Source organism: Streptomyces sp. NPDC004539, assembly GCF_040610055.1.
Taxonomy (GTDB): Bacteria; Actinomycetota; Actinomycetes; order Streptomycetales; family Streptomycetaceae; genus Streptomyces.
The window spans coordinates 1-56,479 of sequence record NZ_JBEXLS010000042.1 but is presented as its reverse complement, the minus strand read 5'-3'; the positions used below and the strand labels follow the sequence as shown (position 1 = coordinate 56,479).

General features: G+C 72.4%; 50 protein-coding genes and 1 pseudogene (1 of these 51 cut by a window edge). 20 read left to right on the top strand and 31 right to left on the bottom strand.

The features are described 5' to 3' along the window. The 3 genes from proC to ABZX85_RS46840 form a co-directional block, all read right to left on the bottom strand. A protein-coding gene (gene proC / locus ABZX85_RS46850) for a pyrroline-5-carboxylate reductase (protein WP_355884198.1) crosses the window boundary here: on the bottom strand, positions 1-767 show its 5' portion. Its footprint begins 46 nt before the window's first position; the window shows 767 of its 813 coding nt (coding positions 1-767); its start codon is at positions 765-767; its stop codon lies off the left edge, out of view. 99 nt (positions 768-866) lie between these two features. Continuing rightward, positions 867-1,652 carry an ABC transporter permease gene (locus ABZX85_RS46845; RefSeq protein WP_355884196.1) on the bottom strand — a complete coding sequence of 262 codons (786 nt, stop codon included), beginning with the start codon at positions 1,650-1,652 and terminating at the stop codon, positions 867-869. Beyond that, positions 1,649-2,431 (bottom strand): ABC transporter ATP-binding protein, encoded by a 783-nt coding sequence (locus tag ABZX85_RS46840; protein ID WP_355884194.1) that lies wholly within the window; start codon positions 2,429-2,431, stop codon positions 1,649-1,651. Before ABZX85_RS46840 ends, ABZX85_RS46845 begins: the two co-directional genes overlap by 4 nt. 370 nt (positions 2,432-2,801) lie before the next feature. On the opposite strand from ABZX85_RS46840, the gene ABZX85_RS46835 reads away from it, so the two are divergent. Then, a complete protein-coding gene (locus ABZX85_RS46835; protein WP_355884192.1) occupies positions 2,802-4,238 on the top strand; it encodes a SulP family inorganic anion transporter in 1,437 nt (478 codons plus the stop codon). A 200-nt stretch (positions 4,239-4,438) separates the two neighbouring features. Here the strand turns inward: ABZX85_RS46835 and ABZX85_RS46830 are convergent, their stop codons facing one another. Next, positions 4,439-5,215, bottom strand: coding sequence for a class I SAM-dependent methyltransferase (locus tag ABZX85_RS46830; protein ID WP_355884190.1), 777 nt, complete (start codon positions 5,213-5,215; stop codon positions 4,439-4,441). 218 nt (positions 5,216-5,433) lie between these two features. Here ABZX85_RS46830 and ABZX85_RS46825 point away from each other — a divergent pair. Beyond that, positions 5,434-5,651 (top strand): annotated as a pseudogene (locus ABZX85_RS46825) (hypothetical protein); the annotation flags it as partial. A gap of 574 nt (positions 5,652-6,225) precedes the next feature. Here ABZX85_RS46825 and ABZX85_RS46820 read toward each other — a convergent pair. From ABZX85_RS46820 to ABZX85_RS46810, 3 genes are all read right to left on the bottom strand, one after another. After that, positions 6,226-6,738 (bottom strand): EamA/RhaT family transporter, encoded by a 513-nt coding sequence (locus ABZX85_RS46820; protein ID WP_355884188.1) that lies wholly within the window; start codon positions 6,736-6,738, stop codon positions 6,226-6,228. Positions 6,739-6,745: 7 nt separating this feature from the next. Then, entirely contained in the window at positions 6,746-6,877 is a 132-nt protein-coding gene (locus tag ABZX85_RS46815; RefSeq protein WP_355884186.1) for a hypothetical protein, read from the bottom strand. An 83-nt stretch (positions 6,878-6,960) separates the two neighbouring features. After that, entirely contained in the window at positions 6,961-7,272 is a 312-nt protein-coding gene (locus tag ABZX85_RS46810) for a peptidase (RefSeq protein ID WP_355884184.1), read from the bottom strand. 174 nt (positions 7,273-7,446) lie between these two features. Here ABZX85_RS46810 and ABZX85_RS46805 point away from each other — a divergent pair, with 174 nt between their 5' ends. Beyond that, positions 7,447-9,621, top strand: coding sequence for a serine/threonine-protein kinase (locus tag ABZX85_RS46805; RefSeq protein ID WP_355884182.1), 2,175 nt, complete (start codon positions 7,447-7,449; stop codon positions 9,619-9,621). 90 nt (positions 9,622-9,711) lie between these two features. On the opposite strand, the gene ilvD is transcribed toward ABZX85_RS46805, so the two are convergent. The 4 genes from ilvD to ABZX85_RS46785 form a co-directional block, all read right to left on the bottom strand. Beyond that, positions 9,712-11,565, bottom strand: a complete 1,854-nt coding sequence (gene ilvD / locus ABZX85_RS46800; RefSeq protein WP_355884180.1) for a dihydroxy-acid dehydratase — start codon at positions 11,563-11,565, stop codon at positions 9,712-9,714. A 106-nt stretch (positions 11,566-11,671) separates the two neighbouring features. After that, the gene (locus ABZX85_RS46795) at positions 11,672-12,244 is read right to left on the bottom strand and encodes a TetR family transcriptional regulator (protein WP_355884207.1); all 573 of its coding nucleotides are present in this window, start codon (positions 12,242-12,244) and stop codon (positions 11,672-11,674) included. Positions 12,245-12,636: 392 nt separating this feature from the next. Continuing rightward, a complete protein-coding gene (locus ABZX85_RS46790) occupies positions 12,637-13,461 on the bottom strand; it encodes a sugar phosphate isomerase/epimerase (protein WP_355884178.1) in 825 nt (274 codons plus the stop codon). 305 nt (positions 13,462-13,766) lie between these two features. Beyond that, positions 13,767-14,699 (bottom strand): Ppx/GppA phosphatase family protein, encoded by a 933-nt coding sequence (locus tag ABZX85_RS46785; protein WP_355884176.1) that lies wholly within the window; start codon positions 14,697-14,699, stop codon positions 13,767-13,769. A 206-nt stretch (positions 14,700-14,905) separates the two neighbouring features. Here ABZX85_RS46785 and ABZX85_RS46780 point away from each other — a divergent pair, with 206 nt between their 5' ends. Beyond that, positions 14,906-15,661, top strand: coding sequence for a hypothetical protein (locus ABZX85_RS46780; protein WP_355884206.1), 756 nt, complete (start codon positions 14,906-14,908; stop codon positions 15,659-15,661). Positions 15,662-15,915: 254 nt separating this feature from the next. Here the strand turns inward: ABZX85_RS46780 and ABZX85_RS46775 are convergent, their stop codons facing one another. After that, positions 15,916-17,583, bottom strand: coding sequence for a hypothetical protein (locus ABZX85_RS46775; protein WP_355884174.1), 1,668 nt, complete (start codon positions 17,581-17,583; stop codon positions 15,916-15,918). 199 nt (positions 17,584-17,782) lie between these two features. On the opposite strand from ABZX85_RS46775, the gene radA reads away from it, so the two are divergent. Both radA and disA read left to right on the top strand, forming a co-directional pair. Next, positions 17,783-19,192 (top strand): DNA repair protein RadA, encoded by a 1,410-nt coding sequence (radA, locus tag ABZX85_RS46770; protein WP_355884172.1) that lies wholly within the window; start codon positions 17,783-17,785, stop codon positions 19,190-19,192. Between the two features lie 80 nt (positions 19,193-19,272). Then, positions 19,273-20,397 (top strand): DNA integrity scanning diadenylate cyclase DisA, encoded by a 1,125-nt coding sequence (disA, locus tag ABZX85_RS46765; RefSeq protein ID WP_355884170.1) that lies wholly within the window; start codon positions 19,273-19,275, stop codon positions 20,395-20,397. Positions 20,398-20,590: 193 nt separating this feature from the next. On the opposite strand, the gene ABZX85_RS46760 is transcribed toward disA, so the two are convergent. After that, a complete protein-coding gene (locus tag ABZX85_RS46760) occupies positions 20,591-21,400 on the bottom strand; it encodes a hypothetical protein (protein WP_355884169.1) in 810 nt (269 codons plus the stop codon). Positions 21,401-21,649: 249 nt separating this feature from the next. Here ABZX85_RS46760 and ABZX85_RS46755 point away from each other — a divergent pair, with 249 nt between their 5' ends. The 5 genes from ABZX85_RS46755 (at position 21,650) to cseC (ending at position 26,447) form a co-directional block, all read left to right on the top strand. Beyond that, positions 21,650-22,624: an A/G-specific adenine glycosylase gene (locus ABZX85_RS46755; RefSeq protein WP_355884167.1), complete on the top strand. Its 975-nt coding sequence runs from the start codon at positions 21,650-21,652 to the stop codon at positions 22,622-22,624. 313 nt (positions 22,625-22,937) lie between these two features. Next, positions 22,938-23,480 carry a SigE family RNA polymerase sigma factor gene (locus ABZX85_RS46750; RefSeq protein ID WP_055724273.1) on the top strand — a complete coding sequence of 181 codons (543 nt, stop codon included), beginning with the start codon at positions 22,938-22,940 and terminating at the stop codon, positions 23,478-23,480. Then, positions 23,465-24,115 carry a hypothetical protein gene (locus tag ABZX85_RS46745; RefSeq protein ID WP_355884165.1) on the top strand — a complete coding sequence of 217 codons (651 nt, stop codon included), beginning with the start codon at positions 23,465-23,467 and terminating at the stop codon, positions 24,113-24,115. The genes ABZX85_RS46750 and ABZX85_RS46745 overlap by 16 nt, the downstream gene beginning before the upstream one ends. A gap of 276 nt (positions 24,116-24,391) precedes the next feature. Continuing rightward, entirely contained in the window at positions 24,392-25,093 is a 702-nt protein-coding gene (cseB, locus tag ABZX85_RS46740; RefSeq protein WP_355884163.1) for a two-component system response regulator CseB, read from the top strand. 19 nt (positions 25,094-25,112) lie between these two features. After that, positions 25,113-26,447, top strand: a complete 1,335-nt coding sequence (gene cseC / locus ABZX85_RS46735) for a two-component system sensor histidine kinase CseC (RefSeq protein ID WP_355884161.1) — start codon at positions 25,113-25,115, stop codon at positions 26,445-26,447. Between the two features lie 505 nt (positions 26,448-26,952). Here the strand turns inward: cseC and ABZX85_RS46730 are convergent. After that, the gene (locus ABZX85_RS46730; RefSeq protein ID WP_355884159.1) at positions 26,953-28,608 is read right to left on the bottom strand and encodes an MDR family MFS transporter; all 1,656 of its coding nucleotides are present in this window, start codon (positions 28,606-28,608) and stop codon (positions 26,953-26,955) included. A 154-nt stretch (positions 28,609-28,762) separates the two neighbouring features. Here ABZX85_RS46730 and ABZX85_RS46725 point away from each other — a divergent pair, with 154 nt between their 5' ends. Then, positions 28,763-29,356 (top strand): TetR/AcrR family transcriptional regulator, encoded by a 594-nt coding sequence (locus tag ABZX85_RS46725; RefSeq protein ID WP_355884157.1) that lies wholly within the window; start codon positions 28,763-28,765, stop codon positions 29,354-29,356. Between the two features lie 58 nt (positions 29,357-29,414). Here the strand turns inward: ABZX85_RS46725 and ABZX85_RS46720 are convergent, their stop codons facing one another. Next, complete coding sequence (locus ABZX85_RS46720) at positions 29,415-29,960, bottom strand: M23 family metallopeptidase (protein WP_355884155.1); 546 nt, start codon at positions 29,958-29,960, stop codon at positions 29,415-29,417. 389 nt (positions 29,961-30,349) lie between these two features. Between ABZX85_RS46720 and ABZX85_RS46715 the strand changes: the two genes are divergently transcribed. Beyond that, positions 30,350-30,985, top strand: a complete 636-nt coding sequence (locus tag ABZX85_RS46715) for an HAD family acid phosphatase (protein WP_355884153.1) — start codon at positions 30,350-30,352, stop codon at positions 30,983-30,985. A 104-nt stretch (positions 30,986-31,089) separates the two neighbouring features. On the opposite strand, the gene ABZX85_RS46710 is transcribed toward ABZX85_RS46715, so the two are convergent. Further along, positions 31,090-33,618: an ATP-dependent Clp protease ATP-binding subunit gene (locus ABZX85_RS46710; RefSeq protein WP_355884151.1), complete on the bottom strand. Its 2,529-nt coding sequence runs from the start codon at positions 33,616-33,618 to the stop codon at positions 31,090-31,092. 460 nt (positions 33,619-34,078) lie between these two features. Here ABZX85_RS46710 and ABZX85_RS46705 point away from each other — a divergent pair, with 460 nt between their 5' ends. After that, positions 34,079-34,684: an SCO3374 family protein gene (locus ABZX85_RS46705; protein WP_355884149.1), complete on the top strand. Its 606-nt coding sequence runs from the start codon at positions 34,079-34,081 to the stop codon at positions 34,682-34,684. Here ABZX85_RS46705 and ABZX85_RS46700 read toward each other — a convergent pair. The 10 genes from ABZX85_RS46700 to ABZX85_RS46655 form a co-directional block, all read right to left on the bottom strand. Continuing rightward, complete coding sequence (locus ABZX85_RS46700; protein WP_010351472.1) at positions 34,663-34,998, bottom strand: Lsr2 family protein; 336 nt, start codon at positions 34,996-34,998, stop codon at positions 34,663-34,665. The two genes, ABZX85_RS46705 and ABZX85_RS46700, sit on opposite strands and share 22 nt — an antisense overlap. A 200-nt stretch (positions 34,999-35,198) precedes the next feature. Beyond that, positions 35,199-35,726: an amino-acid N-acetyltransferase gene (locus tag ABZX85_RS46695; RefSeq protein ID WP_355884147.1), complete on the bottom strand. Its 528-nt coding sequence runs from the start codon at positions 35,724-35,726 to the stop codon at positions 35,199-35,201. 10 nt (positions 35,727-35,736) lie between these two features. Continuing rightward, complete coding sequence (locus ABZX85_RS46690; protein WP_355884145.1) at positions 35,737-36,147, bottom strand: BlaI/MecI/CopY family transcriptional regulator; 411 nt, start codon at positions 36,145-36,147, stop codon at positions 35,737-35,739. Positions 36,148-36,264: 117 nt separating this feature from the next. Next, positions 36,265-36,447 carry a hypothetical protein gene (locus tag ABZX85_RS46685; RefSeq protein ID WP_355884144.1) on the bottom strand — a complete coding sequence of 61 codons (183 nt, stop codon included), beginning with the start codon at positions 36,445-36,447 and terminating at the stop codon, positions 36,265-36,267. 904 nt (positions 36,448-37,351) lie between these two features. Then, positions 37,352-38,026: a hypothetical protein gene (locus ABZX85_RS46680; RefSeq protein ID WP_355884204.1), complete on the bottom strand. Its 675-nt coding sequence runs from the start codon at positions 38,024-38,026 to the stop codon at positions 37,352-37,354. A gap of 211 nt (positions 38,027-38,237) precedes the next feature. After that, entirely contained in the window at positions 38,238-39,035 is a 798-nt protein-coding gene (locus ABZX85_RS46675; protein ID WP_355884142.1) for a type III pantothenate kinase, read from the bottom strand. Positions 39,036-39,039: 4 nt separating this feature from the next. Next, the gene (nadC, locus tag ABZX85_RS46670; protein WP_355884140.1) at positions 39,040-40,023 is read right to left on the bottom strand and encodes a carboxylating nicotinate-nucleotide diphosphorylase; all 984 of its coding nucleotides are present in this window, start codon (positions 40,021-40,023) and stop codon (positions 39,040-39,042) included. Continuing rightward, positions 40,020-41,720, bottom strand: a complete 1,701-nt coding sequence (locus ABZX85_RS46665) for an L-aspartate oxidase (RefSeq protein ID WP_355884138.1) — start codon at positions 41,718-41,720, stop codon at positions 40,020-40,022. Before ABZX85_RS46665 ends, nadC begins: the two co-directional genes overlap by 4 nt. Next, entirely contained in the window at positions 41,717-42,706 is a 990-nt protein-coding gene (panC, locus tag ABZX85_RS46660; RefSeq protein WP_355884136.1) for a pantoate--beta-alanine ligase, read from the bottom strand. The genes ABZX85_RS46665 and panC overlap by 4 nt, the downstream gene beginning before the upstream one ends. Next, positions 42,703-43,647 carry a DUF2520 domain-containing protein gene (locus ABZX85_RS46655; protein WP_355884134.1) on the bottom strand — a complete coding sequence of 315 codons (945 nt, stop codon included), beginning with the start codon at positions 43,645-43,647 and terminating at the stop codon, positions 42,703-42,705. Before ABZX85_RS46655 ends, panC begins: the two co-directional genes overlap by 4 nt. A 148-nt stretch (positions 43,648-43,795) precedes the next feature. Between ABZX85_RS46655 and ABZX85_RS46650 the strand changes: the two genes are divergently transcribed. Both ABZX85_RS46650 and ABZX85_RS46645 read left to right on the top strand, forming a co-directional pair. Continuing rightward, complete coding sequence (locus tag ABZX85_RS46650) at positions 43,796-44,971, top strand: beta-eliminating lyase-related protein (RefSeq protein WP_355884132.1); 1,176 nt, start codon at positions 43,796-43,798, stop codon at positions 44,969-44,971. 54 nt (positions 44,972-45,025) lie between these two features. Then, on the top strand, positions 45,026-46,123 hold the full coding sequence (locus tag ABZX85_RS46645; protein ID WP_355884130.1) for a DUF5937 family protein: 1,098 nt from the start codon (positions 45,026-45,028) through the stop codon (positions 46,121-46,123). Positions 46,124-46,158: 35 nt separating this feature from the next. Here ABZX85_RS46645 and ABZX85_RS46640 read toward each other — a convergent pair whose 3' ends face one another. Together ABZX85_RS46640 and ABZX85_RS46635 are read right to left on the bottom strand one after the other, a co-directional pair. Further along, entirely contained in the window at positions 46,159-46,833 is a 675-nt protein-coding gene (locus ABZX85_RS46640; RefSeq protein ID WP_355884128.1) for a response regulator transcription factor, read from the bottom strand. Between the two features lie 67 nt (positions 46,834-46,900). Next, a complete protein-coding gene (locus ABZX85_RS46635; RefSeq protein ID WP_355884126.1) occupies positions 46,901-48,100 on the bottom strand; it encodes a sensor histidine kinase in 1,200 nt (399 codons plus the stop codon). Between the two features lie 139 nt (positions 48,101-48,239). On the opposite strand from ABZX85_RS46635, the gene ABZX85_RS46630 reads away from it, so the two are divergent. Next, the gene (locus ABZX85_RS46630; RefSeq protein ID WP_355884124.1) at positions 48,240-49,232 is read left to right on the top strand and encodes an SAM-dependent methyltransferase; all 993 of its coding nucleotides are present in this window, start codon (positions 48,240-48,242) and stop codon (positions 49,230-49,232) included. A gap of 28 nt (positions 49,233-49,260) precedes the next feature. Here ABZX85_RS46630 and ABZX85_RS46625 read toward each other — a convergent pair whose 3' ends face one another. Beyond that, on the bottom strand, positions 49,261-50,412 hold the full coding sequence (locus tag ABZX85_RS46625; protein WP_355884122.1) for an NADH-quinone oxidoreductase subunit D: 1,152 nt from the start codon (positions 50,410-50,412) through the stop codon (positions 49,261-49,263). 31 nt (positions 50,413-50,443) lie between these two features. On the opposite strand from ABZX85_RS46625, the gene ABZX85_RS46620 reads away from it, so the two are divergent. Beyond that, entirely contained in the window at positions 50,444-50,947 is a 504-nt protein-coding gene (locus ABZX85_RS46620; RefSeq protein ID WP_355884120.1) for a PH domain-containing protein, read from the top strand. Next, the gene (locus ABZX85_RS46615; protein ID WP_355884118.1) at positions 50,944-52,287 is read left to right on the top strand and encodes a PH domain-containing protein; all 1,344 of its coding nucleotides are present in this window, start codon (positions 50,944-50,946) and stop codon (positions 52,285-52,287) included. The genes ABZX85_RS46620 and ABZX85_RS46615 overlap by 4 nt, the downstream gene beginning before the upstream one ends. Positions 52,288-52,371: 84 nt before the next feature. Here ABZX85_RS46615 and ABZX85_RS46610 read toward each other — a convergent pair whose 3' ends face one another. Further along, positions 52,372-53,964, bottom strand: coding sequence for a hypothetical protein (locus tag ABZX85_RS46610; protein ID WP_355884116.1), 1,593 nt, complete (start codon positions 53,962-53,964; stop codon positions 52,372-52,374). Between the two features lie 209 nt (positions 53,965-54,173). After that, complete coding sequence (locus tag ABZX85_RS46605; protein ID WP_355884114.1) at positions 54,174-55,289, bottom strand: alpha/beta hydrolase-fold protein; 1,116 nt, start codon at positions 55,287-55,289, stop codon at positions 54,174-54,176. Between the two features lie 237 nt (positions 55,290-55,526). Here ABZX85_RS46605 and ABZX85_RS46600 point away from each other — a divergent pair. Beyond that, the coding region (locus ABZX85_RS46600; protein ID WP_355884112.1) for a phosphatidylglycerol lysyltransferase domain-containing protein at positions 55,527-56,479 on the top strand (953 nt) is incomplete at its 3' end.

The window sequence follows — 56,479 nt, the reverse complement described above, 5'->3', positions numbered from 1 at the left end:
GCTTCGAGGGCGGCGATGAGGGCGGCGCGTACGCCGTGGTTCTCCAGTTCGCGGATGGCGCTGATGGTGGTGCCGGCCGGGGAGGTGACGTTCTCCCGGAGCTTGACGGGGTGTTCGCCACTGTCCCGGAGCATCACGGCGGCGCCGATCGCGGACTGGACGATCAGGTCGTGGGCCTTGTCGCGCGGCAGGCCGAGGAGGATGCCGGCGTCGGTCATGGCCTCGACGAGGTAGAAGAAGTACGCCGGTCCCGATCCGGAGAGGGCCGTGCAGGCGTCCTGCTGGGACTCGGGGACGCGCAGGGTCTTGCCGACGGCACCGAAGATCTCCTCGGCGTGGGCGAGGTGGCCGTCGGTGGCGTGGGTGCCGGCGGAGATGACGGACATGGCCTCGTCGACGAGGGCGGGCGTGTTCGTCATGACGCGGACGACCGGGGTGCCCGGCGAGAGGCGCTCCTCGAAGAAGGAGGTGGGGATACCGGCGGCGCCGCTGATGACGAGCCGGTCGGCGGGGACGTGCGGGGCGAGCTCGTCGAGGAGGGCGCCCATGTCCTGCGGCTTGACGGTGAGGATCAGGGTGTCGGCGGTCTTGGCGGCCTCCGCGTTGCCGACGGGGGTGACGCCGTAGCGGGTGCGGAGTTCCTCCGCGCGCTCCGGGCGGCGGGCGGTGACCAGCAGGTCGGCCGGGGCCCAGCCGCCCCGGATCATCCCGCTGAGCAGGGCTTCGCCGATCTTTCCGGTGCCGAGGACTGCGACTTTCTGGCTCATGTCCTCATCCTCGCACCGGAGGTAGGGGCCGGGGGCGGCTGTCCGGCTGCCGGAACGGACGGCGGGGCAGCCGCCGGAGCAGGCGCCCGGGGCCGGGCGTCACCGGGTGCGGCGGCGCAGGGTCGCGGCGCCCAGGGCGAGGACGAGCACGGCACATCCGGCGACGACAAGGACGTCCCGGACGAAGGCGGTGGTCATCTCTGTGTGCCGCAGGATCTCGTTCATGCCGTCGACGGCGTACGACATGGGCAGTACGTCGGAGATCGCTTCGAGGACGGGGTGCATGGCGTCCCTCGGGGTGAAGAGGCCGCAGAGGAGGAGCTGGGGGAAGATCACCGCCGGCATGAACTGGACGGCCTGGAACTCGGAGGCCGCGAAGGCGGAGACGAAGAGGCCGAGGGCGGTGCCGAGGAGGGCGTCCAGCAGGGCGACGAGGAGCAGGAGCCAGGGGCTGCCGGTGACGTCTAGGCCGAGGAACCAGACGGCGAGTCCGGTGGCCAGGGCGGACTGGACGATGGCGAGGGCGCCGAACGCGAGGGCGTACCCGGCGATCAGGTCGGCCTTGCCGAGCGGCATCGCGAGGAGGCGTTCGAGGGTGCCGGAGGTGCGTTCGCGCAAGGTGGCGATGGAGGTGACCAGGAACATCGTGATCAGCGGGAAGACCCCGAGGAGGGAGGCACCGATGTTGTCGAAGGTGCGCGGGCTGCCGTCGAAGACGTAGCGCAGCAGGACCAGCATCAGGCAGGGGATGAGGAGGAGCAGGGCGATCGTGCGCGGGTCGTGGCGGAGCTGGCGCAGGACGCGGGCGGCGGTCGCGGTGGTGCGGGCGGCGTTGAGGACGCGGGTGGGCGCCGTCGTCGTACCGGTGATCGTGTTCGTCGTCATCGGAGGGAGTCCTTCTCGCGGGTGGGGGCGGTGGCCTCGTCGACCAGGTGGAGGAAGGCGGCTTCGACGGTGTCGGTGCCGGTGTGGGTGCGCAGGGCGGTGGGGGTGTCGTCGGCGAGGAGGTGTCCGGCGCGCATGAGGAGGAGGCGGTGGCAGCGTTCGGCCTCGTCCATGACGTGCGAGGAGATGACGAGGGTGGTGCCGCGGGCGGCGATGTCGTGGAAGAGGGTCCACAGGTCGCGGCGCAGGACGGGGTCGAGGCCGACGGTGGGTTCGTCGAGGACGAGGAGGTCGGGGGTGCCGAGGAGGGCGACGGCGAGGGAGACGCGGCTGCGCTGGCCGCCGGAGAGGTTGCCGGCGAGGGAGTTCGCGTGGGAGGTGAGGTCGACGTCGGCCAGGGCGCGGTCGACGTCGGCGCGGCGGGCGGCGTGCGGGTGGGTGGGGGTGAGGACGGCCGCGAAGTAGTCGAGGTTCTGCCGGATCGTCAGGTCGTCGTACACGGACGGGGCCTGGGTGACGTATCCGATGCGGCTGCGGAGGGACGGGTGGCCCGCGGGCCGGCCGAGGACGTCGAGGGTGCCGGTGACCTTGGCCTGGGTGCCGACGAGGGTCCGCATGAGGGTCGTCTTGCCGCAGCCGGAGGGGCCGAGGAGACCGGTGATCTGGCCTTTCGGGATGGTGAAGTCGAGGGCGTGGAGGACTTCGCGGGTGCCGCGGGTGACGGTGAGGGAGGCGGCTTTGACGGCCGGTTCGGGGAGGCTCGGGCTTTTATTCATCATGTGCTGAATAATGCTCTCGGCGGGGTGGGCCGTCAAGGGCGTCGGGCGTGTCGAGGTGCGGGGTGCGAGTGGAGGGGGGTGAACGGACGGGGCGCGAGCGGACGGGGCGCGCGCTGAAGGGGTGCGAGCGGAGGGGGTGTGAGCGGAGGGGGGCGGTCCGGATCGTGCGCCGTTCTCGCGCCGTATCGCTCCCGCGCGCCACCCGGGCTCCGGTGCGCGATCAACTCCCGCTGCCGACAATGGAATTCATGCGCGGAACGGCGGGGTTCCGGGCCGCGCAGGGTGTCCCGTACGAGCCGTACGAAGTGCCGCGCCCTCCCCCGGCGCGGGGCCCACGCATCTCCTGCTGCCGACCGGAGGTGCTGTCGAGATGCGCCGTGGCGTACGCAAGGCCGATCTGCTCTCTTCACTCGTCGTGTTTCTCGTCGCGCTGCCCCTGTGCGTGGGCGTCGCGCTGGCCTCCGGGGTGCCGCCCGAGCTGGGGCTGGTCACCGGGGTCGTCGGGGGTCTGGTCGCGGGGGCGCTGCCCGGGAACGGCCTGCGGGTCAGCGGGCCCGCCGCCGGGCTGACCGTCCTCGTGTACGAGGCCGTCCGGGCGTACGGGCTGCACGCGCTCGGCGTTCTCGTGTTCGCCGCCGGGCTGCTCCAGCTCGGGCTCGGCGCGCTGCGGCTCGGGCGGTGGTTCCGGGCCGTGTCCGTCGCCGTCGTGCACGGCATGCTCGCCGGGATCGGGCTCGTCCTCGTCGCCGGGCAGGTGTACGCGCTCGGGGACACGAGTGCGCCTGCGGGCGGGATCGACAGGCTCGCGGGGCTGGTGGAGCTGCCCGGGGAGGTGGACCCGGTGGCGTTGTCAGTGGGGGGTGCCACCATGGTCGTACTGCTGCTGTGGGGGCGGTGGCGGCGGGGGGCGCGGGTCGTGCCCGCGCCGGTCGTGGCGGTCGGGCTCGCGGCGGCGGTGACCGGGGTGTTCGGTCTGGATGTGCGGCGGGTCGAGGTGCGGGGGCTGTGGGAGGCCGTGCGGATACCGGGGCTCGCCGATGTGGGGCGGCTCGCGGAGGTGGGGGTGATCGGGACCGTCGTCGCGTTCGCGTTGATCGCCTCGGCGGAGTCGCTGTTCAGCGCGGCGACCGTGGACCGGCTGCATGACGGGCGGAGGACCGACTACGACAAGGAGCTGATGGCGCAGGGCGCGGGGAACGCGGTGTGCGGGCTGCTGGGGGCGCTGCCCATGTCGGCGCTGCTCGTGCGGAGCGCGGCTGAGGGAGTGCGGGCCGAGGGCCGGACCAAGGCGTCCCGCGTGCTGCACGGCGGCTGGCTGCTGCTCTTCGCCGCCTTCGTGCCGGGGGTGCTCGGGGTGATCCCCGTCGCCGCGCTCGCCGGGCTGCTCGTGTACGCGGGGTGCGGGCTCGTTCCGGTGCGGGAGGTGCGGGCGTTGTGGCGTACGGATCGGGGGGAGGTCGTCGTCCTCGCCGTGACCGCCGTCGTGATCGTCCTCGGGAGTCTCTTCGAGGGGGTCCTGATCGGGCTGGCGCTCGCCGTCGCCAAGACGGCCTGGGAGATCAGTCATGTGCAGGTCGAGATGGCGGATCGGGGGGACGGGGTGCTGGTCGTGCGGGTGGTCGGGCATGCGACGTTCCTGCGGCTGCCGAAGCTGCTCGACGTGTTGGAGGGGTTGCCGGGGGATCGGGAGGTGCGGTTGGAGCTGGGCGGGCTCCGGCATGTGGATCATGCGTGTGCGGCTGCGTTGGGGGCGTGGGTGGAGGGGCGGGGGGAGAGGGTGTCCGGGCGGGAGGGGGTGGGGGTTTAGGGGTGGGGGTGTTGGGGGGCCTTGAGGGGGAGGTGGGGCCCCGAGGGTGAGGCTCGGTGGTGGGCGCTGTGCGGAGGGGGCGGGGCCTTGAGAAGTGCGGTTTGAGGAGCGGGCGTTGGGGAAGCGGCGGCCTTTCGGGAGAGGGGCCGCCGCTTTGCGCTCGACTCGACTCGGCTCGGTTCGGTTCGGTTCGGCTCGGTTCAGGGCTGTGGGGTGCGGCGGGCCACGAGGAGGGTGACGTCGTAGGTCTCCTCCACGGCGCCGTCCGGGAACGTGGCCAGGAGGTGGGCGCGTTCCGCCGTGAGGAAAGCGGTCGTCCGCTCCGGCGTGTCGACCAGGAACACCGAGTGGCTGCCGATGTTCGCGAGGTGGGTGTCCAGCGGGACCCGGCGGCTCCAGCGGATCGTGCGGTGTACGAACGTGAGGGTGCCGGTCGGGTCCGCCAGGGACGTCCTGGATGCGCGGTCCTTCTCGCCGGCGACGTCGATGCCGAAGTGTTCGGCCATCCTCAGCGCCTGTTCCCTCAGCCATGGGACGTCGTACGGCGTCGTGTTCCACCACAGCGCCAGCGCGCCGCCCGGACGCAGCACCCGCATCGCCTCCGGGACCGAGCGGGCCGGGTCCGTCCAGTGCCAGGACTGGGCGTAGGTGAGGAGGTCGAGGGAGGCGTCGCGGAACGGCAGCCGGTTGCCGTCCGCCCTGAGGACCGGGACGTCGGGCAGAGCACGGCGGAACTCCGCCGCCATCCCGTCTCCCGGCTCCACCCCGACGACCCTCGCTCCCCGCCCGTGCATCAGCCCCGTCGAGATCCCCGTCCCCGCCCCGACGTCCCCCACCCACGCCCCCTCGAACCTCCGCTCCGCCAACTCCTCGATCGCGTCCAGCAGTTCCTGGGGGTAGGTGGGGCGGTTGGCCGCGTACTGGGCTGCGGCGGCGTTGAAGGAGTGGGCTCGGGGGGTGGGGTGGGAGGGGGTCATGGGGACATGGTGGCGGGGGTGGGGGGTTGGGGGAATGGGGTTTCGGTGTGAAGGGGTGGGGGGTACGGGGGTGGATTGGCTGGGCTGGGTGCGGGGCGGTGGGTGATCGAGGTCGAGGCTGGGCGCGGGTTCGATGGGCTTCGGTCGGGGCGGTGGGTGGCTGGGGCGGGGTGCTTGTCCGCGCGTGCGAGGTGCCGCTGTAGGACCCCGCCCGCGACAAGAACCGCTCCGAGTTCCTGGAGTTCTGCCGCTACCTGCGCTCCCTCCACCCCGTCGGCACTGTTCCCCGCACCTGACCACCAAACGCTGCCGCCACGTCGCCGACTGGGCCCAGGCCGACAACGTCGAGATCGCCTACACCCCGACCAACAGCTCTTGGCTCAACCGCATCGAGGCCCAGTTCACTGCCCTGCGCTACTTCGCTCTCGATGGCACAGCCCAGCCAGCCCGAGCAGCGGACTACCCGACACAGCCCGCGTCCCGACCTGCACGCACCAGTGCTCGACGAACCCCGCGTCGTCGTCGTTCAACGCGGTGCCGACCAGGACTCCCGCCGCCTCGCCCTCTGCCGAGCGGTCACGCGGAGCTCGCTCCAACGTCTCGACCACCACCCCGTGAGGCAGCGCGGGAGGGTTCTCGAAGCTCAGACGAGAATGCACCTCGCGAGGGTACGCGGACCGCAACCAACGGCCACCCGCCGCAGACCCGTGCGGCAAGACGGGGCGAACGTTGCTCGACGTGGCACTGATTGTCGGCAGTGGAGCGGCTGTGGGCCGGAGGTGGGTGCGGGTGGGTGGGTGGCGTGCAAAGGAGACTTGGCCGCCGACTTCTCGTGTGCGCACTGCCCGGCATTCCCGCACCGACGACGACGGCGAGTTCCGGTGGCCCCGGAGTCGTAGCCGGGTGTCGGGGCGGTCATGGCGAACCGGTCACCGGTCTTCAGCCCCAGCACTCCAGCCACCGGCCCTCAGCCCTGGCACCGGCAAGGGAACCCCCCGTCCCCCTCCCCCTCACCCCTTCCGCCGCCGCTTGGCCGGGTTCCCCGTCCTGCGGGTGTTGCGGCGGGTGTGTTGGGTGCGAGCCGCCTCGTACTCCGCGCGGTGGAGCTGTTCGCCGGGGGCCTCGCGGAAGGAGCGGAGGGTGTAGGCGAGGAGGGAGCCGACGAAGCCGATGGTGAGGAGGCCCCGCAGGGAGGACTGGCGGGCGGGGTCGGGGCGTTTGCGGAAGGAGTCCCAGGTGTGACCGAAGGCCAGCGCCGTACAGCCCGTGAACATGACGACGAGCAGGACGGCGACGAAGCGGCCGATGTCGGCGATCGCGAGCCCCTCGTAGGCGAACCGCAGGACGAGGCAGGCGGCGACGGTGACGGCCACCGACCCCACGGCCACACCGATCCGGCGAGCCTTGTAACCGTCGTCGTGATTCACCCACGTCGTACCGAAGAAGCGCAGAGGCTCGGGACGCGGCCCGGAACCCCCGTCCGCGAGATCCCCCGTGTCCGGCCTGCCGTTTTCGTCGCTCACGGGACGATTATGGCGCCGCCCGGGAGACGAGGCCGAGGCGGGTGGCGGAGAGGTACGAGGCGGAGGTGAGCGACAGGGACACGGCCCCGGAGCGACGGACGAGGCCCGCCTCGCGGACGCCCCCGCCCCCGTCACTCACAGAGCCCCTCCCCACCGCCCCACCCGAACTCCTCGCGGCGAAAACCCCCTTCGCAGAGCCCCCCGGCCCCGCCCCCGACCCGCTCAGAAGTTGCACCGAGGCGCGATGTACCCGTCGCTCCCGGTCTTCACGTACGCGTCCGAGACGAACTCCCCGTTCCCGATGTTGTCCCAGATGTTGGTGGTGCCGTAGTACCCGGAGACGGTGGTCCCGGCGATCTGGCAGTTGATCGGGACGCGCGCGTTGAGCGGCAGGACCCGGACGACGGAGTAGCTGGTCCCGGGACCGTTGCGGACGTTGAGCTGGATGCCCGGGGCGACCGGGTAGTAGACCTGGGCGAGGCCGAGCACCTGCTCCTCGGCCTCCGCGGACTGCGCGGTCTCGTCGACAGACATGATGAACCTTCCCCCCGTAAATCCCCCATGCCGACCATGGGACCCCGTTGATACCCACGGATCACCGTTCGAAACACACGCACATGATTCGTACACGCGGGCCAACGGGCCGCCTCTGTCTCGTACGCGTCATCGACTAGGCTCCAGGCGCCTAGACAGCACGGGGGTGGTTCCATGGCGCCACGGAGGGACACCGGAGCGGGGGCGGAAGCGGAACTTCCCGAGTACGCCGGCCACTACCTCCTGGAGTCACGTCTCGGCTCGGGCGGCATGGGTGTCGTGCACCTCGCGCGCAGCACGTCGGGGCTCAAGCTCGCGGTGAAGGTCGTGCACGCCGAGTTCGCGAAGGACGCCGAGTTCAGGAGCCGTTTCCGGCAGGAGGTCACCGCCGCGCGGCGGGTCAGCGGCGCGTTCACGGCCCCGGTGGTGGACGCCGACTCGGACGCGGAACGGCCGTGGATGGCAACGCTGTTCATCCCCGGTCCGACGCTGTCGGAGGAGGTGAAGCGGAACGGCCCGATGCACCCGGAGAAGCTGCGCAGGCTGATGGCGGGGCTCGCGGAGGCGCTGCGGGACATCCACCGGGTGGGCGTGGTGCACCGCGATCTGAAGCCGAGCAACGTGCTGCTGGCCGAGGACGGACCGAAAGTGATCGACTTCGGTATCTCGCGCCCGAAGGACAGCGAACTGCGCACCGAGACGGGCAAGTTGATCGGGACGCCGCCGTTCATGGCGCCGGAGCAGTTCCGGCGCCCGCGCGAGGTGGGCCCGGCGGCGGACATCTTCGCGCTGGGCTCGGTGCTGGTGCACGCGGCGACGGGACGCGGCCCGTTCGACTCGGACAGCCCGTACATCGTGGCCTACCAGGTCGTGCACGACGAACCGGAGCTGGCCGGCGTACCGGAGAACCTCGCTCCCCTGGTGCGCGCCTGCCTCGCGAAGGAGCCCGAGGAGCGGCCCACTCCGGACGAGCTGATGCGCGAACTGCGGTCGGTGGCCGCGTCGTACGACACGCAGGCGTTCGTCCCGAGCCGGCGCGTCCCGGACGCTCTCCCGGACGGCTTCGAGGAACCGGCCACACCGACCGAGGCGCCGGGAGCGGCACCCCGGAACCCCCAGAATCCCGAGGAGCCCGAACAGCCCGGGGGACCTGGGAGACCCGAGAAGCCGTCGAGACGGCGGCGGCGCGGAAAGGTCCTGCTCGCCGGTGCCGCCGTGGCGGTCCTCGCGGGCGGCGGCTTCGTCGGACTGCGGCTCACCGACGGCACGAGCACCGCCGCGCCGCGCACAACACCCTCCAGAACAGCCGCATTCGCCCCCTGGGCGACAAAACCGGCGCCGGACGACTCCGGGTCCCTCCCGCGCTGCGTGTACGCCTCAGGGCGCCTCCTGTGCGTTCAGCGCGGGCTCGTCTCGGCGCTCGACGAGAACGACGGCCGCGTGCTGTGGCGCCACCCCCTCGCCGCGGACGACTCGCCGGGCCGGGCACCGGTCGTCGAGGGCGGCCTCGTCCACGTCGTCACCCGTTCGGGCAGCCACACGCTCGCCCTGGACCCGGCGACGGGCGCGACGCGCTGGGAGCGGGACGTCTCCGGGTACTCGGTCTTCGCGGCGGCCGGCACGCTGCTGCTGACCGCGTCCGGCGGCGAGGTGACGGCCGTGGACGGCGCGACCGGCAAGGACCTGTGGAGCAAGCGGGTCCCGGGACAGCGCCTCCCGGTGTTCACGTCGTTCCGGGGCGACCGGCTCGCGTACGCGACGAGCCTCTCGTCCGACGGCGCGCGCACGCGCGTGACGGCGATCGACCCTGCGACGGGCGCCGTCCGCTGGGAGGCCAGGCTGACCGGCGGGCTCACCCCGGTCGGCCGCGCGGGCGAGGACCTGGTGCTGCTGAGGGGCGGCGGCGACTACGGCACGACGGACGCGGTGGTCCGGTACTCCCCGGCGACCGGGAAGTCCCTCAAAGTGCCGCTGGGCGTCGCCCTCGCGCAGGCGCGCGCGACGGTCGCCGGCGACAAGGTCTACCTCCTGGGCTACGACGGCGCCCTGGCCGCCGTGGACCTGGGCACGGGCGCGCAGGTGTGGTCGCTCCAGACGTCCGTGAGCCGTGGCTCGGACCTCGCGGCGGACGGCACGCGCGTGTACTTCAGCGGCGCGGACGGACGTCTGCTGACGGTCGACGCGCGCGCGGGACGCCTCCTCGGCCAGACGACCCTGCGCATCGGGAGCCGCTCCGACGAGGTCGCCTCCTCCCTCCCGGCCCCCGTGGTGGTCGACGGCCACGTGTACGCGGGCGCCCCGGACGGCACGGTCTTCGCGGTGACCGAGAACGACCCGGCGGCCCCGTAGGAGACCCCCGGGAAGCGAATTTCGTACGACGGACCGGGGCCCCTTCTCGCGAGAAGGGGCCCCGGTCCGTCGTACCTGTCGTGTGCGGCGTCAGCCGAGTTTGGAGACGTCCCGGACGGCGCCCTTGTCGGCGCTGGTGGCCATCGCGGCGTACGCGCGCAGGGCGGCGGAGACCTTGCGCTCGCGGTTCTTGGGGGCGTAGACGCCGTCGAGGGCGGCCTCCCGGCGGGCCAGTTCGGCGTCGTCCACCAGGAGCTCCATCGAACGTCCCGGGATGTCGATGCGGATGCGGTCGCCGTCCTCGACGAGGGCGATCGTGCCGCCGGCGGCGGCCTCCGGAGAGGCGTGTCCGATGGAGAGGCCCGAGGTGCCGCCGGAGAAGCGGCCGTCGGTGATCAGCGCGCACGCCTTCCCGAGGCCGCGGCCCTTGAGGTACGAGGTCGGGTAGAGCATCTCCTGCATACCGGGACCGCCCTTGGGGCCCTCGTAGCGGATGACGACGACGTCGCCCTCCTTGATCTCCTTGAGGAGGATCTTATGGACGGCCTCCTCCTGCGACTCGCAGACGACCGCCGGGCCCTCGAAGGTCCAGATCGACTCGTCGACGCCCGCGGTCTTCACCACGGCGCCGTCGACGGCCAGGTTGCCCTTCAGGACGGCCAGGCCGCCGTCCTTGGAGTAGGCGTGCTCGGCGGAGCGGATGCAGCCGCCCTCGGCGTCCTCGTCGAGGGTGTCCCAGCGCTCGGACTGGGAGAACGCCTCGGCGGAGCGGACGCAGCCCGGGGCGGCGTGCCACAGTTCGACGGCCTCCGGGGAGGGCGATCCGGCGCGGACGTCCCAGGTCTTCAGCCAGTCGGCCAGGGAGGGGCTGTGGACGGAGTGGACGTCCTCGTTGAGCAGGCCCGCGCGGTGCAGTTCACCCATCAGCGCCGGGATGCCTCCCGCGCGGTGGACGTCCTCCATGTAGTACGTGCGGTTCTTCGCGACGTTCGGGGCGACCTTCGCGAGGCACGGGACGCGCCGGGAGACCGCGTCGATCTCCTCCAGGCCGAAGGGGACCTCCGCCTCCTGCGCGGCGGCGAGGAGGTGCAGGATCGTGTTGGTCGAGCCGCCCATCGCGATGTCGAGCGCCATGGCGTTCTCGAAGGCCGCGAAGGAGGCGACGGAACGGGGCAGTACCGTCGCGTCGTCCTGTTCGTAGTACCGGCGCGTGATGTCCATGACGGTCCGCGCGGCGTCGACGTAGAGCCGCTTGCGGGCGGTGTGGGTGGCCAGGACCGAGCCGTTGCCCGGCAGGGAGAGGCCGATCGCCTCGGTCAGGCAGTTCATCGAGTTGGCGGTGAACATGCCGGAACAGCTGCCGCAGGTGGGGCAGGCGTTCTCCTCGATGCGCGCGATGTCCTCGTCGGAGATCTTGTCGTTCACCGCGTCGGAGATCGCGTCGACCAGGTCGAGCGTGCGGACCGTGCCGTCGACGAGGGTGGCGCGGCCGGACTCCATGGGGCCGCCGGAGACGAACACCGTCGGGATGTTCAGCCGCAGGGCGGCGTTCAGCATGCCCGGGGTGATCTTGTCGCAGTTCGAGATGCACACCAGGGCGTCCGCGCAGTGCGCCTCGACCATGTACTCGACGCTGTCCGCGATGAGGTCCCGGGAGGGCAGGCTGTAGAGCATGCCGCCGTGGCCCATCGCGATGCCGTCGTCCACGGCGATCGTGTTGAACTCCCGGGGGATGCCGCCCGCCTCGACGATCGCCTCGCTGACGATCCGCCCGACCGGCTGGAGGTGCGTGTGCCCCGGCACGAACTCGGTGAAGCTGTTGGCCACCGCGATGATCGGCTTGCGCCCGATGTCCGCGCCGGGTACCCCGGACGCCCGCATGAGCGCGCGTGCGCCCGCCATGTTGCGACCGTGGGTGACTGTGCGGGACCTCAGCTCGGGCATCGTCCGCTCCTTACAGGCAGATAGGGCTGCTGACGAGCGTACGCCGCTCATCCAGAGGGCGGGACGGGGTGTCCGGAATGCGGGATGTGCGTCTCGGAACGGCTGCTCAGGGGGCGGTCAGGTGTCCCTGGACGACCGGGGCCACCCGGGCGATGAGCTGTTCGACGTCCGCGGAGGCGAGGGGTTCGATCTTGATGACGTAGCGGAGCATCGCGCAGCCGATGAGCTGGGCGGCGGCCAGTTCGGCGCGGAGTTCGGGGTCAGGGAGGTCGACGCGGGCGGCGACGCGGCGCAGGAGCTGGGAGGCGACGAGGCGGCGGAAGACGGCGGCGGCGGTCTCGTTGGTGACCGCCGAGCGGAGCACCGCGAGGAGGGGCACCCGTGTGACGGGGTTCTCCCAGACGCCGAAGACGAACCGCGCGAAGCGCTCCCCGGTCTCCTCGAACGGTCCGTCCAGGAGCGCGTCCGGCGCGTTCAGCGCGGGGCCGACGGCGTCCTCGACCGCCGCGCCGAACATCTGCTCCTTGGTGCCGAAGTAGTGGTGCACCAGCGCCGAGTCCACCCCGGCGGCCTTGGCGATGCCCCGGACGGACGTCTTCTCGTACCCCCGCTCGGAGAACTCCTCCCGGGCCACCGCGAGGATCTTCTCCCGCGTCTCACCGCTCGCCGCCTCGGCCAGCCGGGGGCGACCCCGCCGACGGGGGGCTGAAGGGGCCTCAGGGGGGCTGTGGGGCGTTTTGGGCGGGGCGGGGGTGCCGGGAGGTGGGGAGGGGGCCGACGGGGCGCCTGAGGCGGCCTGAGAGGCTTCGGCAGGGGCCGTCCGCCTCTCGGGGCGCCCAGAAGAGGCAGCGGAAGTCTCCGAGGCACCTGAGGCTTCCCGGGAGGCTGCGGCGGCTTGGCCCGTCCGTGTCCGAGCCGCCCGGGCCGTCGCCTCAGACGCGCCGCGCTCCTTACGGTCCGCCCGACCGCCCTCCCGGTCCGCCGGTTCCGCCGCGCCGCGCTCCGTACGGCCGGTCCGCTCGCCCCGGCCGTCCGCATCCGGCACGCCCCCGCTCCCCGGAGTCCGAGAAGTCACCGGCGGGGCACCTTCAGGGCCGAGGCGAGGTGGAGGCGGGTGTAGGCGAGGGCCTCGGCGAGGTCGGCCTCGCGTTCGGCGGCGGACATCGCGCGCCGGGTGTTGACCTCGATGACGACATGGCCGTCGAAGCCGGTGAGGGCGAGGCGTTCGAGGAGCTCGGCGCAGGGCTGGGTGCCCCGGCCCGGCACCAGGTGCTCGTCCTTGTTGGAGCCGAGGCCGTCGGCGAGGTGGACGTGCCCGAGGCGGTCGCCCATCCGGTCGACCATGTCCATCGCCTCGCTGCGGGAGGTCGCCGCGTGGCTGAGGTCGATCGTGAAGTGCCGGTAGTCGTCCTTGGTGACGTCCCAGTCGGGCGCGTACGCGAGCATCTCGCGGTCCCGGTAGCGCCAGGGGTACATGTTCTCGACGGCGAACCGGACGTCCGTCTCGTCGGCCATCCGCCAGATCCCCTGGACGAAGTCCCGCGCGTACTGCCGCTGCCAGCGGAACGGGGGGTGGACGACGACGGTGCTCGCCCCGAGCTTCTCGGCCACCGCGCGTGCGCGCTGGAGCTTGACCCAGGGGTCCGTCGACCAGACCCGCTGCGTGATCAGCAGACAGGGCGCGTGCACGGCGAGGATCGGCATCCGGTGATAGTCACTCAGCCGCCGCAGAGCCTCGACGTCCTGGCTCACGGGGTCGTTCCACACCATCACCTCGACCCCGTCGTACCCGAGGCGCGCGGCGATCTCGAAGGCCGTCGCCGTCGACTCCGGATAGACCGAGGCCGTGGACAGAGCGACCTTCGCATCCGGGATGCGCACCACTGGTTCTGCCACGAGGGACAGCGTACGGGGCACCGCCGGGCGCCGTTGCCGGGTGTCCGCGCTCTCCCGGTACGACCGGCCACGCGCGCGTGGAGGCCGGTTCCGGTACGCGTACGGCTCCCGAACAGGGGCGCGGCGCCGCGGGGAGCGCGGCGGACGGACGTACGGCGGGGCCTCGGGGCCGGGGAGCCCCGTACTCCCGGGGTGGCGCACCTCACGCACCGCGCGCCCCCGGTGCACGACGACCCGGCACCGTACGCCGCACCACGCGCCGCTCCCCCGCCGGGCCGCTCCCCTCCGCCGTGTCCCGTCCGCTCTCAGACCGCCGGCATGTGGTCCAGGCGCCGCAGGATGACGCCCTCGCGCAGCGCCCAGGGGCAGATCTCCAGGGTCTCGACGCCGAAGAGGTCCATGACGCCCTCGGCGACGAGCGCCCCGGCGAGGAGCTGTCCCGCGCGGCCCTCGGAGACGCCGGGGAGCTCGGCGCGCTGGGCGACGGTCATCCCGGCGAGCCGGGGCACCCAGGCTTCGAGGGACTCCCGCTTGAGGTCGCGCTGGACGTAGAGGCCGTCGGTGGAGCGGGCGGCCCCGGCGATCCGGGCGAGCTGTTTGAACGTCTTGGAGGTCGCCACGACGTGGTCGGGCGCGCCGAAGCGGCTGAACTCGCCGACCGTACGGGCGATCTGGGCGCGCGCGTGCCGGCGCAGCGCCCTTATGGGCTCCGCCCCCGGCGGGTCGCCCGGCAGCCAGCCGGCGGTGAGGCGGCCCGCGCCGAGCGGGAGGGAGACGGCCGCGTCGGGCTCCTCGTCGATGCCGTAGGCGATCTCCAGGGAGCCGCCGCCGATGTCGAGGACGAGCAGCTTGCCGGCGGACCAGCCGAACCAGCGGCGGGCCGCGAGGAAGGTCAGCCGGGCCTCCTCGGCGCCGGAGAGGACCTGGAGCTCGACGCCGGTCTCGTCGTGCACGCGCGCGAGGACGTCGTCCGCGTTGGTGGCCTCCCGGACGGCTGACGTCGCGAACGGCAGGAGGTCCTCGACGCCCTTGTCCTCGGCCGCCTGGAGCGCCTCCTGGACGACGCCGACGAGCCTGTCGACGCCCTCGGGGCCGATCGCCCCGTCCGCGTCGAGGAGTTGGGCGAGGCGCAGCTCCGCCTTGTGCGAGTGCGCGGGCAGCGGGCGCGCGCCCGGGTGTGCGTCCACCACCAGCAGATGCACCGTGTTCGATCCCACGTCGAGGACACCGAGTCTCATGTAAAGAACGCTACTGCCAGTAGGTCTGTCCTCCGCCCCTGCGTCTGTGCCGTGAGACGGTCCGGGCGACTTACCCTGGTCGCGTGCCAAAGACGAAAAAGGCGAAGAACGAGAACCGGGAAAAGCCGGAGAAGTCACCCAAGGGCGACAAGGCGGGCGCACCGGCCGGGAGTTCTTCGCGGGCGAAGTCATCGAAGACGCGGGCTCTGGAGGGCGACGAGAAGGGACTCGACTTCCCGCGCGCGTGGGTCGAGTTCCCGGACCCGGGGGACGACGAACAGATCTTCCGCTGCGACCTGACCTGGCTGACCTCCCGCTGGACCTGCGTCTTCGGCAGCGGCTGCCAGGGCATCCAGGCGGGCCGCGCGGACGACGGCTGCTGCACCCTGGGCGCCCACTTCTCCGACGAGGAGGACGAGAAGCGCGTCGCCGGGTACGTCGAGCGGCTCACGCCGGAGGTCTGGCAGCACCACGCCGAGGGGCAGCGGGGCGGCTGGGTCTCGGAGGACGAGGAGGGGTCCCGTCAGACGCGGCCCTTCAACGGCTCCTGCATCTTCCAGAACCGTCCCGGCTTCTCCGGGGGCGCCGGCTGCTCGCTGCACATCCTCGCGCTCCGGGAGGGCCGCGAACCCCTGGAGACCAAGCCGGACGTCTGCTGGCAGCTCCCGGTGCGCCGTACGTACGACTGGATCGACCGTCCCGACGACACCCGTGTCCTCCAGGTCTCCATCGGCGAGTACGACCGCCGCGGCTGGGGTCCCGGCGGGCACGACCTGCACTGGTGGTGCACCTCGGCGACGTCCGCGCACGGCGCGGGAGAGCCGGTGTACGTCTCGTACCGGCCCGAACTCACCGAACTGATGGGCAAGGCCGGGTACGACCGCCTCGTCGAGCTGTGTGAGGCACGCCTGGCCTCCCACCTCCCGCTCCTCGCGCCCCACCCCGCCGACCCGGCCCCCTGACCGTCGCTCCATCCGGCTCCCCCGTCCGTCCGTTCGTCCCGCGCGCGTGCCGTCGAACACCTCCATGCGATTTCCCTGACCGCACCGCCCCACACCCGACCCCGCCCCACATCTGCGTCAAATCGGGCGCAGGGGGCGGACGCGGGGGTGGGCGGAGGGCGTCGGGGGCGCGGTGAAGGGCACCGGGAACACGCTGCGGGCGTGCGGGGGCGTGCCGGGCTCTGTCCGGAACGCCGCGTTACGAGGCCCCGCCCCTAGGACGCCGCAGGCGTGGGCTCCCCGCCGCCCTCCGACGGCGGCGGGCTGCTCGGCCCGGCGGACGACTCGCTGGGGGACGGTTCGGGCGTGTGGGACGGCGGGGCGCTCGGGGTGGGGTCCGAGGGCGACGGGGAGGCGGTCGGGGTGGGCGTCGGGTCGGACGACGGGGGCGGGGAGCCGGGGTCGGTCGGGGTGGGCCCGCGGCCGGAGATCGAGACGACCGCGCCGGCCGGGGCGATCGCCACGCGCGCGTGCCACGCGCCGGAGGGCTCGCGGAGGGAGTCGACGTACACCTTCACCGTCAGGGACTCCCCGGGGGCGAGCGTCCCGGAGGACTCGCTCAGGTAGAGCCACGACGCCCCCGTGGTCGCGGACCAGCGCACGGGCCCCCCGTCCCGCGCGGCGGTGAGCGTGACGAGGGTCGTCTCGCCCCGGCTCGCGGCGGACACGCTCAGCCGCGCGGCCCCTTTCGTGTCCGCCCCCGAGACGCTGATGACCTCGACGGACACGTCGGGCCGCCCCCCGTCCGCGCGGTCGGCGCCGGAGCGGGCGCCCGCGTTGCCGGCGTTCTGGTAGTCGCCGCCGGCCTCCCCGCCGAGCGCCCCGGGCCGCTGCGCCTCGCTCGCGCGCGGGGCGAGCCCTTCGACGCTCTCCCCGAGGGGCTCCCCCCGGTAGGCGGCCCACAGGGCGATCACCGGGGCCGCGACGACCGTGGCGACGACGGTCGTCGTCACCGCACGCGCGCGCAGCCGGTCGCGCCGGGCGGCCCGGTCCTTGGGGTCCATCGGGAAGCCGCGCCGGTCGTACCGGGGAGCGGCGGCGCCACGCGCGCGCGGGACGTGCGTCATCGCGACGTACAGCGCCGCGCGGGGGGCCTCCAGGAGGGGCAGTTCGGCGGGGGTCACCTGCGCGCCGGGCCACCGCCCGGGGGTGGCCCGGCCGGCGGCCCGCCGGCAGTGCGGGCAGTCGTCGACGTGCCGGACGAGTTCGCGCCGCAGGGCCGCGCTGAGCACGAGGTGGTGGCCGTCCGCGAGCCGGGCGACGCCGGGGCAGCCGCCGGTCTCGACGACGGCGAGCGCCGCGCGCGTGCGCTCGACCTCGCAGGCCGCGGAGGAGAGCAGCTCGCGCGTGGCGGCGGGCTCCATGCCGAGGACGGCGGCGACCTCGGGGGCGCCGAGCCGGTGCCGTACGGCGAGTTCGAGCGCCTCCCGCTGCTCCGGGCTGGTGCCGGCGGCCTCCGGCCAGGCCAGCAGCGCGAGTTCGCGGCGCCGCCGCTCCTGGTCGGCCGTGTCGGACGCGTCGGCGTCCGGTGCCCCGGGCTGCCGTCCGGAGGACGAGGCATGACGTTTCTGCTTGGCCTCCGCCAGCCGGCGCAGGCACGACCAGCGCGCGAGCGCGTACAGCCACGCCCGCAGCTCGCCGCCCTCCTCGGGCATCCGGTGCCCGCGCCGCTCGGCGAACGCGAGCGCGTCGCCCAGGGTCGCGACGGCCGCCTCGTGGTCGCACAGGACGGCCAGGCAGTACGTGAACAGCCCGTCGAGGTACGGCTCGTACCGCGCGGGCGGGCGCTGCGCCACCGTACGCGCGGCCTCACGGTCACGCGCCTCCCGTCGCTCCCGGTGCGCGCCGGTCGTACGGGGCGAGGTCTCCGGACTCGTGCTCATCACCCGTGCGACCGTAGGCGCCCCGCAACGCCCCGCTCCCGAACCTTGAGCCCTTTTAATCCATACGGGTGAAACGATCCCTCAATAGGGGACACGGGACGCTCTCCCGTGGCCGATTCCCGGGGTGACCCGACCGATTCGCGCCCGTGGTTGTCCACAGGCCGGCCGGTGTGTCAGTGCCGCCCGCTACGGTTTCCGCATGGCTGCCCGCACGAAGACCACGAAGGACCGTCCCTCCTACCGCTGCACGGAATGCGGCTGGCAGACGGCCAAGTGGCTCGGCCGCTGCCCGGAGTGCCAGGCGTGGGGGACGATCGAGGAGTACGGCGCCCCCGCGGTGCGCACGACGGCGCCGGGCCGGGTGACGTCGTCCGCGCTCCCGATCAGCCAGGTCGACGGCACGCAGGCGACCGCGCGCACGACGGGCGTCCCGGAGCTGGACCGCGTCCTGGGCGGCGGCCTGGTCCCCGGCGCGGTCGTGCTGCTGGCGGGCGAGCCCGGCGTCGGCAAGTCGACGCTCCTGCTGGACGTCGCGGCGAAGTCCGCGAGCGACGAGCACCGCACGCTGTACGTGACGGGCGAGGAGTCGGCGAGCCAGGTCCGCCTGCGCGCGGACCGCATCGGCGCCCTGGCGGACCACCTGTACCTCGCGGCGGAGACGGACCTCTCGGCGGTCCTCGGCCATCTGGACGCGGTGAAGCCCTCGTTGCTGATCCTGGACTCGGTGCAGACGGTCGCCTCCCCGGAGATCGACGGCGCCCCGGGCGGCATGGCGCAGGTGCGCGAGGTGGCCGGCGCCCTGATCCGCGCCTCGAAGGACCGCGGCATGTCGACGCTCCTGGTGGGTCACGTCACGAAGGACGGCGCGATCGCGGGCCCGCGCCTGCTGGAGCACCTGGTGGACGTCGTCCTGCACTTCGAGGGCGACCGGCACGCGCGCCTGCGCCTGGTGCGGGGCGTCAAGAACCGCTACGGGGCGACGGACGAGGTGGGCTGCTTCGAGCTGCACGACGAGGGCATCACGGGCCTCGCGGACCCCAGCGGCCTGTTCCTGACCCGCCGTGACGAACCCGTGCCGGGCACGTGTCTGACGGTCACCCTGGAGGGCCGCCGCCCGCTGGTGGCGGAGGTGCAGGCGCTGACGGTGGACACGCAGATCCCCTCCCCGCGCCGGACGACGTCCGGGCTGGAGACGTCCCGGGTGTCGATGATGCTGGCCGTCCTGGAGCAGCGGGGCCGTATCACCGCGCTGGGCAAGCGGGACATCTACTCGGCGACCGTGGGCGGCGTACGTCTCTCGGAGCCCGCCGCGGACCTGGCGATCGCGCTCGCGCTGGCGTCGGCGGCGAGCGACGTTCCGCTGCCGAAGAACCTCGTGGCGATCGGCGAGGTGGGCCTCGCGGGCGAGGTCCGGCGGGTGACGGGCGTGCAGCGCAGGCTCGCCGAGGCGCACCGCCTGGGCTTCACGCACGCGCTGGTGCCGGGCGACCCCGGGAAGATCCCGGCCGGGATGAAGGTGCTGGAAGTCGCGGACATGGGAGACGCCCTGCGCGTGCTCCCGCGCTCGCGTCGCCGACAGGCCCCCCAGGGCGAGGAGGACCGCCGGTAGACTTTGCCCTGGTCTCGCCCGTCCGTACGAACCGAGTGCGCAGGCGGGAGCACCCCAGAACCTGTGACCGGAGGAGTGCAGTGGCAGCCAACGACCGGGCGGCGGCTCCCGGAAAGTCCGGTGGGAGTGCCGGTTCCGATGGCCTGATGCGCGCCTCCCTGAGCGCGGTCGCCCCGGGCACCGCCCTGCGGGACGGCCTGGAGCGCGTCCTGCGCGGCAACACCGGCGGTCTGATCGTGCTCGGCTCCGACAAGACGGTCGAGACGATGTGCACCGGCGGGTTCGTCCTGGACGTCGAGTTCTCCGCGACCCGGCTGCGCGAACTGTGCAAGCTGGACGGCGGCATCGTCGTCTCGTCGGACCTCTCGAAGATCCTGCGCGCGGGCGTGCAGCTGGTCCCGGACCCGACGATCCCCACCGAGGAGACGGGCACGCGCCACCGCACCGCCGACCGGGTCTCCAAGCAGGTCGGTTTCCCGGTCGTCTCGGTCTCCCAGTCGATGCGTCTGATCGCCCTGTACGTCGACGGGCAGCGGCGGGTCCTGGAGGACTCGGCGGCGATCCTGTCGCGCGCGAACCAGGCCCTGGCGACGCTGGAGCGCTACAAGCTCCGGCTGGACGAGGTCGCGGGGACGCTGTCGGCGCTGGAGATCGAGGACCTGGTGACGGTCCGGGACGTCTCGGCGGTCGCGCAGCGCCTGGAGATGGTCCGCCGGATCGCCACGGAGATCGCGGAGTACGTCGTCGAACTGGGCACGGATGGCCGGCTGCTGGCCCTCCAGCTCGACGAGCTGATCGCGGGCGTGGAGCCGGAGCGCGAACTGGTCGTGCGGGACTACGTCCCGGAGCCGACCGCGAAACGTTCCCGTACGGTCGACGAGGCGCTGTACGAGCTGGACGCGCTGACCCACGCGGAGCTTCTCGAACTGTCCACGGTCGCCCGCGCGCTGGGCTACACGGCCTCCCCGGAGGCGCTCGACTCGGCGGTGTCCCCGCGCGGTTTCCGGCTTCTGGCGAAGGTGCCCCGGCTGCCGGGCGCGATCATCGACCGGCTGGTGGAGCACTTCGGCGGCCTCCAGAAGCTGCTGGCGGCGAGTGTGGACGACCTCCAGGCCGTCGACGGCGTGGGCGAGGCCCGCGCCCGGAGCGTGCGCGAGGGACTGTCGCGGCTGGCGGAGTCGTCGATCCTGGAGCGCTACGTCTGAGCCGTGCCCGGCGCGGGGGCGGCGGGGTCGATGGCGGTGTGGTGCGCGAGGGGCCCTGTGAGCCCCTCGCGGGGGCGCCGGGCGGAAGATCCTCCGGGAACCCCGGGGAGGGCCTCAGAGAGGGTCACGCGCCCCGGAAACGGCGTCTGGACGGTCGTACGGCGTGTTCCTGTGCCCGGCCGGGCACGGGGCGTCAGTCGGCTTCGAGGACGAAGGACGTCTGTGCCTTCGCGAATCCCGGGGCCTTCGCCTCGACGAGGTAGGTCCCGGCGGTCGCACTCCCGGCGGGCGGGGTGGCGCACTGGGGGGCGCTCGGCTTGCGGTCCCACTTCAGGGTGTACGTGAAGCTGCTGCCGGCGGGGACGCGGTAGAGGGCGCTGCCGGAGGTCTTGGGGCAGTCGGCGGAGGCCCAGTAGGCGTCGTCGCTGCCGGTCTGGGTGATCGTCAGCACGGTGGTCTTCGGGCCGAGGTCGACCTTGCAGTCGCTGGCGGAGCTGTTGCGCGCGGTGAACCGGAAGGTCGGCGTCTGGTCGGGCGAGTAGGTGTTGCTGACGCTGCTGAGGGTCCAGGTGACCACGCTGGCCGTGCAGTTGGGGAGCCCGGTGCCGGCCGGGAGGGCGGCTCCGGCGCTGCCGCTGCCGTTGGAGCCGTCGTCGCCGCCCGAGGCGCCGCCCGCGTCGCCGGCGCCCGCGCCCGTCCCGGAGCCGCCGTCGTCCGAACCCCCGCCGGAACCCGTCCCGTTGGAGTCACCGGGCGTCGACTCGTCGCGCCCGCCCGGGTGTTGGCTGATCGCCGGACCGGAGGCCGAGGGTCCCGGGGTGATCGAGGACGCGGGATTCTTGCCGTTGGAACCCCCCGCGGCGTTCTTCCCGCCGCCGTCGCCGGAGAGGGCGATCCAGGCGACCAGAAGCGTCAACAGGGCCAGCGCGGACAGCAGTACGGCCCTCCGTCGCCAGTAGATGGTGGAGGGAAGCGGCCCGACCGGATTGCGCAGAGATCCCACGGCGCAAACTGTACGAGAGATCACGGCGTTCGCCGTCCCCACCCGCCGCCTGAACCACAACTTTTCCGGATCATCATCCCGGTCCCGCCCTCCGGAACCGCCCGCACCGCCCCACTCGTTCACAATCGCACCCCTTGCACCTTTGGCCATGGGACAGAAATCGACGTCCCGGAGGGCCACGTACGCCGCCCCCCTCACGGGTGACGGCACGCACGCGTGCGCCCCTTCCCATGGCAGGATCGAAGAGCCATGACTGCGCCCACGAAGCCCCCGCACAGCACCCCCGCCGACGCCTCCCCCGGCATCTCCCGGCGCGCACGCGCGCGTGAGGAGGAGCCCGCCGAGAGCGTCGGCACGCACCTGCACGCCCCGGTCATCGACTGGTTCGACGAGCACGCCCGCGACCTGCCCTGGCGGCGCCCCGAGGCGGGCGCGTGGGGCGTGATGGTCAGCGAGTTCATGCTCCAGCAGACACCCGTCAACCGCGTCCTGCCGGTCTACGAACAGTGGCTGGCCCGCTGGCCGCGCCCCGCCGACCTGGCCGCCGAGGCACCCGGCGAGGCCGTACGCGCCTGGGGCCGGCTCGGGTACCCGCGCCGCGCCCTGCGGCTGCACGGCGCCGCCGTCGCCATAACGGAGCGGCACGGCGGCGACGTCCCCTCGGACCACGCGCAGCTCCTCGCGCTGCCCGGCATCGGCGAGTACACGGCCGCGGCGGTCGCCTCCTTCGCGTACGGCCGCCGGCACGCCGTCCTGGACACCAACGTCCGCCGGGTCTTCGCGCGCGCGGTGACAGGCACGCAGTACCCGCCGAACGCGACCACGGCCGCCGAACGCAAGCTGGCGCGCGCGCTGTTGCCGGAGGAGGAGGCGACGGCCGCGCGGTGGGCCGCGGCCTCCATGGAGCTGGGCGCGCTGGTGTGCACCGCCCGCAACGAGACCTGCCACCGCTGCCCGATCGCGGCGAGCTGCGCGTGGCGCCTCGCGGGCAAGCCCGAGCACGAGGGCCCGCCGCGCCGGGGGCAGACGTACGCCGGGACGGACCGCCAGGTGCGCGGCAAGCTGCTCGCCGTCCTGCGCGAGGCGCACGCGCCCGTGCCGCAGTCCGCGCTCGACCGGGTGTGGCACGAACCGGTGCAGCGCGCGCGGGCGCTGGACGGCCTGGTCTCCGACGGCCTGGTGGAGCCGCTCGCGGGCGGCCTGTACCGCCTGCCGCAGAGCTGAACCACTCGATCTGATTCACGGTCACTTCACAGCCGAAGGCCCTCCGTCACAGCGGAACCTTCGGCTGTGTCACATCCACCGACAGGCCAAATCACCACATAGGCGCATCAAAACCCCCACTTCTCGTATCCGATCCGCCCGTCGTTACACAACCGACGGACAGCCGCGCGCTCGCCGCAGGCTGCTTCGGACAGTGCCGTGACAACAGCTCCGTAGCTTCTGTTGCATGCCCCGGCGACGCGCCGGAGCGACAGACCACAAGCGGGAAACCGGCACGGAAGTCGGCCGGAACGGGGATCGGAGGCGGTTGGACATGGCGCACGGCGAGGTGCTCGGTTTCGAGGAGTACGTCCGCACGCGGCAGGACGCGCTGCTGCGCAGTGCCCGCCGGCTCGTCCCGGACCCGGTGGACGCGCAGGACCTCCTCCAGACGGCGCTGGCGCGCACGTACGGCCGCTGGGAGGGCATCGCGGACAAGCGCCTCGCGGACGCCTACCTGCGCCGGGTCATGATCAACACCCGTACGGAGTGGTGGCGGGCCCGCAAGCTGGAGGAGGTGCCCACCGAGCAGCTCCCGGACGCCTCGGTCGAGGACGCCACCGAACAGCACGCGGACCGCGCCCTGTTGATGGACGCGATGAAGGTGCTCGCCCCGAAGCAGCGCAGTGTCGTCGTGCTGCGACACTGGGAGCAGATGTCCACGGAGGAGACGGCCGCGGCCCTCGGCATGTCGGCCGGAACGGTCAAGAGCACGCTGCACCGGGCGCTCGCCCGGCTCCGCGAGGAGCTGGAGGCCCGCGATCTGGACGCACGCGCGCTGGAGCGTGAGGAGCGGGAGCGTTGCGCGGCGGCCTGACAGAGCCGGAGCAGTCTTCGGCCCAGGGGACCTTCCAGGCGGCGATCACGGGTCTGTCCGTGATCGCCGTCCTCGCCCTGTGCGCGTCCGCCTGCGGGACGGGCGGCACGGGCGCGCGTGACGAGGGCCCGGCCCACGCGGACGCCGTCGTCGGCGCGACGCCCTCGCAGACCGGGTTCTCCGACCCGCGCGACATCGACGCGGTCAGTCTCGTGAAGGACGACCCCGCGGTCGCCGCCGAGGTCAAGCGCGAGCTGAAGCCGTGCGTCGCCGACCAGTACCCGGTCGACGTGGAGTACGGCAACCTCACCGGCGGCGCCGCGACGGACATCGTGGTCAACGTCCTGACCTGCACCGACGCGGTCGGGGTCGGGTCGTACGTCTACCACGAGAAGGACGGGCGCTACCAGAACGTCTTCAAGGCCGAGGAGCCCCCGGTCTACGCCGAGATAGACCGCGGCTATCTCGTCGTGACGAAACAGGTCTACGCCAAGGACGACGCGGTCTCCAACCCCTCGGGGGAGACCGTGATCACGTACGCCTGGAGCTCGGGCGAGTTCACGAAGAAGTTCAGCACGCACACGGAGTACGGGAACACGGGCACGGAGGCCACACCGGTGCCGGACCCGGGGTGAGGCGGTGGGGGCCGACGGCCGGACGGCGCCGTGTCCAGCGCCGATCGGCTACGCTTCCCGGCCTTTCGGCGTCTTGACCGAGCCCCGCTGAGCTGGGGAAATCAAAGTCGGCGAAAAAATCTCCGGCGGTGTGAACCGATCGGGCGGCCCGGACCGATGTACGAGTGAAAGCGCCGGTGAACGGGCCGGGCTCGCGGAGCGTCCCCTTGGTGGAAGCCCCCGCGCCGAGCACGGTACGACCGACAAGTGACCCCCACGAGGACTGAGAGCACCCGGATGGCAGACCAGACACACGTGCTGTTCGTCGAGGACGACGACGTCATCCGCGAAGCCACCCAGCTCGCCCTGGAGCGGGACGGCTTCGCGGTCACCGCCATGCCCGACGGCCTGTCGGGCCTCGACGCGTTCCGCGCGAACCGCCCCGACATCGCCCTGTTGGACGTGATGGTGCCCGGCCTGGACGGCGTGAGCCTGTGCCGGCGCATCCGGGACGAGTCGACCGTCCCGGTGATCATGCTCTCCGCGCGGGCCGACTCCATCGACGTCGTCCTGGGCCTGGAGGCCGGCGCGGACGACTACGTGACGAAACCCTTCGACGGCGCCGTCCTGGTCGCCCGTATCCGCGCGGTCCTGCGCCGCTTCGGGCACGCAGGCGGGGGCGACCGCGCCGAGGCCGACGCCCCGGCGACGGGCGGCGTCCTGACCTTCGGCGACCTGGAGGTCGACACGGAAGGCATGGAGGTCAGAAAGGCGGGCACCCCGGTCGCGCTCACGCCGACGGAGATGCGCCTGCTCCTGGAGTTCTCGTCCGCCCCGGGCACGGTCCTCTCGCGCGACAAGCTCCTGGAGCGCGTCTGGGACTACGGCTGGGGCGGGGACACCCGCGTCGTGGACGTCCATGTGCAGCGACTGCGGACCAAGATCGGCCAGGACCGCATCGAGACGGTCCGCGGCTTCGGCTACAAGCTGAAGGCCTGAGCGGGACAGGGGTGCGGGGATGATCCGGAAGCAGGTGTCGGCGCTCTGGGAGCGCGCGGACATCCGTACGGGCCTTCGGTGGAAGCTGAGCGCGGCGATCGCCCTGGTCGGCGCGCTGATCGCGATCGTGCTGAGCCTGGTCGTGCACAACGCCGCGCGGGTGTCCATGCTGGACAACGCCCGCGACCTGGCGGACGAGCGGGTCCAGATCGCCCAGCGCAACTACGAGCTGTCCGGCCGCCCGAACTTCCCCAGCGTCAAGATCGACGACCCCACGCTGCCCCGGGAGCTGCGTGACAAGGTCGAGGAGGGCCGCAGGGCGACGTTCGTCGCGGACCGCAGGGGCGGCCCGCCGGACATCTGGGCGGCCGTCCCGGTCAAGGGCGGCCGGGTCCTCTCGCTGCACACGGGCTTCACGGACCGCAGCACCGACATCCTCAACGACCTCGACCAGGCCCTGGTCATCGGCTCGATAGCGGTCGTCCTCGGCGGCAGCGCGCTCGGTGTCCTCATCGGCGGCCAGCTCTCCCGCCGGCTGCGCAAGGCCGCCGCCGCCGCGAACCAGGTGGCCAAGGGCGAGACGGAGGTCCGGGTGCGGGACGCGATCGGCGGAGTCGTCCGGGACGAGACGGACGACCTCGCGAGCGCCGTCGACGCCATGGCGGACGCGCTCCAGCAGCGGCTGGAGGCGGAGCGCCGGGTGACGGCGGACATCGCGCACGAACTGCGGACGCCGGTGACGGGGCTACTGACGGCGGCGGAGCTGCTGCCGCCCGGCCGGCCGACGGAGCTGGTCCTGGACCGCGCGAAGGCGATGCGGACACTGGTGGAGGACGTACTGGAGGTGGCCCGGCTGGACGGCGCGTCCGAGCGGGCCGAGTTGCAGGACATCATGCTGGGCGAGTTCGTCAGCCGCCGGGTGGCCGCGAAGGACCCGGCGGTCCGGGTCCGCGTGGTCCACGAATCGGAGGTCACCACCGACCCCCGCCGCCTGGAGCGAGTCCTGTTCAACCTCCTGGCGAACGCCGCGCGGCACGGCAAGCCGCCCATCGAGGTCACGGTCGAGGGCCGGGTCATCCGCGTCCGCGACCACGGCCCCGGTTTCCCCGAGGCCCTCCTCGCCGACGGCCCGAGCCGCTTCCGCACCGGCAGCTCCGACCGCTCCGGCCACGGCCACGGCCTGGGCCTCACGATCGCCGCGGGCCAGTCCCGCGTCCTCGGCGCCCGCCTCACCTTCCGCAACGTCCGCCCCCCGGCCGCCCCCGACCACATCCCCTCCGAAGGCGCGGTAGCCGTCCTCTGGCTCCCGGAACACGCCCCGACGAACACGGGGAGCTACCCGATGATGCCGTGAGGACGGGGCGGGAGAGGGCTGGGACTGCCGTGGACGGCTTCACGCTTCGGGCCGGAGGGGCGGGTCGGGGACGGTGAGTGGGGCGAGGGCGGGATGGGAGGCGCACAGGGGCGACGCGGCTCACAACCCGAGTTCCGGGGGCGGAGCAGACGGCGACAGCGGTGAGGCAGGGCGAGCAGCACACGAACACCTCGAACGCAGCCCGGTCTCACCCCTGACTCCCGGCGCCGACCCTCGGCCTCGGCCCCGGCCCCGGCCCCGGCCCCGGCCCCGGCCCTCGGCAGCACACGGCACACGGCACACGGCAGGTTCAGGGGCGCGGGGAACTGCGCGACCAGCCACGGACGAACCCGCACCCACCCCACCAGCCCCCGCCCAACACCCACCCCTGGCCCCCGCCCCACACGAAAAAGAGCCCCCCGGCGGCGGACACCACCCGGAGGGCCCTCATTCAGAACCGACTCGCACAACCCCGGCTCAAGCCGAGGCCACCGGCCTCAAAAACTCAGGCGTCGCCCTCAGCACCCTTCGGCCCCGCCCCCCTCAGCGGAACCTCCTTGACGAAGACGGCCGCGACAAGCGCGACGACGGCGATCACGGACCCGAGCAGGAAGGCGGAGTGGCTCCCGGAGGAGACCGCGTACTGGTACGCCTCCCGCGCGGCGGCCGGCAGCTTCGCCAGGCTCGCGGCATCCAGCTGGGCGGACGCCTCGGTCACCTTCGACCCCAGCGCCCCGGCCCGCTCGGCCATGACGTCCTGGACCCGGTTGTTGAACAGCGCGCCCATGATGGCGACCCCGAAGGACGACCCGAGGGTCCGGAAGAGGGTCGCCGAGGATGACGCGACGCCCATGTCCTTCATCTCGACGCTGTTCTGGGCGACGAGCATGGTGATCTGCATCAGGCAGCCCATCCCGAGCCCGACGACGGCCATGAAGACACCGGAGGTGAACCGCGAGGTCCCGGTGTCCATCGTGGACAGCAGGTACAGCCCGACGATCATCAGGACGCTGCCGGCGACCGGGAACACCTTGTAGCGCCCGGTGCTGGTGGTGATCCGCCCGGCCACCATCGAGGTCACCAGCATCGCGCCGAGCATCGGCAGGAGCAGCAGCCCGGAGTTGGTCGCGGAAGCACCCTGCACGGACTGCTGGTACAGCGGCAGGAACAGTGTCGCGCCGAACATGACGAACCCGGTGACGAACCCGATGACGGCCATCAGGGTGAAGTTGCGGCTCCGGAAGATGTGCAGCGGAAGGATCGGCTCGGCCGCCTTCTTCTGCCAGAACACGAACCCGACCAGCGCGGCGACCCCGATCCCGATCAGCTCCATGATCCGCGCGGACGTCCACGCGTACTCCGTACCGCCCCAGGTCGTGACGAGGACGATGGAGGTGATGCCGACGGTCAGCAGCGTGGCGCCGAGGTAGTCGATCCGCGCCTGCGACCGCTTCTTCGGCAGGTGCAGGACGACGCTGATGAGACCGAGGGCGACGACGCCGAGCGGCAGGTTGATGTAGAAGGCCCAGCGCCAGCCCCAGTGGTCGGTGATGGTGCCGCCGACGAGGGGTCCGCCGATCATCGCGAGCGCCATGACGCCCGCCATCATGCCCTGGTACTTGCCCCGCTCCCGGGGCGGCACGAGATCACCGATGATCGCCATCACGCCGACCATCAGACCGCCGGCGCCGAGCCCCTGAACGGCCCGGAAGGCGATCAGCTGGCCCATGTCCTGGGCCATGCCGCTCAGCGCGGAGCCGATCAGGAAGATGACGATCGAGGTCATGAACGTGGCCTTGCGGCCGTACATGTCGCCGAGCTTGCCCCAGATCGGGGTCGACGCGGCCGTCGCGAGGGTGTACGCCGTCACCACCCACGAGAGATGTTCGAGGCCGCCCAGATCGCCGACGATCGTCGGCATCGCCGTACCCACGATCATGTTGTCGAGCATGGCCAGCATCATCGTGATCATCAGCGCCAGCAGCACGACGCGCACGCTCCGAGGCTGCTTCCCCTCCGGCGCCCCCACCACCGAAGAAGTCCCCGCCGCCGAAACCCCCGCGGCCGATGAAGCCGATGACGCCGCCGACGCGGCGACCGACCCCGCCGCCCGCTCCGCGCCATCCCCGTCCACCGAGGTGACGCTCTGTGTGTCCGCCATGGTTACCACTCCCCCAGGCCGGCTACTTACTTGCCGACCGGCTAGTTCTGTACACTGGGGAACGTAGACCCGTAACTAGCCGGTCGTCAAGTAAGTTTTTTCCCAAGGCAACCATCGGCGGGCGGGTTTCCGAAGAAGCGCGAGGAGTTGGAAAATGGGCGTCACCATGGACGGCACCAAGCAGCAGCGGCGCGGCAACACCCGCCAGCGCATCCAGGACGTCGCGCTCGAACTCTTCGCCGAGCAGGGCTACGAGAAGACGTCGCTCCGCGAGATCGCCGAGCGCCTCGACGTCACCAAAGCGGCCCTGTACTACCACTTCAAGACGAAGGAAGAGATCATCGTCAGCATCTTCGGCGATCTGACGAAACCGATCCAGGAACTGATCGACTGGGGCGCCGAGCAGCCCCACACCCTGGAGACCAAGCAGGAGATCGTCCGGCGCTACAGCCGCCACCTCGCCGACGCCGCCCCCCTCTTCCGCTTCATGCAGGAGAACCAGGCGACGGTCCGCGAACTCCAGATCGGCGACTCCTTCAAGGACCGCATGCGGGGCCTGCGCGACATCATCATCGACCCCGACGCCCCCCTCACCGACCAGGTCCGCTGCATCAGCGCGATCTTCACGCTGCACGCCGGCATGTTCCTGCTCGCGGAGGTCGAGGGCGCCCCGGAGGAGAAGCGCGAGGCGGCTCTGGAGGTCGCGATCGACCTGGTGACCCAGGCCCACGAGAACATGAACCGCTGAGGGGCGCGCCGCGGTCTCCGCGTCGCGCCCCTGACTCAGCCCAGACCAAAGCGCCGGGTCAGACGGTCACACCCTTGCCGCGCAGGAACGCGACCGGGTCCACCGCGGAGCCGTAGTTCGCCGTGGTCCGGATCTCGAAGTGCAGGTGCGGTCCGGTCGAGTTCCCGGTGCTGCCCGACAGCCCGATCTGCTGCCCGGTCGAGACGACCTGCCCGATCCTGACGTCGATCCGCGACAGGTGCGCGTACTGCGAGTACACCCCGTTCGCGTGCTTGACGACGATCGCGTTGCCGTACGCGGACCCGTCCCCGGCACCGCCGGAGCCGGCCTTGACGACGGTCCCGCCGTGCGCCGCGACGACGGTGGTGCCGGTCGGCACCGCGAAGTCCTGCCCGCTGTGCTTGGCGGACCACAGGTTCCCGGACTGCGCGAAGCTCGCGGAGAGGGTGTACGACTTCACCGGGTCGACCCAGGAGGGGCTCGCGGCGGACGCCGCCCCCGCCCCGCCCAGCACGGCCGCGGCACCGAGAGCGGTGGCGCCGACGGCCACGCGGACGCGGAGCGAGGACGTACGGGTGGAGCGGAGGAGAGCGCGCGGGGACATCGATACCTCGGGAGTTCGGGGACAGAAAGGCCACCCGGCGTACGAACCCTGCCGGGTGGACCATCCCTTGGTAACCCGCGCCCCCGCCGACCCCCAAACGTGTGACGTACGACAGAACCTAGTAAGTCAGAACGAACAACCCCTATCCGGACAGATCACCCCGGCATCTTCTCCACTATTCCACCTAGTACGTGACGCACCCCCTATGCGCCACATCACCGCCCCCACACCCCGCACTGTGACCCTGGTCACGATGCGCGCACGGGGTCTGTGACGCGCCTCTCATGACCATCTACCGTCCAGTAACCCGCTGGTTCCCCTCAAGCCACTCCCACCCACCAGCATGCCCACGACACATGGCAGCGCAAGGACGCGAGAGGACCCCACACATGACCAGAGGCACCTGGACGCGCCGCATCGGCCTGACGGTCGTCGCGGCGACCGCGGTGACGGCCCTCGCCGTCCCGGCCGGCGCCCAGGCCGCTACGGCCACCAGCACCTCCACCGCCGTCACCGCCGCAGCCGCGGCGGACGTCGACTACGCGACCTGGCAGGTCGACTGCCAGTCCGTGATGGACCAGGCCCTGCCGTACCTGAAGAACCGTATCGCCGCCGCCAAGCCCGGCGAGAAGCAGGCGATCGTCCTCGACATCGACAACACCACGCTGGAGACCGACTTCGGCTTCAGCTACCCCCAGCCGGCCAACAAGCCGGTCCTGAACGTCGCCAAGTACGCGCAGGAGCACGGCGTCTCCCTGTTCTTCGTCACCGCCCGCCCCGGCATCATCAAGTCGGTCACCGACTACAACCTCAAGTACGTCGGCTACCAGGTCTCCGGCCTGTACGTCCGCGGCTTCCTCGACCTCTTCAAGGACGTCGCCGCCTACAAGACCGCCCAGCGCGTCGACATCGAGAACAAGGGCTACACGATCATCGCGAACATCGGCAACAGCGCCACGGACCTCTCCGGCGGCCACGCCGAGAAGACCTTCAAGCTGCCGGACTACGACGGCCAGCTCTCGTAGTCCGGCTCCGTACGACGCCGGCCCGCGAACCGGCGTGATCCGTACGACGACGAAGAGGGCCGGTGCTTCGCAGCACCGGCCCTCTTCCGTGACACCTGCGAGGCTTACGCCTCCTTGCTCAGGTTCGGCCCGCCACCGCCGGCCGCCTGCTCGATCGGCGGGACGTCGGGCAGCGCCGACTTCTCCTCGCCGCGGAAGGTGAAGGTGGCGTTGTCACCCTCGCCCTCCACATCGACGACGACGATGTGACCGGGGCGCAGCTCGCCGAAGAGGATCTTCTCCGAGAGCGTGTCCTCGATCTCCCGCTGGATGGTCCGGCGCAGCGGCCGGGCGCCCAGGACGGGGTCGTAGCCCTTCTTGGACAGCAGCTCCTTGGACGCCTGGGACAGCTCGATGCCCATGTCACGGTCCTTGAGGCGCTCGTCCACCTTGCCGACCATGAGGTCGACGATCTGGAGGATGTCCTCCTGGGTGAGCTGCGGGAAGACGACGACGTCGTCCACGCGGTTGAGGAACTCGGGACGGAAGTGCTGCTTCAGCTCGTCCGAGACCTTGTTCTTCATGCGCTCGTAGTTGGACTTGGTGTCGCCCGTGGCCGCGAAGCCCAGGTTGAAGCCCTTGGAGATGTCCCGGGTGCCGAGGTTGGTCGTCATGATGATGACCGTGTTCTTGAAGTCCACGACCCGGCCCTGGGAGTCGGTCAGGCGACCGTCCTCCAGGATCTGGAGCAACGAGTTGAAGATGTCCGGGTGGGCCTTCTCGACCTCGTCGAAGAGGACGACGGAGAACGGCTTGCGGCGCACCTTCTCGGTGAGCTGACCGCCCTCCTCGTACCCGACGTAGCCGGGGGGCGAGCCGAAGAGCCGCGAGACCGTGTGCTTCTCGCTGAACTCCGACATGTCGAGGGAGATCAGCGCGTCCTCGTCGCCGAAGAGGAACTCGGCGAGCGCCTTGGACAGCTCGGTCTTACCGACACCGGACGGACCGGCGAAGATGAACGAACCACCGGGACGCTTCGGGTCCTTGAGGCCGGCGCGGGTACGGCGGATCGCCTTCGAGAGCGCCTTGACGGCGTCCTTCTGGCCGATGACCCGCTTGTGGAGCTCGTCCTCCATGCGCAGCAGGCGGGACGACTCCTCCTCGGTGAGCTTGAAGACCGGGATGCCGGTGGCGGTCGCGAGGACCTCGGCGATCAGCTCGCCGTCGACCTCCGCGACGACGTCCATGTCGCCGGCCTTCCACTCCTTCTCACGCTTGGCCTTCGCGGCGAGGAGCTGCTTCTCCTTGTCGCGCAGGGAGGCGGCCTTCTCGAAGTCCTGCGAGTCGATCGCGGACTCCTTGTCGCGGCGCACGCCGGCGATCTTCTCGTCGAACTCGCGCAGGTCCGGCGGCGCGGTCATCCGGCGGATGCGCATCCGGGAGCCGGCCTCGTCGATCAGGTCGATCGCCTTGTCCGGGAGGAAGCGGTCCGAGATGTACCGGTCGGCCAGGGTCGCGGCCTGGACCAGCGCCTCGTCCGTGATGGAGACGCGGTGGTGGGCCTCGTACCGGTCGCGCAGACCCTTGAGGATCTCGATGGTGTGCGGCAGCGAGGGCTCGGCGACCTGGATGGGCTGGAAGCGGCGCTCCAGCGCGGCGTCCTTCTCCAGGTGCTTGCGGTACTCGTCGAGCGTGGTGGCACCGATGGTCTGGAGCTCACCGCGCGCCAGCATCGGCTTGAGGATCGAGGCGGCGTCGATGGCGCCCTCGGCGGCACCCGCACCGACCAGCGTGTGCAGCTCGTCGATGAACAGGATGATGTCGCCGCGGGTGCGGATCTCCTTGAGGACCTTCTTCAGGCGCTCCTCGAAGTCACCGCGGTAGCGGGAGCCGGCGACCAGGGCACCGAGGTCGAGGGTGTAGAGGTGCTTGTCCTTGAGGGTCTCGGGCACCTCGCCCTTGACGATGGCCTGGGCGAGGCCCTCGACGACGGCGGTCTTGCCGACGCCGGGCTCACCGATGAGGACCGGGTTGTTCTTGGTGCGGCGGGACAGCACCTGCATGACCCGCTCGATCTCCTTCTCGCGCCCGATGACCGGGTCGAGCTTGGACTCGCGGGCGGCCTGGGTGAGGTTCCGGCCGAACTGGTCGAGGACGAGCGAGGTCGAGGGCGTGCCCTCGGCGGGGCCGCCGGCGGTGGCGGTCTCCTTGCTCTGCTGGTAGCCGGAGAGCAACTGGATGACCTGCTGCCGGACCCGGTTGAGGTCTGCGCCCAGCTTGACGAGGACCTGGGCGGCGACGCCCTCGCCCTCGCGGATCAGGCCGAGCAGGATGTGCTCCGTGCCGATGTAGTTGTGGCCCAGCTGAAGGGCCTCGCGGAGCGACAGCTCCAGGACCTTCTTGGCACGGGGGGTGAAGGGGATGTGCCCGGACGGGGCCTGCTGGCCCTGGCCGATGATCTCCTCCACCTGCTGACGGACCGCCTCAAGCGAAATGCCGAGGCTCTCCAGGGCCTTTGCGGCGACACCCTCACCCTCGTGGATCAGGCCCAGGAGGATGTGCTCGGTGCCGATGTAGTTGTGGTTGAGCATCCGGGCTTCTTCCTGAGCCAGGACGACAACCCGCCGCGCGCGGTCGGTGAACCTCTCGAACATCGTTAATCGCTCCTCAGAGCGGTCAGGCAATGAGGGGACGCTCCCCTCGCTGTCCTTCCGCAGCTTAGTCCCGCAAGCGGGGACCGCTCATTCCAACTGCCGACACCGTCCGGATCACCTCCGCGGGACCGGGGACCTGGCACGGTCCCCTGACCCCGAACGCCGACATCTGCTCCAACCTGATGGTGCGAGACGATGTTCCCGCAGGCCAGGCAGTTACCCCGGTCGCCAGTACGCCGACGGCGAACGCGGGACGGCCTTTCCTGCGCGTCGCCCCCCTCCCACTAGGGATGTCTTACCCGTCGACACTGACAGTCCATGCCGTACGCACCGGTTCCCTCCGCTACGGGCGAACAACCTTGCGCGGCCCCGCATGGCCCCACACCCCCCTTTCGGCACGCTGTGCAGCCTCCAGGGCACCCAGCGTAACTCCCGGCCTCTTCGGGCGGTTGCACTCGGCATGGCTGGCTCGCACCCCCCACTCGGCCCCACGCCCCCCGCCGTCCCCTCCGTCACCACGGTCCCCTCCCCCCGCCGTCCGCCGCGCCCCCGCGGCTCGGTCCGCGGTTGGTACGAGAACGAGCTGGGCTGGGCGACAGTGCCCGGATCACCGGTACGACTTTTCACCGGCCGGCACTTCGACGTCCTGGAGGTCCCGGCCGGGGCGGGCCGGGCCGCGCTCGGGCGGATCGGGCCGGCGGCGCCGGTCGCGCTGCGCGGGGACCGGATGCGGTTCCTCGTCAGGGCGGGCGGCGCGGAGGAGCTGCCGGGGCTCCTGCGGTGGCTGGAGTGGGGCGCGGTGGCGCTGGACCTGACCGCGATCGGCGCGGGCGGGAGCATCACCGCCCCGCTGCCGCCGGGGGCGCGCCGGGGAACTGCACAGGGGGCCGCCGTGTGGCTGCGGCCCCCCGTTCCGGGTCGCGAGGAGTCCTCGCTGCCGACGATGTCGGCGCCGAGGGGCGACAAGGGCGCCCCCGACCTCGTACGACTCGTGGACACATTGGCGACCGAGGTGCACCGTGCCCGCCTGTGGAGCGCGTGCGCTCAGCCGTTGGCCTTCTCGTAGGCCTCACGAATGGTCGCGGGAACACGGCCACGGTCGTTGACGTCGTAACCGTTCTCCTTCGCCCAGGCGCGGATCTGCGCGGTGTCCTGGTTGCCGCCCGCCGCGGCACGGGCCTTTCCGCGCCCGCCGGAAGCACGGCCACCGGTGCGCCGGCCGCCCTTCACATAGGCGTCGAGAAGGCCGCGCAGCTTGTCCGCATTGGCCGTCGTGAGATCGATCTCGTAGGTCTTGCCGTCCAGCGCGAACGTCACGGTCTCGTCCGCCTCGCCGCCGTCGAGGTCGTCGACAAGAAGGACCTGAACCTTCTGTGCCACCGGTATTCCTTTCATCGATAACGTGAGGGCTGGGGGTCTGCGGCGTCCGCCGTTTCACCGCCCCTAGTTATATGCACTACGCAGTACGTCGGAAAGCAAACCGCTTTTGCTGGGAAAACACAAACCCCTGGGAGAGACCGGCCGCCCGCCCCGCCCGGAAACGTGCGCGTTTCGGACATAGGGCCCTTGGGCAAGGTCGATCACAGATGCAGAAGCATCCGGCTGTTGCCCAAGGTGTTCGGTTTCACTCGTTCGAGTCCGAGGAACTCGGCGACGCCCTCGTCATAGGAACGGAGCAGCTCCGCGTAGACATCGGTGTCCACCGGCGTCTCGCCGATCTCCACGAAGCCGTGCTTGCCGAAGAAGTCCACTTCGAAGGTCAGACAGAAAACCCGGCGAACGCCGAGCCAACGCGCGGTGTGCAGCAACTTCTCCAGCAACTGATGCCCGACACCGGAGCCCTTCAAGCCCGGCTTGACCGCGAGAGTACGAACTTCCGCGAGGTCTTCCCACATGACGTGCAGCGCGCCGCAGCCGACGACCTCGGCGTTGTCGTCCCGTTCCGCGACCCAGAACTCCTGGATGTCCTCGTAAAGCGTCACCGTCGCTTTGTCGAGCAGGATGCGCCCGCGCGCGTAGTCGTCGAGGAGTCTGCGTACGGCGGGGACGTCGCCCGTGCGCGCGCGGCGGACGGTGATGGCGTGGGCGGGGGGCCTGTGCGCTGGCATGGGCCGGACGTTATCGCCCGACGCCCTCCGGCGCCGCGCCGGGGCTCTGTGCTGGCGTTTCCGGCCCCTGGACGATCCGTACGGCGTCCCGCAGCGACGCCCGCTGTTCCTCGCTCATCATCCCGAAGAAGGCGACGAGGGCGGCGGCGGGGTTGTCGCTCTGGCTCCAGGCGTCGTTCATGAGGGCCGCCGCGTACGCCGCGCGCGTGGAGACCGCCTCATATCGATAGGCCCGGCCTTCCGACTCCCGGCGCACCCAGCCCTTCTGATGGAGGTTGTCCAAAACGGTCATCACCGTGGTGTAGGCGATCGACCGCTCCTGCTGAAGGTCTTCCAGGACTTCCCGAACGGTCACCGGGCGGTTCCACTTCCACACCCGCGTCATGACCGCGTCTTCGAGTTCTCCCAATGGGCGAGGCACGCTCAGCACAATAGTGGGAGATCCTCACATTCACCCGCCGAACCCGAACTTTCCCCCACAAACAGGAACAAATGGGGCGTACGACGGTGAGGCGCGCGTCGAGCGGTGCTCCGGGCGTCAGCCCTCGGAGCGGCCGGAACCGCCCTGCCGGGCCGCCTCCGCCTGTGCGAGCGCCGCGTCGACGGCCGCGTCCTCCTTGGCCTTGTTGGCGCCGCCCTGGGTCTTCACGATCACGCGGATCACGCCGATGAAGAGCACTGCCATGACGATGGGGGGCACGAGTGCGGAGACGTAGTCCATGGACCCAGGGTAGCCACGGAGAAAGCGGACATCCGGGCGGGGTCGGGAAGCGGCGGAACCCCTGGTCGCGGCCCTCTCGCGCGGGCCGGCGGCTCCCGGTGGCGTCCCCCGGGCGTTCCGTTCGGCGGATCGGCGGGTCCTGGGGCGCTATTCCGGAGCTTTTGAAAACTCGGGCCCCCGCACACCCCTTCCGGGTATCCTCACGGCCCCGTACTCCCCCGGAAGTGGCCCGCGGCGGGAATCCGCCTCGTCACCCGGTGTGCACCGAACGGTCCTCTCTGTGTTTCCGACGGCCCCGGCGATCACGCGCGCACTGCGCCCGACCAGGGAATCCGCGACCGCCATGCCCGGGAAATGCAGGCACCGAGGGACCGGAACCCGTAAATCCGAGGTCCCGAAATCCTGGCATCCGACGATTCCGAGCCACGAAGAAGCCGGGCCGGGGGAAACCGGCGGGGGCGAAACGCGGCCACCGGTTCCGAACAAGACCCGCCGAGAGCGACCCCGTGCGCGTCGTCCGCCCAATTCCCTCCGCGAACCCCGGCCGCCACGATCAGTGAGCGTTCGATGACAACCCCGGCCCGCGCTTCTCCCCGAATCCCTGGGAGCCCGGCGAAACGCGCTCATAGGCGCTTCATAGAACGAAACGCGTTCCGCAGGACGCCCTCGTCCGCCGATAGGGGTATGCGGGACGCGGCCGGCCACCGGAGGGGGCACGCGGGTACGGAATTCCGAACCGGACCGGACGGTCGGGTTCTCCGGGGGCCCGGAGAGCCGTACGCCGGGATTTCCCCGGCGGCGTCCGGCCGGACCGCACCCGTCCGTGAACGGCTTCCCGGGGTCGGCGGGACGGGTCCGGCGGGGCGAGGGAGGAATTCCTCGCCCCGGAGCCAGCCCCCGGAGGTCAGCCCGCCGCGAGCCGTTCCTCGGGGTCGGCCGGGGGTGGGGTCGGGGCCGGCTTGCGGCGCGGGAAGACCTCGCCCGGGGTGGGGATGGGCCGGCGGGGCTGTTCGGGGGCCGAGGGCTGGGCGGGGCGCTCGGCCGGCCGGGGCTCCGGGCGCTTCTGCGGAGCCGCCGGTTCGTCCCCCGTGGCCTCCTCGAAGCCGCCGTCGGGCGACAGGCCGCCCGGGAGGGCCAGCAGGCGGGTGCGGGAGGGCGGGACCGCGGGAGTCGGTGTGAGGGGCGCGGGGACGGCATGGCGGGTGGTCCGGCGGGCCAGGCGGCTGCGGACGTCCTGCTCGGCCAGCACCTGGCAGCGGCTCAGGAGGGTCGCCGCGAGCGGGTTGCCCCGTAGGGCCCGCAGGGCGGCGAGGTCGTCCGGGTCGGGACGGTACCCGGTGCCCAGCACCTCCTCCAGGAGCGTCAGATAGCCGGCGGCGGTGCCGGGCAGGGCCGACCGGTACCGCGCGAGATCGGCCACCAGGAACGTCCGCAACCGAGCGGCCTCGCGCAGCGCCTCGTCGAGAGACGTCGCCAGCCGATGACAGTCCTGGATGTCCTCTGCCGAGGCGGGACCGGGGTGAAGGGCGAGGGCGAGGGCGCGACGGAGCACACGCAGCTCCTCCGCACCGAACGCCATGCCGCCGCGAGATCCGTATGGCGTGGGCATGTGCCGACGATACGCGCTAATCAGACAAATTCGACATAACCCCCGCACGTGGCGCCTACCTTTCCCCCGCCCGCCACGCGCGTACCAACGCGAGAACCCGCACCCGGGACACGGCACCCCCGCCCCGGACCCCGGTCAACCCGCCGCCCGCCCGATCACCCGGACGTGGACGGCGGGAGGCTCACATCCGTGAGACGTTCCGCTCGTACACCAGCCGCAGGCCGATCAGCGTCAGCCAGGGCTCGTGCTCGTCGATCACCGACGCCTCCCCGAGGACCGTCGGAGCCAGCCCGCCGGTCGCGATGACCGTCACGTCGTCGGGATCGGCGGCGAGTTCGCGGACCATGCGCTGGACGACCCCGTCGACCTGCCCGGCGAACCCGTAGACGATCCCGGACTGCATGGCCTCGACGGTGTTCTTGCCGATGACGCTGCGCGGCCGGGCGAGCTCGATCTTGCGGAGCTGGGCCCCCTTGACGCCGAGCGCCTCGACGGAGATCTCGATACCGGGGGCGATGACACCGCCGACGTACTCCCCGCGCGCGGAGACCGCGTCGAACGTGGTCGCCGTCCCGAAGTCGACGACGACGGCGGGCCCCCCGTACAGCTCCACGGCGGCGACGGCGTTGATGATGCGGTCGGCGCCGACCTCCTTGGGGTTGTCGGTGAGGATCGGGACGCCGGTCTTGACGCCGGGCTCCACGAGGACCGCCGGGACGTCGCCGTAGTACCGGCGGGTGACCTCACGGAGTTCGTGCAGCACCGAGGGGACGGTCGCGCAGATGGCGATCCCGTCGATGCCCTCGCCGAGCTCCATCCCGAGCAGCGGGTGCATGCCCATCAGCCCCTGGAGCAGCACCGCGAGCTCGTCGGCGGTCCGGCGCGCGTCCGTGGAGATGCGCCAGTGCTCGACGATGTCCTCCCCGTCGAACAGCCCGAGGGTGGTGTGCGTGTTGCCGACGTCGATCGTCAGAAGCATCGCTTCACTCCGCCTCACGCAGATCGAGGCCGATGTCCAGGATCGGCGAGGAGTGGGTGAGCGCCCCGACGGCGAGGAAGTCGACCCCGGTGGCGGCGTACGCGCGCGCGTTGTCGAGCGTGAGCCTCCCGGACGCCTCCAGCAGCGCGCGCCCGCCGACGATCCCGACGGCCTCCTCGCACTCCCCGGGCGTGAAGTTGTCGAGCAGGATCAGGTCGGCGCCCGCGTCGACGACCTCCCGGAGCTGGTGGAGGGTGTCGACCTCGACCTCGACGGGGACGTCCGGGAACGCCTCGCGGACGGCCTTGAACGCCTGGGAGACGCCCCCGGCGGCGACCACGTGGTTGTCCTTGACGAGGGCCGCGTCGGAGAGCGACATGCGGTGGTTGACGCCTCCGCCGCAGCGCACGGCGAACTTCTCCAGGGCCCGCAGCCCCGGCGTCGTCTTGCGGGTGTCGCGCACGCGCGCCTGCGTGCCCTCCAGGGCGTCCGCCCACGCGCGCGTGGCGGTCGCGATGCCGGAGAGCCGGCACAGCAGGTTGAGCGCGCTGCGCTCGGCGGTGAGGAGGTCGCGGGTGCGGGAGGTGACCGACAGGAGCGGCTGCCCGGCCTCGACCCGGTCGCCGTCCTCGACGTGCCGCTCGACCTCGAACTCGTCGGTGCAGACGATCGACACGACCGCCTCGGCGACCCTGAGGCCCGCCACGACGCCCGCCTCGCGCGCGACGAAGTCGGCGGTGGACACGGCCTCCTCGGGGATCGTCGCGACGGTCGTGACGTCCACGCCGTGCGCCAGGTCTTCCTGGATCGCGACGTTCGCGACGTCCTCGACCTCGACGGGGTCGAGGCCCGCGGCGGCGAGGAGTGCGGCGAGCGCCGGGTCGAGCCCGCACTCCAGGTACTCGGCGTCGCCCTCGGCGCCGCAGGCGCAGCCGTCGCCGCAGCCGCCGCTCTCGACGAGGGGAAGGTCGTTGCTCACTTCGGTCACTGCTCCTGGGGACGCTGGGTCGGGGGGAAGTGGGTGGTGTCCGTCGTCAGCACGGCGAGCGAACGGTCCGGATTCAGGCGGACGACGATGTGGCGGCGCCAGTCGGCGTCGTCGCGGTCGGCGTGGTCCTCGCGCCAGTGGCAGCCGCGGGTCTCCTCGCGCAGTCCGGCGGCGGCGACCAGGACGCGCGCCACGCACAGGAGGTTGGTCGTCTCCCAGGTGTCGACGCCCGGTTCGGCGGTCTTGCCGTTCTCGTCCAGCGCGCCCCGCGCGTGCGCGTGCAGCGCGTCGAGCTGGCCGGCGGCCTGCGCGAGGGAGCCGGCGGAGCGGAGGATGCCCGCGCCGTCGGTCATGATCCGCTGGATCGTGAACCGCTCCTCGGGGGCCAGGAGGGGGTGCGCGGGCGTGCTCGGCGTCTCGACCGGCACCGGCACACGCGCGTGGAGGCCGGTCCCGGCGATGTCTGCGGCGATCCGCTCGGCGTACACCAGTCCCTCCAGGAGGGAGTTGGAGGCGAGCCGGTTGGCGCCGTGGACGCCCGTGCAGGCGACCTCACCGCACGCGTACAGGCCCGGTACGGTCGTGCGGCCGTGGGAGTCCGTGCGGACGCCACCGGAGGCGTGGTGCGCGGCCGGGGCGATCGGGATGGGCTCCCGGACGGGGTCGATGCCGTGCGCGCGGCAGGCGGCGAGGATCGTCGGGAAGCGGTGCTCCCACATGTCGGCGCCGAAGTGCCGGGCGTCGAGGTACATGTGCTCGGCGCCCTTCTCCTGCATGCGCCGCATGATCCCCTTGGCGACGATGTCCCGGGGTGCCAGTTCGCCCAGTTCGTGCTGCCCCGCCATGAAGCGCACGCCGTCCGCGTCGACCAGGTGGGCGCCCTCGCCGCGCACCGCCTCGGAGACGAGGGGCTGCTGGCCCTCCGCCTCGGCGCCGAGGAACAGCACGGTCGGGTGGAACTGGACGAACTCCAGGTCGGAGACCTCGGCGCCCGCGCGCAGGGCGAGCGCGACGCCGTCGCCGGTGGCCACGGACGGGTTGGTGGTCGCGGAGAACACCTGGCCCATGCCGCCGGTCGCGAGGACCACGGCGGGGGCGTGGACGGCCCCCACGCCGTCGTGCTGGCCCTCGCCCATCACGTGCAGGGTGACACCGGCCGTCCGGCCCTCGGCGTCCGTCAGGAGGTCCAGGACGAGCGCGTTCTCGACCGTGCGGACGCCCCGCGCGCGGACGGCCTCGACGAGCGCCCGGGAGATCTCCGCGCCGGTCGCGTCCCCGCCCGCGTGCGCGATCCGGCGCCGGTGGTGGCCGCCCTCGCGCGTGAGCTCCAGGTCGCCCTCGGCGGACTCGTCGAAGTGCGCGCCGGTCGCGACGAGCCGCCGTACGGCGTCGGGGCCCTCGGTGACGAGGATGCGGACGGCGTCCTCGTCGCACAGGCCCGCGCCGGCGACGAGGGTGTCGTCCAGGTGCTGCTCGGGGGTGTCGCCCTCGCCGAGCGCCGCCGCGATGCCGCCCTGGGCCCAGCGGGTGGAGCCGTCGTCGAGGCGGGCCTTCGTGACGACCACGGTGTCGAGGCCGGCGGCCTCGCAGCGCAGGGCGGCGGTCAGGCCGGCCACTCCGGAGCCGACGACCACGACGTCGGCGGAAATGGCCCACCCGGGCGCGGGTGCGTGAAGGCGTATGCCTGTGGTGCTCACGAGGCGGCTCCGAAGGTCAGCGGGAGGTTGTCGATCAGCCGGGTCGTCCCGACCCGGGCGGCGACGGCGAGGACGGCCTCGCCGGTGAAGTCGTCCCCGATCTCCGTGAAGTCGGCGGGGTCGACGAGCGCGAGGTAGTCCAGGGCGATCGGCGGGTCCGCGCGGACGGCCTGGTCGAGGACCGCGCGGGCCGCCGCGCGGATGCCCGCCGCGCCTGCGGCGGCCTTGGCGACGGCGTGCGTGTCGGCCGCCGCGCGGGACTCGCCGATCGCGCTGAGCGCCTGCGCGCGCGCCTGCGTGGCCGGCACCTCCCGCGCGCGTGCGCGCAGCGCCTCCTGCGCGGCGTGCCGGTCGCGGCCGGCGAACAGCGCGCCGGAGAGCGCGAGCGCGGTGCGGCGCTCCCGGGGGGAGAGGTAGCGGTTGCGGCTGGAGAGCGCCAGGCCGTCGTCCTCACGGACCGTCGGGACGGCGACGATCTCCACGCCGAAGTTCAGGTCGCGCACCATGCGGCGGATCAGGGCGAGCTGCTGGGCGTCCTTCTGGCCGAACAGCGCGACGTCGGGCCGGGTGAGGTGCAGGAGCTTGGCGACGACCGTCAGCATGCCGTCGAAGTGCCCCGGGCGGACGGCCCCCTCCAGGCGTTCGCCCATGGGTCCGGCGGTGATCCGCACCTGGGGTTCGCCCCCCGGGTAGACCTCGTCGGCGGAGGGCGCGAACACGGCGTCCGCGCCGGCCTCCTCGGCGATCTTCAGATCGGCGTCCAGGGTGCGCGGGTAGCGGTCGAGGTCCTCGCCCCTGCCGAACTGAAGGGGGTTGACGAAGACGGTGACGACGACCTCGCCGCCGGGCCCGGAGAGCTCGCGGGCGGAGCGGATCAGGGTGGCGTGGCCGTCGTGGAGGGCGCCCATGGTCATCACGACCGATCGGCGGCCCGTACGCGCGCGTGCGTCGAGTTCGGCAGCGGTGCGCAGCAGGGCGAGGCTCATCGGGCGTCTCCTTCGGTGCCGGGCGTGCCGGGTGCACCGGCCGTGCCGGCGAGCACCCCGAGGAGGTCCTGGGCCAGCTCCGGCTTGAGCAGGCCGTGCGCGAGCGCGCGGTCGGCCGTCGCGCGGGCCATCGCGAGGTACCCGGCGACGGTCTGGGGCGCGTGCTTGCGCAACTCCCCGACGTGCGCGGCGACCGTCCCGGCGTCCCCGCGCGCGACGGGCCCGGTGAGGGCGGCGTCGCCGGAGCGCAGCGCGTTGTCCAGGGCGGCGCCGAGGAGCGGGCCGAGCATCCTGTCGGGCGCCTCGACGCCCGCCGCGCGCAGCAGCTCCATGGACTGGGCGACCAGCGTGACGAGGTGGTTGGCGCCCAGCGCGAGGGCCGCGTGGTAGAGCGGGCGGCTCTCCTCGGCGACCCACTCGGGTTCGCCGCCCATCTCGATGACGAGGGCCTCGGCGGCGAGCCGCAGCTCGTCGGGGGCGGTGACGCCGAAGGAGCAGCCGGCGAGCCGCTGGACGTCCACGGGCGTCCCGGTGAACGTCATCGCCGGGTGCAGCGCGAGCGGCAGCGCGCCCGCGCGCAGGGCGGGGTCCAGGACGCGCGTGCCGTAGCGGCCGGAGGTGTGCACGAGGAGCTGGCCGGGGCGGATCGCGCCGGTGTCGGCGAGGCCCTGCACGAGGGCGGGCAGCGCGTCGTCCGGGACGGTCAGCAGGACCAGTTCCGCGCGCGCCAGGACGTCCTCCGGGGTCGTCAGGGGCACGTCGGGCAGCAGCAGGGCCGCGCGCTTGCGGGAGGCGTCGGAGACGCCGGAGACGGCCACCGGGCGGTGTCCGGCGAGCTGGAGGGACGCGGCGAGGGCGGGGCCCACCCGGCCGGCGCCGACGACGCCGACGGTGAGCCGCGCGGGGCGGTCCCTGGGGTCTGGCTGGTGGACTGTACTCACGCGACGGCGGCCTTCCCGTTCCAGTCCGCATCTGGGTACCGGACGATTTCTCGTCATGTTAACGCGATCTGCCGGACGGCGGCCGGTTGTCCACAGGCTGTGGGTATTGCGGATGCCCGCCCTCCCCCGGGCACGGCATGATCCGGGCATGACCTACACGCCCGCCCCGGAAGGCGACGACTCCCCCGCCGAACTGCTCCGCGAACGGCGCATGACGGCCCAGCGACAGGCCGCCCGCATCCTCTCCCGCCCCCTGTACCGGGCCACCCTGCGCGAACGTCTCGCGCATCTCCAGGAGGCCGCCGAGGCGTACGACCTCGACGAGCGGAGCGACGTGTACGGCAACGGCGTCGTGGCGGCGCTGGAGGAGCGGATCGCGGCGCTGCTGGGGACGGAGGCCGCCGCGTTCTTCCCGACCGGCACGATGGCCCAGCAGGTCGCCCTGCGGTGCTGGGCGGGCCGTACCGGCGACCGCGCGGTGGCCGTGCATCCGCTGTCCCATCTGGAGATGTACGAGCGGGACGCGCTCAGCCAGGTCGCCGGGCTGCGGCCGGTGCACCTGACGGCCGAGCCGCGGCTGCCGACGCCGAAGGAGGTCCGGGAGGCCGAGGAGCCGTTCGGGACGCTCGCGCTGGAACTGCCCCTGCGGGACGCCGGTTTCCTGCTGCCGTCCTGGGAGGAGCTGACCGCGACGGTGGCCGCCGCGCGCGAGCGCGACGCGGTGGTGCACTTCGACGGCGCGCGCCTGTGGGAGTCGGTCACTCACCTGGGCCGCCCCCTGGAGGAGATCGCGGGCCTCGCGGACAGCGTCTACGTCTCGCTGTACAAGTCCCTCGACGGGCTGAGCGGCGCCGCCCTCGCGGGTCCCGAGGCGCTGGTCTCCGAGGCCAGGGCGTGGCGCCACCGCTACGGCGGCATGGTGTTCCACCAGTTCCCGGCCGCCCTCACCGCGCTGGCCGGCCTGGACCGGGAGCTGCCCCGGCTGCCGGAGTACGTCGCCCACGCGCGCGTGGTGGCCGACGCGCTGCGGGAGGGGTTCGCGCGGGCGGGCGTGCCCTGGTTCCGGGTGCACCCGGAGGTGCCGCACACCCACGAGTTCCAGTTCTGGCTGCCGTACGGCCCGGACACGCTGTCGGAGGCGGCGGTGCGCCAGGCCGAGGAGACCGGCACGTTCCTGTTCGCGTCCCCCTGGGACGAACGGGGCCCCGGGGTGTCGTACACGGAGGTCTCGGTGCGGGCGGCGGGGCTGGGGTGGAGTGCGGCGGACGTGCGGGAGGCGGTCGCCGGGTTCGTGGCGCGGCTGCCCGGAGGTCCCGTCGATTGACGGGTGCCGTCAATCGACGGGGGCGCTGTCGGTGGCCGGGTGCACCATGGGCGCATGAGCGTGAGCATCGACATCGCCGGGGTCCGGCCCGAGCAGGTGACCTTCGTCCCGTCGCCGCTGGCCGAGCTCGGGATGGCGCTGCACGCGCTGTCGGAGCCGGGGCACCACCCGGCGATCCAGGGGTGGACGGGGAGCGTCCTCGCGGGCCTCGACCCGCATCTCGCGGACCGGCTGTGCGAGGCGGACTTCCTGTGGCGGACGGTCTTCTCGGACCTGTTCCTGGCCTGCGCGGGCGTGCCGGGCGCGCTCCCCGGGGAGACCCTGGCCGAGGATCTCGCGCTGCTGGACAAGCTGCCGGACGACCAGTTCGTGGACGCGGCGCTGGAGTTCGCGTGCCCCGCGTGCGACTGCCCGGCGCCCGGCGTCCTCGGCGACCCGGTGCTGCGCGGCCGGGTCCTGGACCTCGCGGCCTCGCGCGGCCCCCGCCAGCTGGCGTTCGCGCGCCGCCTGCTCGACGACCCGCCGGGCGTGCGCGCGTGGCTGCGGCGTTTCCTGGAGGACTGCGACGAGGCGTTCTTCGCGGAGACCTGGTCCCGGCTGAGCCACCAGCTCGCGGCGGACGCCCGGCACAAGACGCAGATCCTGCACCGGCGCGGGCCCGCGGAGGCGTTCGCGGCGGTCTCCCCGGCGGTGCGGCTCGACGAGGCGGACGGCAGGCTCGTCGTCGACAAGCTCGTCGAGAGCCGTACGACCGCGCGGGACGCCGGTCTGCTGCTGATCCCGACCGCCCTGGGCCGCCCGCATCTGAACGTCCTGCACCGCGAGGGCTGGCGCCCCCTGCTGCACTACCCGGCGCACTCCCCGGCGCCCGTGTCGGCCCCCTCGGTCGAGCAGCTCACCCTCCGGATGAACGCCCTGTCCCACCCGGTCCGCATGCAGCTGTGCCGCAACCTCGCCCGCAGCGCCTACACGACGACCGAGCTGGCCCGCATCCACAACATGTCCGCCCCGGAGATCTCCCGGCATCTGGCGGCCCTCAAGAAGGCCGGCCTCATCACGACCCGCCGGCGCGGGCGCTACGTCCTGCACCAACTGGACCTCGCCCTGGTGGCCCGCCTGGGCAGCGACTTCCTGGAGGGCATCCTCAGATAGCCGCCGGCAGCCGCAGACCGCCACCGGGCGCCCTCTCAGGCGTGCCCGCCGCCCGCGCGGACGAGCCCCGTCTCGTACGCCAGGACGACGACCTGCACCCGGTCGCGCAGCCCCAGCTTGGTCAGGATGCGCCCGACGTGGGTCTTCACTGTCGCCTCGGAGAGCACCAGCCGGGCCGCGATCTCGCCGTTCGACAGCCCCTGGGCGACGAGGATCATGACCTCGCGCTCCCGCTCGGTGAGCCGCTCCAGCTCCTTGTGCTCCGGGGCCCGCCCGCTGCTCGGGAGCATCGGGGCGAAGCGGTCCAGGAGCCGGCGGGTGGTGGAGGGGGCGACGACGGCGTCCCCGCTGTGCACGGAGCGGATCGCGGCGAGCAGCTCCCCCGGGGGCACGTCCTTCAGCATGAACCCGGAGGCGCCCGCCTTCAGCCCCGAGAACGCGTACTCGTCCAGGTCGAACGTCGTCAGGATGAGCACCTTCGGCGGGTCCGGCTCCTCGCAGATCCGCCGGGTGGCCTCCACGCCGTCCAGCTTCGGCATGCGGACGTCCATGAGGACGACGTCGACGTCCGTGGACCGCACCATCTGGAGCGCCTCGACCCCGTCGCCCGCCTCCGCGACGACCTCCATGTCCGGCTGGGCGGCGAGCACCATCCGGAACCCGGTGCGCAGCAGCACCTGGTCGTCGACGAGCATCACGCGGATCGTCATCGGGCCTCTTCCGTTTCCATGCGTTCGGGTGTTCGTGACAGGTGTCAGCGGGCTGCGTACGGGGAAGTCAGTGCGCCGGTTTGAGCGGGAGCAGCACGCTGATGCGGAAGCCTCCCCCGGGCCGCGGACCGGCGTCCAGGGTCCCGCCGACCATACCGACGCGCTCGCGCATGCCGATCAGGCCGTGGCCCTGTCCGTCGGCGCCGCCCTCCTCGTACAGCTCGTGGGGGGCGCCCTTGCCGTCGTCCTCGACGAGCAGCCCGAGGCCGTCGTCGAAGTAGACGAGCCGGACGCTGGCGCCCGCGTCGGGCCCGCCGTGCTTGCGGGTGTTGGTGAGCGCCTCCTGGACGATCCGGTAGGCCGTCAGCTCGACGCCGCTGGGCAGCGGGCGGGCGGTCCCCTCGACCTTGAAGTCGACGGGGAGGCCGGAGCCCCGGCACTGCTGGACCAGGTCCTCGATCTGCTCGACGTCGGGCTGCGGGACATACTCGCCGCTCTCCCGGTGCTCCCCGGTGCGCAGGACGCCCAGCAGGCGGCGCATCTCCGCGAGCGCCTGCCGGCCGGTCGAGGAGATCGTCTCCAGCGCCTTCTTCGCCTGGTCGGGGGCGGCGTCGAGGACGTACGCGGCGCCGTCCGCCTGGACGACCATCACGGACACGTTGTGCGCCACCACGTCGTGCAGCTCGCGCGCGATGCGCGCGCGTTCGGCGGCGACCGCGACCTTCGCCTGTGCCTCGCGCTCGCGCTCCAGCCGGGCCGCGCGCTCCTCCAGCTGCGCGAGGTACGCGCGCCGGGTGCGCATCGAGTCGCCGAGGACCCAGGCGAGGACGAACGGGACGGTCAGGAAGACGACGGTGACGACGTTGCCGCCGCCGCTCGCGTCGCCCGGCCAGCGCAGTTGCGCCGCCGTCGCCGCGCACACGCCCACGCCGAGCGCCACCCGGGACGCCCAGCGGGCGCCGACCGCGGCGACCGTGTAGACGATCATCAGCATCGCGAAGTTCGCCGCGTTGATCCCGACGCCCAGCACGAGCTGCGCGCAGCCCGCGACCACCGAGAGCACCAGCATGGCCTCCGGGAGCCGCCTGCGCAGCGTCATCACCACGCACAGCGCGGCGACCGTCGGCAGCACCACCGCCGGGGAGTCGGTCCGCCCGGCCTCGTGGTGAGCCGTCTCCGTGGCGAAGGCGAACCCGAAGAGGACCACGGCCCAGAAGCCGTCCACCCCGGTCGGGTGCCTGCGGAAGAAGTCGTAGAGGCGCTGCACGTAACCCAGCGTAGGGATGCGTGATGCCCCTGTGGGTCAACCGGAGGGCCGATCCGTATCGGGTGCGTGTACTCCGCAAGGTGGAGGGAGTGATCAGCTGTGCGCATAGTCTGGGCGGACGGCCGGGGAGGTGAGCGGCGTGGAGACGGCCTCGTGGCACGGGTGGCGGACGGCCGCCGAGCGGGCCCTGTACGGCCCTGAGGGCTTCTACCGGCGCCCCGAGGGCCCCGCCGGTCACTTCCGGACCTCCGTGCACGCCTCGGCGCTCTACGCCCGCTCCGTGGCCGCGCTGCTGATCCGGGTCGACGAGGCGCTCGGCCGGCCCGGGACGCTGGACTTCGTGGACGTCGGCGCCGGCCGGGGCGAACTCGTGACCGGAGTGCTGGCCGCTCTGCCGGACGACGTCGCGGCGCGCACGCGCGCGTGGGCCGTCGAGATCGCCGGGTGGCCCGCCGGGGCGGACGAGCGGATCACCTGGACCGCCGAGACGCCGCGCGGCGTCACCGGGCTGCTGTTCGCCAACGAGTGGCTGGACAACGTGCCCCTGGACGTCGTCGAGACGGACGCCGACGGGGTCCCCCGGACGGTCCTCGTCGGCCCCGACGGCACCGAACGCCTCGGGGCGCCGGTTTCCGGCGAGGACGCCGAGTGGCTGGCGCGCTGGTGGCCCCTGGACGCCGAGGAGGGCCTGCGCGCGGAGATCGGCCTTCCCCGGGACCGCGCCTGGGCGTCGGCCGTCTCCCGCGTCGACCGGGGGCTCGCCGTGGCGGTCGACTACGCGCACACGAGGGACTCCCGGCCCCTCTTCGGGACGCTCACCGGGTTCCGCGCGGGGCGCGAGGTGGTGCCGGTGCCGGACGGGTCGTGCGACATCACGGCGCATGTGGCGCTGGACGCGTGCGCGGGCGCCGCATCCGTCCCGGCGGCGCTGCGCACCCAGCGCGCCGCGCTGCGCGCCCTGGGCGTCACCGGCGTACGGCCGCCCCTCGCGCTGGCGTCGTCCGACCCTCACGCGTACGTGCGCGCGCTGGCGGCCGTCGGGGAGGCCGCCGAACTCACCGCGCCGGGCGGGCTGGGTGACTTCGGTTGGCTCGTGCAGTCAGTTGGGATTCCGGACCCACTCGCCCTCTAGGGAGGGTCGGTCCGGATTTCCCACCCACCTACTTGTCGATGTCCCCGACCACGAAGAACATCGACCCCAGGATCGCCACCATGTCCGCGACCAGCGTCCCCGGCAGCAGTTCGGCCAGCGCCTGGATGTTGTTGTACGACGCGGAGCGCAGCTTGAGCCGGTACGGGGTCTTCTCGCCCTTGCTGACGAGGTAGTAGCCGTTGATGCCGAGGGGGTTCTCGGTCCACGCGTACGTGTGCCCCTCGGGGGCCTTGAGGACCTTCGGGAGACGCTGGTTGATCGGTCCCGGCGGGAGGTCGGCGATACGGTCGAGGCAGGCGTCGGCGAGGTCGAGGGCGTTGTGCGTCTGCGCGAGGAGGGACTCGAAGCGGGCGAGGCAGTCGCCCTCCTGCCGGGTGACGACCCTGAGGACGTCCTGGAGCTCGCCGTACGCGAGATACGGCTCGTCGCGGCGCAGGTCGAAGTCGACGCCCGACGCGCGCGCGATGGGCCCGCTGACGCCGTACGCGTGGACGGCGTCGGCCGACAGGACGCCGACCCCCCGGGTGCGGCCCCGGAAGATCTCGTTGCCGAGGACCAGGTCGTCGAAGACGTCCGTCCGGGAGCGCACCGCGGCGACCGCCGCACGCGCGCGGGAGGTCCAGCCGGCCGGGAGGTCCTCCTTGAGGCCGCCGACCCGGTTGAACATGTAGTGCATGCGCCCGCCGGAGACCTCCTCCATCACGTTCTGGAGGATCTCGCGCTCCCGGAACGCGTAGAACACCGGCGTGATCCCGCCGAGTTCCAGCGGATACGAGCCAAGGAACATCAGGTGGTTGAGGACCCGGTTCAGCTCCGCGAGGAGCGTGCGCGTCCACACCGCGCGCGCGGGGACCTCCATGCCGAGCATGCGCTCCACGGCGAGGACGACACCCAGCTCGTTGGAGAACGCCGACAGCCAGTCGTGACGGTTGGCCAGCATGACGATCTGGCGGTAGTCACGGGCCTCGAAGAGCTTCTCGGCGCCCCGGTGCATGTACCCGATGACGGGCTCCGCGTGGACGATCCGTTCGCCGTCCAGCACCAGCCGCAGGCGCAGCACGCCGTGCGTCGAAGGGTGCTGCGGGCCGATGTTCAGCACCATGTCGGTGCTCTCCGCCGCCCCGCCGATCCCGACCGTGGTCTCCGTCGTAGGAGTCATGGTTCCAGTCTCCCCTACGTACGCTGGCCGTATGGAGACGGGGAGCCCGCGGGACGCGGAGAGCGTGGCGGCGGAGCCGGTGTGGACCGGGCTTCCGCCGGGACTGCTGCGGATGCGGCGGCTGTTGCTGGTGGTGTGGCTGGGGCTCGTGGCGGTCGCCCTGGGGGTGTGCCTGGGGCTGTTCGCCGGCCCCCGGTGGGCCGTTCTCGCAGCGGTGCCGCTGGGTGCCGTCGCGTGGGGCTGGGTGCTGCTGGGGCGCAACTGGCGGTCCTGGCGGTACGCCGAGCGCGCGGACGACCTGCTGATCAGCCGGGGTGTGCTGTGGCGTGAGGAGACCGTCGTGCCGTACGGGCGGATGCAGCTCGTGGAGGTCACCTCGGGGCCCGTCGAGCGGTACTTCGGGCTGGCCAGCGTGCAGCTGCACACGGCCGCCGCCGCGACCGACGCGACGATCCCGGGGCTCGACCCGGCGGAGGCGGAGCGGCTGCGCGACCGGCTCACCGAGCTGGGCGAGGCCCGATCGGCGGGCCTGTGACGACGCCGGGCGCGGGGGACGCCGTACGCCTGGAGAAGCCGTCCGGGGAGGGGCCGGCGGTCGTCGAGCACCGGTTGCATCCCGTGACGCCGTTCCGGCGCGCGTGGGCGCCGGTGGCGGTGCTCGCGGGGTGGGCGGTGCACGACCCGAACCAGGCTCAGGAGCAGCTGACGCGGCTGACGGCGACGACCCTGCTGATCGCGATCGCCGTGGTCGTCCCGGCGTCCGCCCTGTACGGCTTCCTGAGCTGGTGGTTCACGCACTTCGCGGTGACGGACACGGAACTGCGCATCCGTACGGGCCTGCTGTTCCGGCGTACCGCGCACATCCGGCTGGAGCGGGTGCAGGCGATCGACGTGTCGCAGCCGCTCCTCGCGCGCGTGGCGGGTGTCGCGAAGCTGCGGCTGGACGTCATAGGGACCGACGACAAGGACGAGCTGGCGTTCCTGGGCGAGCGGGAGGCGCGGGCGCTGCGGGCCGAACTCCTCGCGCGGGCGGCCGGGTTCGCGCCCGAGACCGCGCAGCAGGTGGGGGAGGCACCCACGCGCGAGCTGCTGCGGGTGCCGCCGCGCAGCCTCGCGCTCGCGCGCCTGCTGTCCGGCGGTACGTGGGTGGCGCTGCTCGGGGCGGCGGTCGTGGTGCCGCTGCTGTGGACGGCGACGAACTGGTGGACCGCCCTGGTCGCCGGTCTGCCGCTGCTGGGGGCGGCGGGCGCGGGGACGGTGGGGCGGTTCGTCGCGGAGTACGACTGGACGGTCGGCGAGTCGCCCGACGGGCTGCGGCTCGACCACGGGCTGCTGGACCGCTCGCACGAGACGGTGCCGCCGGGGCGCGTGCAGACCGTGCGGATCGTGGAGCCGCTGCTGTGGCGGCGGCTCGGCTGGGTACGGGTCGAGCTGGACGTCGCCGGTTCCCGGAACTCGGTCCTCGTGCCGGTCGCTCCGCGGGCGGCGGCCGAGGCGGTCATCGCGCGCGTGCTGCCCGGAGTGACGGTCCCGACGGTCCTGTCCCGCCCTCCGAGGCGGGCCGGGCGGATCGCGCCGGGCTGGTGGCGCGGCTACGGCATCGCCGTCACCGACACCGTCTTCGCCTCCCGCCACGGCATCCTCCGCCGCCACCTCGCCCTCGTCCCCCACGCGAAGGTCCAGAGCGTACGCCTCACCCAAGGCCCCTGGAGCCGCCTCTGCGGCCTCGCCAGCGTCCACGTGGACACCGGGGCCGACAAGACCGTCTCCGCCCGTCTGAGAGCCGCCGACGAGGCCACCGCCCTCCTCCACGACCAGGCCGACCGCTCCCGCACCGGCCGCCTCGACGCACCTCCGGACCGGTGGATGGCGTGAGGTGCTGACGGCTCGCCCGTCCGGACATGCCGCGAGGGCCGTACGAACCGTCGTGGTGCGGTCGTACGGCCCTCGGGGGAACCCTCAGTAGGCGGCGCTGCGCAGGCTCTGGAGGTCGAGTTGTTCGGTCTCGTCGTGGGCTGTCAGGTCGACGGCCTGGGCGATGCCGCGGGAGGTGTCGTCGGCGGGCTTGAACTCGGCCTCGGACTCGGCCTTGTGGAGCGCGAGGGCCTCCTGGCCGACGACGTCGGCGAGGTCCTCGTTCTGGACGGCCTCCAGGTCGGCGTCCTGCTTCGTGCCGAAGAAGTCGAAGCCGCCCTCGACCGCGGGGCGGCGTACGGGCTGGGAGGCCGGTACGACGGCGACGGCGGTCGGCACGGCGAAGTGGCCGGCCGGGCGCTGCACGGGAGCGGCGGGACGCGGGACGATCGTGCCGGAGGGGGACGTCTGCTGCGGAATCCCCGTCGCGTGCGCGGGCTCAAGCGCGTGCGCGGGCTGCTGGGCCTCCTCGGCGGCGCCGTGACCGGCGTGACCGGCGAGGCCGCGTTCGCGCGCGAGCGCGTCCAGCGCGGAGGAGGTGCCCTGGAGGACACCGCGCTCCTGGGGGGCGTCGCCGCTCCGGGAGATCTCGGCGACCGCGTGCCCCTGCGCGTCGGCCGCCCTGGACTTCCCCTCGGACTCGTCCTCCGCCACGGGCTCGCCGCCCTCGACGGAACCGCCCTCGACAGAAGCACCCTTGGCGGAACCGCCCTCGACAGAGCCCCGCTTCGAGGAATCCCCCTTCAGGGAACCGCCCTTCGGAGCACCGCCCTCAGGAGCACCCCCCTCGGCCGCGTCCGCCTTGACCCCACCGCCCTTGGGCGAGTCACCACCCGACGGAGCACCGTCACCCGACGGAGTGTCACCGTCCGACGAAGCGTCACCCTTCGCCCCGGCACCCTCCTCGGCCGACACGTCCTCGTCCGACGCATCCCCATCCGAGGTCTCCCCGGACACCTCACCCGCGCCCGCCGAACTCCCCTTCACAGCCCCCGCGGTGACACCCTCCCGCGTCTCGAAGCGGCTCATCGCCTCAGCCGCCCGCAGGAACAGCTTGGTGCCCTCGGGCGAGAACAGCCCCGGCACGGCAGCCTCGGCGGCAGTGGTCCCGACGGCAGCCGCCTCGGCAGCCTCCACGGCCCCGTCCGCCGACTCCTCCGGCTCCTCCGCCCCCGCAGCCGCCGAACTCTCCAGCTCCAGCCGCCGACGCCCCTCCAGCGCGCTGGCCCGCTCCGTCTCCGCGGTCGCGTACCGCCGCAGCAGGGCGGCGTGTTCGTTGCGCAGGCCCGCCAGCTCGGTGCGCTTCGCGCGCAGCCGCTGCTCCAGCTTGCCGCGCAGCTCGCGGGACTCTTCCAGGTCGCTCTCCAGCTCGGCGACCCGCTCCTCGTACCGCCACTCGTCGCTCACGCGCGCGCGGGACAGATCGGCGACGGTCTTGCCGGCCTGGGAGTCCCAGCGGCGCAGGACGGCCGCGCCGACGACCGCGATCGCGGCGGCGAACGCGGCGATCACCCGGAGCACGCCCGTATCGGAGAACACCCAGGGGCCGAAGGCGCAGACGAGGGAGACGCCTGCGATCGCCGACGGGGGCAGCAGCCTGTGCAAAGGCGGTGAATGGCGGTGACGTCCACGTGGCATGGCCAGAAACTTACCGCGCGTAGGGGAGCGTTGGCGCCCCGCCCCGTAAAAACACAGCCATCCCGAAACCTTCGCACGGCCCCGGAATTGAATTCCGGCCGAACCGGGAACCACAGCGGGCGAAAACCAAGATCATTTCTGGCCGGAGTGCGCCACCGGGGCTTCTCCGGCCGCTGCGCGCGGGCCTGCCGTCACCCCGCGCGGGACGCTCACTGCTGCGCGAGCCGCTCGCTCACCCACTGAAGGGTGGCCGGAATCTCGCGCTTCCATGTGTTGAAGTTGTGTCCGCCGCTGTCGAGGATGATCGACGAGATGCGCGTCCGGTTCGTCGCCTTCACCATATCGATGAACTTCAGGGTGGCCTTGTAGTTGTTCTCGCCCTCCCTGCTGCTCGTGACGAGCAGTGAAGTGTCCGGCGCGGGACGGTGTTTGAGGAACCACTTCAGGTCCGCCTCGTTCTTCAGCGTCGCGTTCCCCTGGAACAGGTCGCCCGTCGTCGCGTCGATCGGCGCCTTGTAGTACGGAGAGAGCCCCGCGCCCGCGGCGAACACCCCGGGGTGGTGCATGGCGAGCTTCAGGGCGCAGTACCCGCCCGTGGAGTCCCCGATGACGCCCCATTTCTTCGCCACCCGGTAGTGCGAGGCGACCGCGTCGGGCAGGTCCCGCGCGAAGAACGACTCCGTCTGCGGCCCGCGCGGCACGTCGACGCACTCCGTGTCCCGGGGCGGCGCCACCGTCGGACGCAGCATCACCAGGATCATCGGCTGCATCTTCCCGTCCCTCGCGAGGTCCCGCGCGGTACGCGGGAAGTGCAGCTTGTCGACCAGCGCCTGCGCCGTCCCCGGATACCCCGTCAGGACGATAGCCGCCGGGAACGCGCGCGTGCGGTACTGCGGCTGGAAGTACTCCGGCGGCAGGTACACGTACGCCGGGGACGCGATGTCCGTCGTACGGCCGGCCACCGCGATCTTCTGGATCTGCCCGCGTATCTGCGGCCCCCCGGCGGGGCCCTCCACGCGCTGGTCGTCGAGGACCTTCAGGGGGCCCGCCGGGCCACCGCCGGCGGCGTGGTCGACGACCACGCCCTGGCCGTTCTCCTTGCCGAAGAGGTCGGCCCAGCTGGCGTAGAAGCCGAACGCCTGGTTGGCCGCGAGGCCGACCGCCGCGAAGAGCGCCACCTGCGTGGCGAGCAGCAGGCCGACACGTCCGGCGACCACCGCGACACCGCGCCGCGCCAGCCGTGGCCACAGCCAGACCGTGCCGATGAACAGCAGTGCGGCGCACACGATCGCCAGCACCAGCACCTTGTTGCTCGTGAGACCCATAAGGCTTTCCCTGCCTGCGCTTTCCTTCCGGGCTCCCGTGCCTGCCCGCACTTCCTTCGCGAGGGCTTGTCCCGGTCTTTCCCTGACCTTTGGAGCCGCTTTGAGGAGTTGAGTGAACCTCTCTCCCCTGGACACCGTCATAGAGGACGCAATGTCGCCGGTACGGCCGTTCTGGCCCCGGGATCAAGGTCACTCGCGGAACTACGGGATGCGATGTCTGTCAAGGAAGATGGGGAAATGTCGGGCGGGGTTCCGATCCGATCAAGTCGCGTGCGGCGCGTTCTTCGAGGTCCGCGTCCGGAGTCGGTTCCGGTCCTCGTCGGCCGGGCCTGTGCCCTCGTAGGACTGCTGGACGTCATCGCGGGCGTGTTCCCGCGGTTCCGCCACAGCCGGATGCACACCATCGCCGAGGTGCTGCCGGGCTCCTTCGGGCCGTTCGCGGCGGCGCTCTCGCTCAGCGCGGGCATTCTGCTCCTGCTGCTCGCGCACGGCCTGAAGCGCGGCAAGCGGCGCGCGTGGCGGGCGGCGGTGGCGCTGCTCCCGGCGGGCGCGGTCGCGCAGTTCACGTACCGGCACTCCCCGGTGGGCGTGATCATCTCGGTCGCGCTCCTGGTGGCCCTGATCGTCTACCGCGACCAGTTCGACGCGCTGCCCGATCCGCGCAGCCGCTGGCGGGCGCTGGCCAACTTCATCCTCATGAGCGCGGGCTCCCTCGCTCTCGGCATGGTCATCGTCAGCGTCCACTCCGAGCGGATGCTCGGCGACCCGAGCGTGGCCGACCGGCTGACGCACGTGGTGTACGGCCTGTTCGGCTTCGAGGGGCCCGTGGACTACGCGGGGAACACCTCCTGGACGGTCGCGTTCTCGCTGGGCGCCCTGGGCTGGGTCACCGCGCTGACGACGATCTATCTGGCCTTCCGCCCCGAGCACCCCGCCGCCCAGCTCACCGAGAACGACGAACTCCAGCTCCGCGCCCTCCTCGACAAGCACGGCCGCCGTGACTCCCTCGGCCACTTCGCACTACGCCGCGACAAAGCCGTCGTGTTCTCCCCCAGCGGCAAGGCGGCGGTGACCTACCGGGTCGTGTCCGGCGTCATGCTCGCCAGCGGCGACCCCATCGGCGACGTCGAAGCCTGGCCCGGCGCCATCGAACGCTTCATGGACGAAGCCAAAGCCCACTCCTGGACCCC

Excerpts from the sequence above, each read along its gene's own strand:
- ABZX85_RS46845 (WP_355884196.1), bottom strand. The coding sequence starts at position 1,652 with ATGACGACGAACACGATCACCGGTACGACGACGGCGCCCACCCGCGTC.
- ABZX85_RS46840 (WP_355884194.1), bottom strand. The coding sequence starts at position 2,431 with ATGATGAATAAAAGCCCGAGCCTCCCCGAACCGGCCGTCAAAGCCGCC.
- ABZX85_RS46835 (WP_355884192.1), top strand. The coding sequence starts at position 2,802 with ATGCGCCGTGGCGTACGCAAGGCCGATCTGCTCTCTTCACTCGTCGTG.
- ABZX85_RS46830 (WP_355884190.1), bottom strand. The coding sequence starts at position 5,215 with ATGACCCCCTCCCACCCCACCCCCCGAGCCCACTCCTTCAACGCCGCC.
- ABZX85_RS46810 (WP_355884184.1), bottom strand. The coding sequence starts at position 7,272 with ATGTCTGTCGACGAGACCGCGCAGTCCGCGGAGGCCGAGGAGCAGGTG.
- ABZX85_RS46805 (WP_355884182.1), top strand. The coding sequence starts at position 7,447 with ATGGCGCCACGGAGGGACACCGGAGCGGGGGCGGAAGCGGAACTTCCC.
- ilvD (WP_355884180.1), bottom strand. The coding sequence starts at position 11,565 with ATGCCCGAGCTGAGGTCCCGCACAGTCACCCACGGTCGCAACATGGCG.
- ABZX85_RS46785 (WP_355884176.1), bottom strand. The coding sequence starts at position 14,699 with ATGAGACTCGGTGTCCTCGACGTGGGATCGAACACGGTGCATCTGCTG.
- ABZX85_RS46775 (WP_355884174.1), bottom strand. The coding sequence starts at position 17,583 with ATGAGCACGAGTCCGGAGACCTCGCCCCGTACGACCGGCGCGCACCGG.
- radA (WP_355884172.1), top strand. The coding sequence starts at position 17,783 with ATGGCTGCCCGCACGAAGACCACGAAGGACCGTCCCTCCTACCGCTGC.
- ABZX85_RS46755 (WP_355884167.1), top strand. The coding sequence starts at position 21,650 with ATGACTGCGCCCACGAAGCCCCCGCACAGCACCCCCGCCGACGCCTCC.
- ABZX85_RS46750 (WP_055724273.1), top strand. The coding sequence starts at position 22,938 with ATGGCGCACGGCGAGGTGCTCGGTTTCGAGGAGTACGTCCGCACGCGG.
- cseB (WP_355884163.1), top strand. The coding sequence starts at position 24,392 with ATGGCAGACCAGACACACGTGCTGTTCGTCGAGGACGACGACGTCATC.
- cseC (WP_355884161.1), top strand. The coding sequence starts at position 25,113 with ATGATCCGGAAGCAGGTGTCGGCGCTCTGGGAGCGCGCGGACATCCGT.
- ABZX85_RS46730 (WP_355884159.1), bottom strand. The coding sequence starts at position 28,608 with ATGGCGGACACACAGAGCGTCACCTCGGTGGACGGGGATGGCGCGGAG.
- ABZX85_RS46725 (WP_355884157.1), top strand. The coding sequence starts at position 28,763 with ATGGGCGTCACCATGGACGGCACCAAGCAGCAGCGGCGCGGCAACACC.
- ABZX85_RS46720 (WP_355884155.1), bottom strand. The coding sequence starts at position 29,960 with ATGTCCCCGCGCGCTCTCCTCCGCTCCACCCGTACGTCCTCGCTCCGC.
- ABZX85_RS46715 (WP_355884153.1), top strand. The coding sequence starts at position 30,350 with ATGACCAGAGGCACCTGGACGCGCCGCATCGGCCTGACGGTCGTCGCG.
- ABZX85_RS46710 (WP_355884151.1), bottom strand. The coding sequence starts at position 33,618 with ATGTTCGAGAGGTTCACCGACCGCGCGCGGCGGGTTGTCGTCCTGGCT.
- ABZX85_RS46705 (WP_355884149.1), top strand. The coding sequence starts at position 34,079 with ATGGCTGGCTCGCACCCCCCACTCGGCCCCACGCCCCCCGCCGTCCCC.
- ABZX85_RS46695 (WP_355884147.1), bottom strand. The coding sequence starts at position 35,726 with ATGCCAGCGCACAGGCCCCCCGCCCACGCCATCACCGTCCGCCGCGCG.
- ABZX85_RS46685 (WP_355884144.1), bottom strand. The coding sequence starts at position 36,447 with ATGGACTACGTCTCCGCACTCGTGCCCCCCATCGTCATGGCAGTGCTC.
- ABZX85_RS46680 (WP_355884204.1), bottom strand. The coding sequence starts at position 38,026 with ATGGCGTTCGGTGCGGAGGAGCTGCGTGTGCTCCGTCGCGCCCTCGCC.
- ABZX85_RS46675 (WP_355884142.1), bottom strand. The coding sequence starts at position 39,035 with ATGCTTCTGACGATCGACGTCGGCAACACGCACACCACCCTCGGGCTG.
- panC (WP_355884136.1), bottom strand. The coding sequence starts at position 42,706 with ATGAGCCTCGCCCTGCTGCGCACCGCTGCCGAACTCGACGCACGCGCG.
- ABZX85_RS46650 (WP_355884132.1), top strand. The coding sequence starts at position 43,796 with ATGACCTACACGCCCGCCCCGGAAGGCGACGACTCCCCCGCCGAACTG.
- ABZX85_RS46645 (WP_355884130.1), top strand. The coding sequence starts at position 45,026 with ATGAGCGTGAGCATCGACATCGCCGGGGTCCGGCCCGAGCAGGTGACC.
- ABZX85_RS46640 (WP_355884128.1), bottom strand. The coding sequence starts at position 46,833 with ATGACGATCCGCGTGATGCTCGTCGACGACCAGGTGCTGCTGCGCACC.
- ABZX85_RS46625 (WP_355884122.1), bottom strand. The coding sequence starts at position 50,412 with ATGACTCCTACGACGGAGACCACGGTCGGGATCGGCGGGGCGGCGGAG.
- ABZX85_RS46620 (WP_355884120.1), top strand. The coding sequence starts at position 50,444 with ATGGAGACGGGGAGCCCGCGGGACGCGGAGAGCGTGGCGGCGGAGCCG.
- ABZX85_RS46610 (WP_355884116.1), bottom strand. The coding sequence starts at position 53,964 with ATGCCACGTGGACGTCACCGCCATTCACCGCCTTTGCACAGGCTGCTG.
- ABZX85_RS46605 (WP_355884114.1), bottom strand. The coding sequence starts at position 55,289 with ATGGGTCTCACGAGCAACAAGGTGCTGGTGCTGGCGATCGTGTGCGCC.